General features: G+C 63.9%; 51 protein-coding genes (2 of these 51 only partly in view). 33 read left to right on the forward strand and 18 right to left on the reverse strand.

Translation table 11 applies throughout. The features are described 5' to 3' along the window. Together AC2T3R_RS14560 and AC2T3R_RS14565 are read left to right on the forward strand one after the other, a co-directional pair. Positions 1 to 739: the 3' portion of an enoyl-CoA hydratase/isomerase family protein gene (locus AC2T3R_RS14560; protein ID WP_038409732.1), read on the forward strand. The gene continues 332 nt to the left of window position 1, outside the view; 739 of the gene's 1071 nt are visible here — the last part of the coding sequence; its start codon lies beyond the left edge, outside the window; the stop codon is at positions 737 to 739. A gap of 16 nt (positions 740 to 755) precedes the next feature. After that, on the forward strand, positions 756 to 1907 hold the full coding sequence (locus tag AC2T3R_RS14565; protein WP_003258582.1) for an acyl-CoA dehydrogenase family protein: 1152 nt from the start codon (positions 756 to 758) through the stop codon (positions 1905 to 1907). 167 nt (positions 1908 to 2074) lie between these two features. Here AC2T3R_RS14565 and AC2T3R_RS14570 read toward each other — a convergent pair whose 3' ends face one another. Further along, complete coding sequence (locus tag AC2T3R_RS14570) at positions 2075 to 3007, reverse strand: LysR family transcriptional regulator (protein ID WP_013972881.1); 933 nt, start codon at positions 3005 to 3007, stop codon at positions 2075 to 2077. 123 nt (positions 3008 to 3130) lie between these two features. Here AC2T3R_RS14570 and AC2T3R_RS14575 point away from each other — a divergent pair, with 123 nt between their 5' ends. Continuing rightward, entirely contained in the window at positions 3131 to 3394 is a 264-nt protein-coding gene (locus AC2T3R_RS14575) for a DUF2790 domain-containing protein (RefSeq protein WP_015270611.1), read from the forward strand. A gap of 1 nt (position 3395) precedes the next feature. Here the strand turns inward: AC2T3R_RS14575 and AC2T3R_RS14580 are convergent, their stop codons facing one another. Beyond that, positions 3396 to 4088, reverse strand: coding sequence for a tRNA (adenine(22)-N(1))-methyltransferase (locus AC2T3R_RS14580; RefSeq protein WP_486743839.1), 693 nt, complete (start codon positions 4086 to 4088; stop codon positions 3396 to 3398). A gap of 136 nt (positions 4089 to 4224) precedes the next feature. Between AC2T3R_RS14580 and AC2T3R_RS14585 the strand changes: the two genes are divergently transcribed. From AC2T3R_RS14585 to AC2T3R_RS14615, 7 genes are all read left to right on the forward strand, one after another. Further along, a complete protein-coding gene (locus AC2T3R_RS14585; RefSeq protein ID WP_015270613.1) occupies positions 4225 to 4605 on the forward strand; it encodes a RidA family protein in 381 nt (126 codons plus the stop codon). A 203-nt stretch (positions 4606 to 4808) separates the two neighbouring features. Further along, positions 4809 to 6809 carry a peptidase U32 family protein gene (locus AC2T3R_RS14590; protein ID WP_015270614.1) on the forward strand — a complete coding sequence of 667 codons (2001 nt, stop codon included), beginning with the start codon at positions 4809 to 4811 and terminating at the stop codon, positions 6807 to 6809. A gap of 196 nt (positions 6810 to 7005) precedes the next feature. Then, positions 7006 to 8709, forward strand: a complete 1704-nt coding sequence (locus tag AC2T3R_RS14595; protein WP_410953287.1) for an amidase — start codon at positions 7006 to 7008, stop codon at positions 8707 to 8709. Between the two features lie 184 nt (positions 8710 to 8893). Beyond that, on the forward strand, positions 8894 to 9568 hold the full coding sequence (locus AC2T3R_RS14600) for a helix-turn-helix transcriptional regulator (protein ID WP_367245024.1): 675 nt from the start codon (positions 8894 to 8896) through the stop codon (positions 9566 to 9568). After that, complete coding sequence (locus tag AC2T3R_RS14605; protein ID WP_410953288.1) at positions 9565 to 10482, forward strand: pyridoxal-phosphate dependent enzyme; 918 nt, start codon at positions 9565 to 9567, stop codon at positions 10480 to 10482. Before AC2T3R_RS14600 ends, AC2T3R_RS14605 begins: the two co-directional genes overlap by 4 nt. A gap of 333 nt (positions 10483 to 10815) precedes the next feature. Further along, positions 10816 to 11913, forward strand: a complete 1098-nt coding sequence (gene nspC, locus AC2T3R_RS14610) for a carboxynorspermidine decarboxylase (protein WP_280044612.1) — start codon at positions 10816 to 10818, stop codon at positions 11911 to 11913. Between the two features lie 31 nt (positions 11914 to 11944). Continuing rightward, the gene (locus AC2T3R_RS14615) at positions 11945 to 13189 is read left to right on the forward strand and encodes a saccharopine dehydrogenase family protein (RefSeq protein ID WP_003248123.1); all 1245 of its coding nucleotides are present in this window, start codon (positions 11945 to 11947) and stop codon (positions 13187 to 13189) included. A gap of 62 nt (positions 13190 to 13251) precedes the next feature. On the opposite strand, the gene AC2T3R_RS14620 is transcribed toward AC2T3R_RS14615, so the two are convergent. Continuing rightward, the gene (locus AC2T3R_RS14620) at positions 13252 to 14115 is read right to left on the reverse strand and encodes a type 1 glutamine amidotransferase domain-containing protein (protein ID WP_486743840.1); all 864 of its coding nucleotides are present in this window, start codon (positions 14113 to 14115) and stop codon (positions 13252 to 13254) included. A 119-nt stretch (positions 14116 to 14234) separates the two neighbouring features. Between AC2T3R_RS14620 and AC2T3R_RS14625 the strand changes: the two genes are divergently transcribed. The 3 genes from AC2T3R_RS14625 to AC2T3R_RS14635 are packed head-to-tail and all read left to right on the forward strand — an operon-like array spanning position 14235 to position 16654. Then, positions 14235 to 15170, forward strand: a complete 936-nt coding sequence (locus AC2T3R_RS14625; protein ID WP_486743841.1) for a LysR family transcriptional regulator — start codon at positions 14235 to 14237, stop codon at positions 15168 to 15170. Positions 15171 to 15218: 48 nt separating this feature from the next. Further along, the gene (locus AC2T3R_RS14630) at positions 15219 to 16556 is read left to right on the forward strand and encodes a UDP-glucose dehydrogenase family protein (protein WP_013972892.1); all 1338 of its coding nucleotides are present in this window, start codon (positions 15219 to 15221) and stop codon (positions 16554 to 16556) included. Then, positions 16544 to 16654: an NAD-dependent epimerase/dehydratase family protein gene (locus AC2T3R_RS14635; RefSeq protein ID WP_486743842.1), complete on the forward strand. Its 111-nt coding sequence runs from the start codon at positions 16544 to 16546 to the stop codon at positions 16652 to 16654. The genes AC2T3R_RS14630 and AC2T3R_RS14635 overlap by 13 nt, the downstream gene beginning before the upstream one ends. On the opposite strand, the gene mqo is transcribed toward AC2T3R_RS14635, so the two are convergent. Further along, positions 16644 to 18221, reverse strand: a complete 1578-nt coding sequence (mqo, locus tag AC2T3R_RS14640; RefSeq protein ID WP_486743843.1) for a malate dehydrogenase (quinone) — start codon at positions 18219 to 18221, stop codon at positions 16644 to 16646. The genes AC2T3R_RS14635 and mqo overlap by 11 nt on opposite strands. A 144-nt stretch (positions 18222 to 18365) precedes the next feature. On the opposite strand from mqo, the gene AC2T3R_RS14645 reads away from it, so the two are divergent. The 5 genes from AC2T3R_RS14645 (at position 18366) to AC2T3R_RS14665 (ending at position 24184) form a co-directional block, all read left to right on the forward strand. Next, positions 18366 to 19586 (forward strand): putative DNA modification/repair radical SAM protein, encoded by a 1221-nt coding sequence (locus AC2T3R_RS14645; RefSeq protein WP_013972894.1) that lies wholly within the window; start codon positions 18366 to 18368, stop codon positions 19584 to 19586. Further along, complete coding sequence (locus AC2T3R_RS14650; RefSeq protein WP_043935670.1) at positions 19577 to 20419, forward strand: TIGR03915 family putative DNA repair protein; 843 nt, start codon at positions 19577 to 19579, stop codon at positions 20417 to 20419. Before AC2T3R_RS14645 ends, AC2T3R_RS14650 begins: the two co-directional genes overlap by 10 nt. 203 nt (positions 20420 to 20622) lie before the next feature. Then, a complete protein-coding gene (gene treS, locus AC2T3R_RS14655; protein ID WP_015270624.1) occupies positions 20623 to 22689 on the forward strand; it encodes a maltose alpha-D-glucosyltransferase in 2067 nt (688 codons plus the stop codon). Between the two features lie 156 nt (positions 22690 to 22845). Beyond that, positions 22846 to 23472 carry a riboflavin synthase gene (locus AC2T3R_RS14660; RefSeq protein WP_015270625.1) on the forward strand — a complete coding sequence of 209 codons (627 nt, stop codon included), beginning with the start codon at positions 22846 to 22848 and terminating at the stop codon, positions 23470 to 23472. Positions 23473 to 23482: 10 nt separating this feature from the next. Then, positions 23483 to 24184, forward strand: a complete 702-nt coding sequence (locus AC2T3R_RS14665; RefSeq protein ID WP_013972898.1) for a YoaK family protein — start codon at positions 23483 to 23485, stop codon at positions 24182 to 24184. On the opposite strand, the gene proP is transcribed toward AC2T3R_RS14665, so the two are convergent. From proP to glaH, 6 genes are all read right to left on the reverse strand, one after another. Further along, positions 24185 to 25687 carry a glycine betaine/L-proline transporter ProP gene (gene proP / locus AC2T3R_RS14670; protein WP_015270626.1) on the reverse strand — a complete coding sequence of 501 codons (1503 nt, stop codon included), beginning with the start codon at positions 25685 to 25687 and terminating at the stop codon, positions 24185 to 24187. It lies immediately after the preceding gene. Positions 25688 to 25846: 159 nt separating this feature from the next. Continuing rightward, positions 25847 to 26821 carry a porphobilinogen synthase gene (gene hemB / locus AC2T3R_RS14675; protein WP_013972900.1) on the reverse strand — a complete coding sequence of 325 codons (975 nt, stop codon included), beginning with the start codon at positions 26819 to 26821 and terminating at the stop codon, positions 25847 to 25849. A 280-nt stretch (positions 26822 to 27101) separates the two neighbouring features. Next, entirely contained in the window at positions 27102 to 27995 is an 894-nt protein-coding gene (locus tag AC2T3R_RS14680; protein WP_191472598.1) for a PA4780 family RIO1-like protein kinase, read from the reverse strand. A gap of 87 nt (positions 27996 to 28082) precedes the next feature. Continuing rightward, positions 28083 to 29474, reverse strand: a complete 1392-nt coding sequence (gene gabP / locus AC2T3R_RS14685; RefSeq protein ID WP_023661037.1) for a GABA permease — start codon at positions 29472 to 29474, stop codon at positions 28083 to 28085. A gap of 151 nt (positions 29475 to 29625) precedes the next feature. Continuing rightward, positions 29626 to 30888, reverse strand: a complete 1263-nt coding sequence (gene lhgO / locus AC2T3R_RS14690) for an L-2-hydroxyglutarate oxidase (RefSeq protein WP_003260140.1) — start codon at positions 30886 to 30888, stop codon at positions 29626 to 29628. Between the two features lie 114 nt (positions 30889 to 31002). Continuing rightward, positions 31003 to 31980 (reverse strand): glutarate dioxygenase GlaH, encoded by a 978-nt coding sequence (gene glaH, locus AC2T3R_RS14695; RefSeq protein ID WP_015270629.1) that lies wholly within the window; start codon positions 31978 to 31980, stop codon positions 31003 to 31005. Positions 31981 to 32175: 195 nt separating this feature from the next. Here glaH and csiR point away from each other — a divergent pair, with 195 nt between their 5' ends. The 3 genes from csiR (at position 32176) to AC2T3R_RS14710 (ending at position 35132) form a co-directional block, all read left to right on the forward strand. After that, the gene (gene csiR, locus AC2T3R_RS14700; RefSeq protein WP_015270630.1) at positions 32176 to 32871 is read left to right on the forward strand and encodes a DNA-binding transcriptional regulator CsiR; all 696 of its coding nucleotides are present in this window, start codon (positions 32176 to 32178) and stop codon (positions 32869 to 32871) included. 211 nt (positions 32872 to 33082) lie between these two features. Next, positions 33083 to 33763 (forward strand): response regulator transcription factor, encoded by a 681-nt coding sequence (locus AC2T3R_RS14705; protein ID WP_013972905.1) that lies wholly within the window; start codon positions 33083 to 33085, stop codon positions 33761 to 33763. Next, a complete protein-coding gene (locus AC2T3R_RS14710; RefSeq protein ID WP_309668631.1) occupies positions 33741 to 35132 on the forward strand; it encodes a sensor histidine kinase in 1392 nt (463 codons plus the stop codon). The genes AC2T3R_RS14705 and AC2T3R_RS14710 overlap by 23 nt, the downstream gene beginning before the upstream one ends. A gap of 134 nt (positions 35133 to 35266) precedes the next feature. Here AC2T3R_RS14710 and cysS read toward each other — a convergent pair whose 3' ends face one another. Further along, positions 35267 to 36649, reverse strand: coding sequence for a cysteine--tRNA ligase (cysS, locus tag AC2T3R_RS14715; protein WP_013972907.1), 1383 nt, complete (start codon positions 36647 to 36649; stop codon positions 35267 to 35269). A 9-nt stretch (positions 36650 to 36658) separates the two neighbouring features. After that, positions 36659 to 38362, reverse strand: a complete 1704-nt coding sequence (locus AC2T3R_RS14720) for a glutamine--tRNA ligase/YqeY domain fusion protein (RefSeq protein WP_015270632.1) — start codon at positions 38360 to 38362, stop codon at positions 36659 to 36661. Between the two features lie 247 nt (positions 38363 to 38609). Between AC2T3R_RS14720 and AC2T3R_RS14725 the strand changes: the two genes are divergently transcribed. Both AC2T3R_RS14725 and AC2T3R_RS14730 read left to right on the forward strand, forming a co-directional pair. Beyond that, entirely contained in the window at positions 38610 to 39110 is a 501-nt protein-coding gene (locus AC2T3R_RS14725) for a peptidylprolyl isomerase (RefSeq protein WP_003259195.1), read from the forward strand. Next, positions 39107 to 39829 (forward strand): UDP-2,3-diacylglucosamine diphosphatase, encoded by a 723-nt coding sequence (locus AC2T3R_RS14730; RefSeq protein ID WP_013972909.1) that lies wholly within the window; start codon positions 39107 to 39109, stop codon positions 39827 to 39829. Before AC2T3R_RS14725 ends, AC2T3R_RS14730 begins: the two co-directional genes overlap by 4 nt. Positions 39830 to 39942: 113 nt before the next feature. On the opposite strand, the gene pvdQ is transcribed toward AC2T3R_RS14730, so the two are convergent. After that, the gene (pvdQ, locus tag AC2T3R_RS14735; RefSeq protein WP_309668634.1) at positions 39943 to 42255 is read right to left on the reverse strand and encodes a bifunctional acylase PvdQ; all 2313 of its coding nucleotides are present in this window, start codon (positions 42253 to 42255) and stop codon (positions 39943 to 39945) included. Positions 42256 to 42449: 194 nt separating this feature from the next. Here pvdQ and AC2T3R_RS14740 point away from each other — a divergent pair, with 194 nt between their 5' ends. Then, positions 42450 to 42824: a fe2+ zn2+ uptake regulation protein gene (locus AC2T3R_RS14740; protein WP_191472591.1), complete on the forward strand. Its 375-nt coding sequence runs from the start codon at positions 42450 to 42452 to the stop codon at positions 42822 to 42824. A gap of 36 nt (positions 42825 to 42860) precedes the next feature. On the opposite strand, the gene AC2T3R_RS14745 is transcribed toward AC2T3R_RS14740, so the two are convergent. Further along, a complete protein-coding gene (locus tag AC2T3R_RS14745) occupies positions 42861 to 43049 on the reverse strand; it encodes a hypothetical protein (RefSeq protein ID WP_003248064.1) in 189 nt (62 codons plus the stop codon). A 151-nt stretch (positions 43050 to 43200) separates the two neighbouring features. Between AC2T3R_RS14745 and AC2T3R_RS14750 the strand changes: the two genes are divergently transcribed. The 4 genes from AC2T3R_RS14750 to AC2T3R_RS14765 all read left to right on the forward strand — a co-directional run bounded on the left by AC2T3R_RS14750 (position 43201) and on the right by AC2T3R_RS14765 (position 45645). After that, positions 43201 to 43659: a hypothetical protein gene (locus AC2T3R_RS14750; protein WP_015270634.1), complete on the forward strand. Its 459-nt coding sequence runs from the start codon at positions 43201 to 43203 to the stop codon at positions 43657 to 43659. Between the two features lie 251 nt (positions 43660 to 43910). Beyond that, a complete protein-coding gene (locus tag AC2T3R_RS14755; RefSeq protein WP_015270635.1) occupies positions 43911 to 44291 on the forward strand; it encodes a Mor transcription activator family protein in 381 nt (126 codons plus the stop codon). A 64-nt stretch (positions 44292 to 44355) separates the two neighbouring features. Beyond that, on the forward strand, positions 44356 to 45015 hold the full coding sequence (locus AC2T3R_RS14760) for a DUF2589 domain-containing protein (protein ID WP_015270636.1): 660 nt from the start codon (positions 44356 to 44358) through the stop codon (positions 45013 to 45015). A gap of 75 nt (positions 45016 to 45090) precedes the next feature. Beyond that, positions 45091 to 45645 carry a DUF2589 domain-containing protein gene (locus AC2T3R_RS14765; protein WP_054573526.1) on the forward strand — a complete coding sequence of 185 codons (555 nt, stop codon included), beginning with the start codon at positions 45091 to 45093 and terminating at the stop codon, positions 45643 to 45645. Between the two features lie 18 nt (positions 45646 to 45663). Here the strand turns inward: AC2T3R_RS14765 and AC2T3R_RS14770 are convergent, their stop codons facing one another. From AC2T3R_RS14770 to AC2T3R_RS14780, 3 genes are read right to left on the reverse strand one after another with little or no spacing between them, the layout of a single operon-like run. Next, positions 45664 to 49338, reverse strand: coding sequence for a translocation/assembly module TamB domain-containing protein (locus AC2T3R_RS14770; protein WP_486743844.1), 3675 nt, complete (start codon positions 49336 to 49338; stop codon positions 45664 to 45666). After that, entirely contained in the window at positions 49335 to 51077 is a 1743-nt protein-coding gene (locus AC2T3R_RS14775) for an autotransporter assembly complex protein TamA (RefSeq protein ID WP_486743845.1), read from the reverse strand. Before AC2T3R_RS14775 ends, AC2T3R_RS14770 begins: the two co-directional genes overlap by 4 nt. Before the next feature lie 52 nt (positions 51078 to 51129). Then, positions 51130 to 51780, reverse strand: coding sequence for a GNAT family N-acetyltransferase (locus tag AC2T3R_RS14780; protein ID WP_013972919.1), 651 nt, complete (start codon positions 51778 to 51780; stop codon positions 51130 to 51132). A 133-nt stretch (positions 51781 to 51913) separates the two neighbouring features. On the opposite strand from AC2T3R_RS14780, the gene xthA reads away from it, so the two are divergent. Then, on the forward strand, positions 51914 to 52726 hold the full coding sequence (gene xthA, locus AC2T3R_RS14785) for an exodeoxyribonuclease III (protein ID WP_013972920.1): 813 nt from the start codon (positions 51914 to 51916) through the stop codon (positions 52724 to 52726). A 100-nt stretch (positions 52727 to 52826) separates the two neighbouring features. Here xthA and AC2T3R_RS14790 read toward each other — a convergent pair whose 3' ends face one another. Beyond that, positions 52827 to 53510: a TetR/AcrR family transcriptional regulator gene (locus tag AC2T3R_RS14790; protein WP_015270640.1), complete on the reverse strand. Its 684-nt coding sequence runs from the start codon at positions 53508 to 53510 to the stop codon at positions 52827 to 52829. Between the two features lie 369 nt (positions 53511 to 53879). Between AC2T3R_RS14790 and AC2T3R_RS14795 the strand changes: the two genes are divergently transcribed. The 4 genes from AC2T3R_RS14795 to AC2T3R_RS14810 form a co-directional block, all read left to right on the forward strand. After that, positions 53880 to 54860: an aliphatic sulfonate ABC transporter substrate-binding protein gene (locus AC2T3R_RS14795; RefSeq protein WP_410953637.1), complete on the forward strand. Its 981-nt coding sequence runs from the start codon at positions 53880 to 53882 to the stop codon at positions 54858 to 54860. Positions 54861 to 54876: 16 nt separating this feature from the next. Beyond that, the gene (locus AC2T3R_RS14800; protein WP_196184181.1) at positions 54877 to 56268 is read left to right on the forward strand and encodes an LLM class flavin-dependent oxidoreductase; all 1392 of its coding nucleotides are present in this window, start codon (positions 54877 to 54879) and stop codon (positions 56266 to 56268) included. 106 nt (positions 56269 to 56374) lie between these two features. Continuing rightward, positions 56375 to 57211: a bifunctional allantoicase/(S)-ureidoglycine aminohydrolase gene (locus AC2T3R_RS14805; protein WP_013972924.1), complete on the forward strand. Its 837-nt coding sequence runs from the start codon at positions 56375 to 56377 to the stop codon at positions 57209 to 57211. 160 nt (positions 57212 to 57371) lie between these two features. Continuing rightward, a protein-coding gene (locus AC2T3R_RS14810) for an START domain-containing protein (protein ID WP_085591431.1) crosses the window boundary here: on the forward strand, positions 57372 to 57671 show its 5' end (the start). The gene runs 300 nt beyond the window's last position; the window shows 300 of its 600 coding nt (coding positions 1–300); its start codon is at positions 57372 to 57374; its stop codon lies off the right edge, out of view.

Below are 57671 nucleotides of genomic sequence, written 5' to 3' on the forward strand. Positions count from 1 at the left end.
GGTGCTGATGGACGGCTTCACCCTCGGTGGCGGCATGGGCCTGGCCCAGGGCTGCGACCTGCGCGTGGTCACCGAACGCAGCCGCCTGGGCATGCCCGAAGTGGCAATCGGCTACTTCCCGGATGTGGGTGGCAGCTACTTCCTGTCGCGCATCCCTGGCGAGCTGGGCACCTACCTGGGGGTCAGCGGCAGCCAGATCCAGGCAGCCGATGCACTGTACTGCGGCCTGGCCGACTGGTACCTGGCCAGCGACCAGCTGGCAGCCCTCGACCAGGGCCTGGACCAGCTGCACTTCGGCGACCAGCCACTCAAGGACCTGCAGAACCTGCTGGCCAAGCTCGGCACCCAGGTGCTCGACGATGCGCCGCTGGAAAAACTGCGCCCGGTCATCGACCACTTCTTCGCCCTGCCCGACGTGCCCGCCATCGTCGAGCAACTGCGTGCGGTGAGCATTGGCGACAGCCACGCCTGGGCGGTAGCCACCGCCGACCAGCTGGAAAGCCGCTCGCCGCTGGCCATGGCGGTTACTCTGGAGATGCTGCGCCGGGGTCGCCACCTGAGCCTTGACGACTGCTTTGCCATGGAGCTGCACCTGGACCGCCAGTGGTTCCAGCACGGCGACATCATCGAAGGCGTGCGCGCGCTGATCATCGACAAGGACAAGCAGCCACGCTGGAACCCTCCGACCCTGGCCGCACTGCACCGCCAGCAGGTCGACCAATTCTTCGAAGGCCTGTGAGCCCGGGAGTACACAGATGCAAGACCTGGAACTGAGCGAAGAACAGATCATGATCCGCGACATGGCCCGGGACTTTGCCCGTGGCGAGATCGCCCCGCATGCCCAGGCCTGGGAAAAGGCCGGCTGGATCGACGATGGCGTGGTACGCAAGATGGGCGAACTGGGCCTGCTGGGCATGGTGGTGCCGGAAGACTTCGGCGGCAGCTACACCGACTACGTCGCCTACGCCCTGGCGGTGGAAGAGATCGCCGCCGGCTGCGGCGCCACCGGAGCGATGATGAGCATCCACAACTCGGTGGGCTGCGGCCCGCTGCTGGCCTATGGCACGGCCGAACAGCAACAGCAGTGGCTGCCACGCCTGGCCACCGGCGAGGTGATCGGCTGCTTCTGCCTGACCGAGCCACAGGCCGGTTCCGAGGCGCACAACCTGCGCACCCGCGCCGAACTGGTGGATGGCCAGTGGGTAATCAACGGTGCCAAGCAGTTCGTCAGCAACGCTCGCCGCGCCGGCCTGGCCATCGTCTTCGCGGTGACCGACCCGGAGCTGGGCAAAAAGGGCCTGTCGGCGTTTCTGGTGCCCACCGACAACCCGGGCTTCAAGGTCGATCGCAGCGAGCACAAGATGGGCATCCGCGCTTCCGACACCTGCGCGGTCACCTTCGACAACTGCCGCATCCCTGCCGCCAACATCCTCGGTGAGCGTGGCAAGGGCCTGGCCATCGCCCTGTCCAACCTCGAGGGTGGCCGTATCGGCATTGCTGCCCAGGCACTGGGCATTGCCCGCGCCGCATTCGAGGCGGCGTTGGCCTACTCGCGTGATCGGGTGCAGTTCGGCAAGCCGATCAACGAACACCAGAGCATCGCCAACCTGCTGGCCGACATGCAGGTGCAGGTGAATGCCGCGCGCTTGCTGATCCTGCATGCCGCGCGCCTGCGCAGCGCCGGCAAGCCGTGCCTGTCGGAAGCTTCGCAGGCCAAGCTGTTCGCCTCGGAGATGGCCGAGCGGGTGTGCTCGATGGCGATCCAGGTGCATGGCGGGTATGGTTACCTGGAGGATTACCCGGTCGAGCGCTACTACCGCGATGCGCGGATCACGCAGATCTATGAAGGGTCTAGCGAGATCCAGCGGATGCTGATTGCGCGGGAGTTGAAGCACTACCCGCTGTAATCAGACGGGATACTGGGGCCGCTGTGCGGCCCATCGCCGGCAAGCCAGCTCCCACAGGCACTGCACCGCCTTCGCGACCTGTGGAGTACCTTGTGGGAGCTGGCTTGCCGGCGATAGGGCCAGTACAGGCAGTGCAAGAAGTTGCCCCCAAAAAGCAGATCAGTGCTTCAACGCCAATACCGCGAATCATCCACCACCCTGGCATGCCCCTCGAACAGTGCCGGCAACTGCTCCTTGAGGTAGTCGATCCAGGTGCGCACCTTGGCATCCAGGTAATGCCGTGACGGGTAAATCGCATACAGCGCGCTCTCGCGCAGGCGATACGGCGCCAGCAAGCGGCACAACCGCCCCTGCTCGATCGCCTGGCTGGCGGTGTAGAACGGCAGCAGGCCAATGCCCATGCCCAGCTCGCTGGCCACCAGCATGGCGTCGGCGACGTTGGTGGAAAAACTGTCGTTCGGTGCGATCACGCACTGGTCCACCCCTTGCGGGAACACCCAGTCACCTTCGTACATCGGATAAGCCATGCGCAGGCAACGGTGCTGGTGCAGGTCTTCCGGGCGCTCTGGCACGCCGTGGGCCAACAGGTAGCTCGGCGCCGCGCAGGGGATGCTGAAAATGTTGCCCAGCGGCACAGCGATCAGCTGCGAATCCGGCAACGCACCGTCCACGGTAATCACCACGTCATGCCCTTCGGCCAGCGGGTCGGGGTTGCGCTGGGACAGGGTCAGTTCGATCACCACCTCCGGGCACAATGCGTTGTAGCCGGCCACCAGCGGCATCAGCAACAGGCCCATCCCGTGCGGGCAATGCAAGCGCAGGCGGCCGCGGGGCGTGAGGTGCGCGCCACGGGCTTCACCCACCGCCTCTTCGGTCAGCAACATGATCTGCCGCGCGCGCTCGAGAAACCGCTCGCCTGCCTCGCTCATGCGCAAACGCCGCGTGGTGCGGTGCAGCAGGCGGGTCTGCAGCTGGTTTTCCAGCTCGGCAACGATACGCGAAACCTGCGCCGCGGAAATATCCAGGGCATTGGCGGCCGCAGCGAAGCTGCCGCATTCCACCACACGGGCGAAGGTACGCATGGCATGCAGCATGTCCATGAAGGTGCTCCTTGTTCGGTCTTATTCTTGCGTTACAGGCAGGAATCTATCACGGGTTAGCCCATTTATTGTGGATGACCAATGAATGGATCATTAGTCATACATTGAAAAAAGGAGCCTGCCATGAAACGTTCGATCGCTGTCCTTGCTGTTACCGCTGCCCTCGCCTCGTTCGGTGCCCTTGCCGACACCGGCAGCAACCAGCCGGTCAGCAGCAGCAACTACGAATACGGCATGCCGCTGGACGTGGCCAAGGTCATCTCCATCACCCCGCCCAGCAACGCCGCCGACTGCCAGGTTGGTACCGCGCACATGGTGTATGTCGACCACCAGGGCCAGAAGCGCGAAATCGACTACCGGGAAATGGGCAACTGCTCGCAGCAGTGAGTCAGGCCAGCACCTCGGTGATCCAGCCGACCTGTTGCCTGAAGTCGTCGATTTTCGCCTGAGGCACCGCACCGCGGGCCCGCTCGAAGTTGGCCAGGGTCTGCTGCTTCTGCCGCAGCATGCGCCGCCACTTGACCAGAAACGCCTCGCTTTTCTCCTGCAGCAACACCGGGCCGAAGTACAGCTGTTCAGCGGTGTACGCCGCCCCGCCCGGCTCGGCGACGATGATCTCGTAGTCGAAGCGGTTCTCCCGCAGCAGTTCTTCGCTGACGATCCGGTAACCATTGCCCATCAGCCACTGGCGCAGTTCGCGCTCGGCGCCATTGGGCTGCAGCACCAGGCGTGTGACGCCAGCCAGGCGCTGTTTGCCGGCCTCGAGGATTTCGCACATGGTGTCGCCACCCATGCCGCAGATACTGATCACCGTGATGCGGTCTTCCGCCTCGACCGCTGCCAGGCCATTGGCCAGGCGCACGCTGACCCGCCCTTCCAGGCCGTTCCTGCGCACGTTGCGCTGGGCCGAGGCAAACGGCGTCTGCGCCACTTCGCCCGCTACCGCCGCGTCCAGCACGCCGCGCAGCATCAAGGCCACCGGCAGGTAGCCATGGTCCGAGCCGATGTCGGCCAGGCGCGCGCCTTGCGGTACTTGTGCAGCCACGCGCTCCAGGCGCCTGGACAATGTCTGTTCGTTCAACGTAAACCCCTGCTTTGCAATCGGCCGCGATTCTGACGGCGAACGCCGCGCATTTCAAACACCGGGGTGCCCTCGACCGTGCCGGCGCGCTCGCGTAGGCTTGCCGCTTTCCTTCCGTAGCAAGGCAAGACACACCATGGCACAAGCAGACATCATCTACACCCCGGACCCGGACGCCGAGTCGATTTCCTCCGACGTTGCCGAATACAACGGCGTGCTGGTCACCACGCAGATCCCGACCCACGCCGATGGCAGCCTGGAACTGGGCGGCATCGTCGAGCAGAGCGAGTGCACCCTGCAGGCGCTGAAAGTGGCGCTGGAGAAGGCCGGCAGCGGCATGGACCGCGTGCTGCACCTGACCATCTACCTCACCGACATGGCCGACCGCGCGGCATTCAACGAGGTGTACCAGCGCTTCTTCAGCAAGCCCTGGCCGGTACGCGCCGCCGTGGGCGTGGCTGCACTGGCGTTCGAAGGCATGCGCGTGGAAGTGACCGCAATGGCTGCCAAGCGCTGATTCACCTTCAAGGGCCCTATCGCCGGCAAGCCAGCTCCCACCTCGACCGCGCTGCCCTCAAGCCTGTGCAGTACCTGTGGGAGCTGGCTTGCCGGCGAAGGGCCGGTGCAGGCAGTACACCTCTCGGCACCCCGATGATGCCGCCAGCCCGTTTCGCCGCTACAATGCCCGCCTAAACCGTGACAGCCCGAACCTATAACGACATGTCCCTTCCAAAGAATCACCTGGAACTGCTCAGCCCTGCCCGTGACGTGGCCATCGCCCGCGAAGCGATCCTGCACGGCGCAGACGCCATCTACATCGGTGGCCCGAGCTTCGGCGCGCGCCATAACGCCTGCAACGAAGTCAGCGATATCGCCGAACTGGTCGAGTTCGCCCATCGCTACCATGCACGCGTGTTCACCACCATCAACACCATCCTCCACGACAACGAGCTGGAGCCCGCGCGCAAGCTGATCCACCAGCTGTACGACGCTGGTGTCGACGCACTGATCGTGCAGGACCTGGGGGTGATGGAGCTGGATATCCCGCCGATCGAGCTGCACGCCAGCACCCAGACCGACATCCGCACCCTGGAACGGGCCAGGTTCCTCGACCAGGCCGGCTTCTCCCAGCTGGTGCTGGCGCGTGAGCTGAACCTGCAGCAGATCCGCGCCATCGCCGCCGAAACCGACGCCGCCATCGAGTTCTTCATCCACGGTGCGCTGTGCGTGGCCTTCTCCGGCCAGTGCAACATCTCCCATGCGCAGACCGGCCGCAGCGCCAACCGCGGCGACTGCTCGCAAGCCTGCCGCCTGCCCTACACCCTGAAGGATGACCAGGGCCGCGTGGTCGCGTTCGAGAAGCACCTGCTGTCGATGAAGGACAACAACCAGACCGCCAACCTGGCTGACCTGGTCGACGCCGGCGTACGCTCGTTCAAGATCGAAGGCCGCTACAAGGACGTGGCCTATGTGAAGAACATCACCGCCCACTACCGCAAGGAACTCGACGCCATTCTCGAAGGCCGCCCGGAGCTGGCCCGTGCCTCCAGCGGCCGCACCCAGCACTTCTTCGTGCCCGACCCGGACAAGACCTTCCACCGCGGCAGCACCGACTACTTCGTCACCGACCGCAAGGTCGACATCGGCGCCTTCGACTCGCCAACCTTCACCGGCCTGCCGGTGGGCGTGGTGGAAAAGGTCGGCAAGCGTGACATGCAGGTGGTCACCGAGGTGCCGCTGACCAACGGCGACGGCCTCAACGTGCTGGTGAAGCGTGAGGTGGTGGGCTTCCGTGCCAACATCGCCGAACCGCGTGGCGAATTCGAGGAAGACGGCGAGAAGCGCTACCGCTACCGCGTCGAGCCCAACGAAATGCCTGAAGGCCTGCACAAGCTGCGGCCCAACCACCCGCTGTCGCGCAACCTCGACCACAACTGGCAGCAGGCCCTGCAACGCACCTCGGCCGAGCGCCGCGTCGGCGTGCAATGGCACGCGGTACTGCGCGAGCAACGCCTGGTGCTGACCGTCACCAGCGAGGAAGGCGTGAGCACGCAAGTGGCTCTGGAAGGCCCGTTCGGCCCGGCCAACAAGCCGCAGCAGGCGCTGGACCAGCTGCACGACCTGCTCGGCCAGCTGGGCACCACCATGTACCACGCCGACAGCATCGAGCTGGACGCCCCGCAGGCTTACTTCATCCCCAACTCGCAGCTCAAGGCCCTGCGCCGCGAAGCCATCGAGGCGCTGACTGCAGCACGGGTGCAGGCGCACCCGCGAGGCGGGCGCAAGGCCGAGACCACGCCACCGCCGGTTTACCCAGAGTCGCACCTGTCGTTCCTGGCCAACGTGTACAACCAGAAGGCCCGCGACTTCTACCACCGCCACGGCGTGCAGTTGATCGACGCAGCCTACGAGGCCCATGAAGAGCACGGCGAAGTGCCGGTGATGATTACCAAGCACTGCCTGCGCTTCTCCTTCAACCTGTGCCCCAAGCAGGCCAAGGGCGTGACCGGCGTGCGCACCAAGGTGGCGCCGATGCAGCTGATCCAGGGTGATGAAGTGCTGACCCTGAAGTTCGACTGCAAGCCGTGCGAAATGCACGTGATCGGCAAGATGAAAAGCCACATCATCGACCTGCCGACCCCGGGCAGCGCGGTGGCCCAGGTGGTTGGGCACATCAGCCCGGAAGACCTGCTGAAGACCATTCCGCGCGGGCCGCATTGATCGGTGGCCTGCAAGGGCCCTTTTGCGGCTGAAGCCGCCTGCATGGTGATACTCGAAGGGGTGGTGGGACGACTCGGGAAGACCCGACAATGCTCGCCTGCAAAAAACCGTTTGCCCCCGCGCAAACCTGCGCCCGCCAAGCCCTTCTTGTACACTCCTCGCATTAGCCCCCACCTGCACATTTTTTGGTGAACGCATGATCGAGGTAACCGAGGTTTCCATTGCCGAGCTGCGCGATGCGCTCGAGTCGGGCCGCACGACGGCGGTCGAGCTGGTCCAGGCCTACCTGGCGCGCATCGACGCCTACGATGGCGCCGACACCGCCACCGCCCTGAACGCCGTTGTGGTACGCAACCCCGAGGCGCTGAATGAGGCCGCAGCCTCCGACGCCCGTCGCGCCAAAGGCCAGGTCCTGAGCCCGCTGGACGGCATCCCCTACACCGCCAAGGACAGCTACCTGGTCAAAGGCCTGACCGCTGCCTCCGGCAGCCCTGCCTTCAAGGACCTGGTGGCCCAGCGCGACGCCTTCACCATCGAACGCCTGCGCGCCGCCGGCGCCGTGTGCCTGGGCAAGACCAACATGCCGCCCATGGCCAACGGCGGCATGCAGCGCGGCGTGTATGGCCGCGCCGAAAGCCCGTACAACGCCAACTACCTGACCGCACCGTTCGCCTCGGGCTCGTCCAACGGTGCCGGCACCGCCACTGCCGCCAGTTTCAGTGCCTTCGGCCTGGCCGAAGAAACCTGGTCCAGCGGCCGTGGCCCGGCGTCCAACAACGGCCTGTGCGCCTATACCCCGTCGCGTGGGGTGATTTCGGTGCGTGGCAACTGGCCGCTCACACCGACCATGGACGTGGTGGTTCCCTATGCCCGTACCATGGCCGACCTGCTGGAAATCCTCGACGTGGTCGTAGCCGACGACGCTGACAAGCGCGGCGACCTGTGGCGCCTGCAACCCTGGGTGCCAATCCCGGCCGCTTCGACTGTGCGCCCGGCTTCGTATCTGGACCTGGCCGTGGATGCCAGCGCGCTCAAGGGCAAGCGCTTTGGCGTGCCACGCATGTACATCAATGCCGATGCCGAAGCCGGTACTTCCGAGAAGCCAGGCATCGGCGGCCCGACTGGCCAGCGCATCCACACCCGCGCCACGGTGATCGACCTGTGGCAGCAGGCCCGCCAGGCACTGGAGGCGGCTGGTGCCGAAGTACTGGAAGTGGACTTCCCGCTGGTGTCCAACTGCGAAGGCGACCGCCCGGGGGCACCGACCGTGTACAACCGCGGCATCGTCAGCAAGGAATTCCTGCATGACGAGCTGTGGGAGCTGTCGGGCTGGGCCTTCGACGACTTCCTGCGCGCCAACGATGACCCCAGGCTCAACCGCCTGGCCGATGTCGACGGGCCGCAGATCTTCCCCCACGACCCGGGCACCCTGCCCAACCGTGAGGACGACCTGGCCGCTGGCATGGACGAGTACGTCAACATGGCCAAGCGTGGCCTGAAGACCTGGGACCAGATCGAGACCCTGCCCGACGGCCTGCGCGGCCTGGAGCAGACCCGCAAGATGGACCTGGAAGACTGGATGGACAACATGGGCCTGGACGCGGTGCTGTTCCCCACCGTGGCCGACGTGGGCCCGGCGGATGCCGACGTCAACCCGGCATCGGCGGACATCGCCTGGAGCAACGGTATCTGGGTGGCCAACGGCAACCTGGCGATCCGTCACCTGGGCGTGCCTACCGTGACCGTGCCAATGGGCGTGATGGCCGATATCGGCATGCCGGTGGGGCTGACCTTTGCTGGCCGGGCTTACAGCGACAATGCGCTGCTGAGCTTTGGTGCAGCCTTCGAGGCGACCGGGTCGCGTCGAATGATCCCACCGCGTACCCCGCCCCTGGGCTGAGGGTTAAAGGGGCCGCTTTGCGGCCCATTCGCGGGTAAACCCGCTCCCACAGGGACCCCACAGGTATTGAATACCGTGGGGTCCCTGTGGGAGCGGGTTTACCCGCGAATGGGGCTGGAAAAGCAAATCGCCTAATTCAACTTTATGTGTAAAAATACACAAAACGTTGATTTTGCGATCTGCCATGCCTATCACCCCAAGCGAAGAACGCCAGCTCACCCTCACCGTCCTCAAGGCCGCCATCCAGGCCCTGGGCAGCGTTGCCGCGCGCAACATGGAAATCCTCCTGCACGACCTCGACCACCCGGAACACTCCGTGGTGGCGATCGTCAACGGCCATCTTTCCGGGCGCAGCGTCGGTAGCCCAATCCTCGCCGCCCCGGAACAGGACCAGGGTTTCAAGGCACTGATGCAGGCCTCGGCCGATCAGCACGGCTGCGAGCCGGTGGTGCTGCCCGACTACCCCACCACGCTGAAGGGCCGCACACTGCGCAGCGCCACGGCCATCTTCCGTGACAGCAGCGGCCACCCCTTCGCCAGCCTCTGCGTCAACACCGACGTCACCGGCCTGGACGCCGCCATGAACTTTCTTCAGCAGTTCCAGCCGCTGGGGGCCACACCTGCCGTCAGTGAACCCGCCGACATGGAACTGCTGATGAGCGAGATAATCCAGGCATCCCTGCAGCGCAGCGGCCAAGGGCGGATGAACAAGCAGGCCAAGGTCGAGGCCGTGCGCATGATGCAGGAGCGTGGCCTGTTCATCGTCAAGGGCGGCGTGGAAAAGGCCGCCAGCGCCCTGGGTGTGACCCGCTACACCGTTTACAACTATCTCGAGCAACTGCGCGGAGCCAGCCAATGACCTTGCATATCCATACCCCCCTGATCGAGTCCCGCCCGCTGTCGCTGGCCGCGGACAGCAACGTCTGGCTCAAGCTCGATGCCCTGCAGCCCTGCGGCTCGTTCAAGCTGCGCGGCGTGGGCCATGCCTGCGAGGTGCACCATGCCCGTGGCGCGCGGCACTTCGTGTCTTCCTCGGGCGGCAACGCGGGCCTGGCAGTGGCCTATGCCGGGCGCAAGCTGGGCGTGCCGGTGACCGTGGTAGTGCCCGAGACTACCACCGAGCGAGCCAAAGATCTGCTGCGCCTGGAGGGCGCCAAGGTGGTGGTGCATGGCAGCTCCTGGCAAGAGGCCAACGCCCTGGCGCAGACCTTGGTCGGCCCGGATGACGCCTTCATCCACCCATTCGACGACCCGCTGCTGTGGGCCGGGCATGCCAGCCTGGTGGATGAAGTCGCCGAGGCCGGCGTGAAACCGGATGCCGTGGTGTTGTCGGTAGGCGGTGGTGGTTTGCTCAGTGGTGTGGTCGAGGGGCTACAGCGTAACGGCTGGGGCGATGTGCCGGTGCTGGCGGTGGAAACCGAGGGCGCGGCATCGCTGCATGCGGCCATGCAGGCGGGGCATTCGGTGGAGCTGGAACATATTGCCTCGGTGGCGACCTCGCTGGGGGCCAAGCGTGTGGCTGACCAGGCGCTGGTGTGCGTGAAGGAGCATCCGGTGCACAGCCACCTGGTCAGTGACCGCGCTGCGCTGGAAGCCTGCGAGCGGTTCCTGCTGGACCATCGCGTGCTGGTGGAGCCAGCTTGTGGAGCAGCCTTGGCGTTGGCCTATGCACCGGGCGCCCTGGCGCAGTACCAGAATGTGCTGGTGGTGGTTTGTGGCGGGGCTACCGCCACGCTGGAGCAGATCCAGGCGTGGTTGCAGCAGGTGGATTGAGGTTACCTGTACCGGCCTCTTCGCGGGCTTGCCCGCTCCCACAGGAACCGCGCATTTTCTGAGCCTCGCGCCAAACCTGTGGGAGCGGGTTCACCCGCGAACACCGGCGGAGCCGGTGCCATCCAATACAACACTCATCGGATTCTCCTTGCGGCACCCGGTTGCTGATTACGATAGTCACATGCCGCTGTTCTACTGAGCCCGCCGCAACCGGAAAAATCCTCTCGCAACAGCGTCGACCACGACGAAATGCGTAACCCACCCTTTCGGTCTGCGGCAAGTGAAGGCACAATGCGTGTCCTTTTTTTGGCCGGCCTGGCCGGGGGCCTTTAAATGATCAAGACGCCGTACTACCTCATCGATAAAACCAAGCTGCTGGGCAACATGGAGAAGATCGCCTACGTGCGCGAACACTCCGGCGCCAAGGCACTGCTCGCCCTCAAGTGCTTTGCCACCTGGTCAGTCTTCGACCTGATGCAACAGTACATGGACGGCACCACCTCTTCGTCGCTGTACGAGCTCAAGCTCGGCCGCCAGAAGTTCGCCGGCGAAACCCACGCCTACAGCGTGGCGTGGGCCGACGACGAGGTCGAGGAAATGCTCGAGAACTGCGACAAGATCATCTTCAACTCGATCGGCCAGCTGCAGCGCTTCGCCGAACAGTCCGAAGGCAAGGTCCGTGGCCTGCGCGTCAACCCGCAGGTCAGCAGCTCCGACTACCTGCTGGCAGACCCTGCCCGCCCGTTCAGCCGCCTGGGCGAATGGGACCCGGCCAAGGTCGAACAGGTGATCGAGCAGATCTCCGGCTTCATGTTCCACAACAACTGCGAGAACGGCGACTTCGGCCTGTTCGACAAGATGCTCACGCACATCGAAGAGCGCTTCGGCCACCTGCTGCACAAGGTCGAGTGGGTCAGCCTCGGTGGCGGCATCCACTTCACCGGTGAAGACTACGCGCTGGACGCCTTCTGCGCGCGCCTGAAAGCCTTCTCGGAAAAGTACGGCGTGCAGGTGTACCTGGAGCCGGGCGAAGCGGCCATCACCAACAGCGCCTCGCTGGAAGTGACCGTGCTCGACACCCTGTACAACGGCAAGCACCTGGCCGTGGTCGACAGCTCGATCGAAGCGCACATGCTCGACCTGCTGATCTACCGCCTCAACGCCAAGATGGCCCCCAACGACGGCACGCACACCTACATGGTCTGCGGCAAGTCGTGCCTGGCCGGTGACATCTTCGGCGAATACCAATTCGATCGTCCGCTGGCCATCGGTGATCGCCTGTCGTTCGTCGACGCGGCGGGTTACACCATGGTCAAGAAAAACTGGTTCAACGGTCTGAAAATGCCATCCATCGTGGTCAAGCAACTCGACGGCAGCGTCGAAGTGGTGCGCGAGTTCGGTTTCGAAGACTACGTTTCCAGCCTGTCGTAAGACCGGCTTTCAGTAAGGAGCAAGGGATAAATTGAAGAAGAACGTTCTTATCATTGGTGCAGGAGGTGTCGCCAAGGTGGTGGCCCACAAGTGCGCGCAGCATAACGACGAACTGGGTCGTATCGCTATCGCGTCACGGAACATCTCCAAATGCCAGGCCATCATCGACAGCGTCAAGGCCAAGGGTAGCCTCAAGGTACCCGCCGACATCCAGGCCTTCTCGCTCAATGCCCTCGATGTCGAGGCTACCAAGGCGCTGATTCGCGAGACCGAATCGCAGATCGTGATCAACGTTGGTTCCGCCTTCCTCAACATGTCGGTGCTGCGTGCCTGCATCGATACCGGTGTCGCCTACCTGGACACCGCCATCCACGAAGAGCCGGGCAAGATCTGCGAGACCCCGCCGTGGTACGGCAACTACGAGTGGAAACACCTCGAAGAGTGCCAGGCAAAGAACATTACCGCCATTCTCGGCGTCGGTTTCGACCCGGGTGTGGTGAACAGCTACGCCAAGCTGGCGCAGCAACAGTATTTCGACAGCATTGACTCGATCGACATCCTCGACGTCAATGCCGGTTCGCATGGCAAATACTTCGCCACCAACTTCGACCCGGAAATCAACTTCCGTGAGTTCACCGGGCAAGTGTGGAGCTGGCAGAACAGCCAGTGGACCAGCAACACCATGTTCGAGGTCAAGCGTACGGACGACCTGCCGGTGGTGGGTTCGCAGAACCTGTACCTGACCGGCCACGATGAGGTTCACTCGATTTCGAAGAACCTCAACGTGCCGAACGTGCGTTTCTGGATGAGCTTCGGCGAGCACTACATCAACGTGTTCACCGTGCTGAAGAACCTGGGCCTGCTCTCCGAGCAACCGGTGAAAACCGCCGAAGGCCTGGAAGTGGTACCGCTGAAAGTGGTCAAGGCCGTGCTGCCGGACCCAGCCTCTCTGGCCCCGGGCTACACCGGCAAGACCTGCATCGGTGACCTGGTCAAGGGCACCAAGGATGGCCAGCCGCGCGAAGTGTTCATCTACAACGTGGCCGACCACGAAGAAGCCTACGCCGAGACCGACAGCCAGGGTATTTCCTACACCGCCGGTGTACCGCCAGTGGCCGCCGCCCTGCTGGTCGCCCGTGGCGAGTGGGATGCCAAGCGCATGGTCAACGTCGAGGAGCTGCCAGCCGAGCCGTTCCTCAAGGCACTGGACGTCATGGGCCTGCCGACCCGCGTCAAGGATGAAAAAGGCGATCGTCCTTGGGACGCTGAAGCCTAAGCAGCAAAGCAGAGGGGGCGCCATCAAGGCGCCCCCTCTGCTTTTGCAGGCCACGTGTAAGTCTAGATGCCCAGGCCAGAGGGCTTTGCCTGCTCAGCCAGCTTTTCCAGCAATACCTTGGCCAGCGCCTTGTCCGAGAACGGGTTCTGCCCGGTGATGAGTTCGCGGTCCACCACTACATTGGGTTGCCAGGCCTTGGCGTAGCCCATGTCGCCCCCTGCCATTGCCATGGCGTTGGCCGGGTAGAACAGCAGCCGCTGGTCCTTGAGCGAACCTTCGAATACCTGCTCCTCCGGGTCGGAGAAAATGGTCATCTTGTAGCCCTTGTACAACCAGTCGGTGGCTGCCGGCTTTTCACCACGCGCCAGCGCCGACTGGTAGCTGGCCGGGTCCTGCTGGGCCGAGAGCAAGGCGATGGGGCCGTGGCAGATCGCGGCTGTAGGCTTGCCGGCTTGATGGAAATGCCGCAGCAAGGCGCCCACGTCCGGGTTGCTGGCCAGGTCGATCAACGGCGCATGGCCGCCGGGGATGAACAGCCCGGCATAGCGGCCCAGGTCACCTGCCAGTACTTCTTTCACCGACAGGGTATCGTCAATGCCCGGCAGGCCTTGCACGACCTTCTCGATCCGGCGCATCTCCACCGCATCGCCGGCAAAGTAACTCGGGTCGATCGAACGCTGGTCGACACTCGGGGCATTACCCTTGGGGGTAACCAGCACCAGCTTGTAGCCAGCCTTGAGCAACTGGTCGGCAGGCACGCCGAATTCGTTCAGGTAGTAGCCGGTGGCGTAGCGCTTGCCGTCCTGCAGGGGCAGCTGGTGCTCGCTGGACAACAGCACCAGCACCTCTCCCTTTGCCGCAGCGTGGGCGCCGGTGGCAAGCAGGGTGCTGGCAACAGCCAGGGCAAGCCGGGACATCTTGATCATGCAACAATCTCCTGATCAGGCAAATAGAGCTGTCCGCTCATGTTGGCGGGGATGCGTGCATGCTAACGGCAAGGCTATGATTCGATAATTCGAAAGCTCTCATGCCTGTGATCCAGAAAATGAATATCTCCAGCAAGGACTTCAACCTGCTGTACCTGTTCCATGTGCTGTACCAGGAACGCAACGCCACCCTCGCCGCCCAGCGCATGGCGCTGAGCCAGCCGGCCCTCAGCCACAAGCTCAACAAGCTGCGCCATCAGTTTGGCGACCCGCTGTTCGTGCGCGCGCCCAGGGGCCTGACCCCGACGCCACGCGCCCACGAACTGGCGCCTGAGGTAGAACGCCTGGTCGTGGGCCTGGAAGGTTTTTATGAGCGCTGCGAAGGGCAGGACTTCCTCGCCCGCCCTGCCCGACTGCACCTGTACAGCACCGATTATGTGGAGCAGACCCTGTTGCCCAGGCTGCTGCCGATCCTGCGTAGCCAGGCACCGAACCTGACGCTGGTCACCTGCAACACCCGCGGTCTGCTGCCTCGCGAAGAACTGGAGAAAGGCACCTGTGACCTGGCCGTTGCCGGGTTCTACACCGACCTGCCGGAAACCTTCCACCAACAGCGCCTGCTCAGTGAACACTTGGTAGTGCTGGCCTCGCGCAGCCATCCAGGCCTGGAAAACGGCCTGGACCTCGATACCTTCCTTGCCAGCGACCACCTGCTTACCACCCTCACCGGCGACCTCAATGGCCTGGTCGACCGCGCCTTGCGCAGCCAGGGCATGCAACGGCGGGTCGTGGCTGGCCTGTCGAGTTTCCTGGCCCCCATGCGCCTGCTGCGCGGCACCGATCTGCTGCTCACCTGCCTGCGCTCGCTGGCCACCGAAGCCGTCGAACGTGACGACGACCTGCTCATGTACCCGCTGCCGCTGACATTGCCAGCGATCGAGGTGATGCAGATCTGGCACGAACGCACCCACGCCGACCCCTTGCGCCGCTGGTTTCGCCAACAGCTGTGGAACGTCGCCCAAGAGGCAGCCGCCTGCGCGAGTAACAATTTCTAAACAACGATGTGACATTTTTTTTCAGCTTTCTCGCCAAGGAGCTGTCAGATGAAGGTCACGGTTTTCGGTACCGGCTATGTCGGCCTCACCCAGGCAGTGTGCCTGGCCCAGGTGGGCCATTCGGTGTTGTGCATGGATGTCGACGCCGAGCGGGTCGCCAGCCTCAATGCAGGCCATTGCCCGATCTTCGAGCCCGGCCTTGCGCCGATGCTGGAGAAGAACCTGGCCTGCGGTCGCCTTCGCTTCACCACCGACGCCAGCGAAGCGGCCAACTACGCAAAGGTGCAGTTCATTGCCGTCGGCACCCCGCCTCAGGCCGATGGCAGCGCCGACCTGAAGCACGTCTTCGCCGTGGTCGACAGCATCCTCGAACATGCCGATGGCCCCAAGCTGATCGTCAACAAATCCACCGCGCCGGTTGGTACGGTGCACCGCATCAAGGCGCGCATCGCCCAGGCCGTGGCCGATACCAGCCGCTTGCGCGTCGTCAGCAACCCCGAGTTCCTCAAGGAAGGCTCGGCGGTGGATGACTGCATGCGCCCGGAGCGCATCATCATCGGTGGCGCGGAGCCCGCCGAAGTAGAGCTGCTGCGCGAGCTGTACCTGCCGTTCAGCCGCAACCGCGAAAAACTGATGGTGATGGACGCGCGCAGCGCCGAGCTGACCAAGTACGCGGCCAACTGCATGCTGGCGACCAAGATCTCGTTCATCAACGAAATCGCCAACCTGGCCGAGCATCTGGGCGCCGACATCGAACTGGTGCGCCGCGGCATCGGCTCGGACCCGCGCATCGGCTACGACTTCATCTATGCCGGCTGCGGCTTTGGCGGCTCATGCTTCCCCAAGGACCTGCAAGCCCTGCGCCGCAGCGCCGAGGCCGAGGGCTTCGAACCACAGTTGCTGCGTGCGGTGGAATCGGTCAACGAGCAGCAAAAGAACCGGCTGTTCGGCAAGATCCAACGCCACTACCCACGCGGCCTGCGAGGCAAGGTCTTCGCCGTGTGGGGGTTGTCGTTCAAGCCCAATACCAACGACATTCGCGAGGCCTCCAGCCGAGTCTTGCTGGAAGCGCTGTGGGCCGCCGGCGCGCGGGTGCAGGCCCATGACCCGCAGGCCATGGAGGAAATCCAGCGGCACTATGGCGCCCGCGCCGACCTGCAACTGGTACCGTGCAAGGACGACGCGCTGCGCGGCGCCGATGCCCTGGTGATCGTCACCGAATGGCAGGAATACCGCGTGCTCAACCTGGACAAGGTGCCGCAACAACTGGCCGACCGGGTGGTGTTCGACGGGCGCAACCTGTTCGAACCCGAGCACATGGCCGCCGCCGGCCTGACCTACTACGGCATCGGCCGCGGCCAGGTGCAGCCAGCATGCCCGAACTGATTACCGGCGTGGCCGGCTTCACCGGCGACCACATTGCACGGTGCCTGTGCGAAGCAGGCATCGAGGTGGTCGCCGCATGGCACTTTGCTACGGCGTAACGGCGCCCTCGGGAGGATTCAGTTGCAACACCTCGTTGGTGTATGCCCACTCCTTCTGCACCTGGTCCGGGTGGTCGTTAAGGCGGATGCCGTAGGACGGGATGATCTGCCTGATCTTCGCCTGCCACTGCGGCGATGCCATCTTGTCCTTGAACACCTTGCTCAGCACATCGAGCATGATCGGCGGCGCGGTCGAGGCGCCAGGCGAAGCACCCAGCAATCCTGCAATGCTGCCATCCTTGGACGTCACCACTTCAGTGCCGAGCTTGAGCACACCACCCAATGCTTCGTCCTTCTTGATGATCTGCACCCGCTGGCCCGCCTGCCACAGCCGCCAGTCCTCCTTCTTCGCCTCGGGGAAGTAGGTGCGCAACGCTTCGAAACGGTCATCGTCAGATTGCAGCACCTGGCCGATCAGGTACTGCACCAGGTCGAACTCGCGCACCCCAACCCTTACCATCGGCCAGGCATTGTGCACACTGGCGCTGGCGAACAGGTCAAGCAGCGAGCCCTGCTTGAGGAACTTGGTCGAGAAGGTGGCGAACGGCCCGAACAGGATCATGCGCTTGCCATCGAGCACACGGGTGTCCAGGTGCGGCACCGACATCGGTGGTGCGCCGGTGGCGGCGATACCGTAGGCCTTGGCCATGTGACGCTGGGCGATGGCCGGGTTGTCGGTGACCAGGAACGAACCACCGACCGGGAAACCGGCATAGTCCTTGGCCTCCTCGATACCCGACTTCTGCAGCAGTGGCAGCGCTGCACCACCTGCGCCGATGAACAGGAACCTGGCGTCGGTGGCCGCATTGCTGCCGTCCTTGAGGTTCTTGTATTCGACATGCCAGGAGCCGTCGTCGTTGCGGGTGATCGCCTGCACTTCGGTCGACAGCTTGAGGTCGAAGTTCGGCCGGGTCTGCAGATAGCCCACGTATTGCCGGGTGATCTCGCCAAAGTTGACGTCGGTGCCGATCGGCGTCCAGGTCACGGCCAGTTTCTGGTTGGGGTCGCGGCCCTCCATCATCAACGGTACCCACTTGCGGATCTGCTCGTGGTCCTCGGAGTACTGCATGGGCTTGAACAACGGACTGGCCTGCAGCGCCTCGTAGCGCTTCTTCAGGAAGCGAATGTTGTCGTCGCCCCAGACGAAGCTCATGTGCGGGGTAGTGTTGATGAAGGAATGCGGGTTCTTCAGCACGCCCTGCTTGACCTGCCAGGCGAGGAACTGACGGGTGACCTGGAACGACTCGTTAATCTCCACCGCCTTGCTGATATCGACCTTGCCGTCCTTCTCCGGGGTGTAGTTCAGTTCGGCCAGGGCCGAGTGGCCGGTACCAGCGTTGTTCCAGCCGTTGGAGCTTTCTTCGGCGACCTTGTCCAGGCGCTCGACCATTTCCATCGACCAACCCGGCTCCAGCTCATTGAGCCAGACGACCAGGGTTGAACTCATGATGCCGCCGCCCACCAGCATGACATCGACCCTTCTGGTTTCCGCGGCCTGGGCATCGAGCATGCCGAATGCCAAGGCCAGCCCGGTCAGCGCCAGTACCGGCTTGATGGTGATCCTCATAACCTCCCCCTTGCCTCGTTGCTATCCGTAAGTCAGCCACAAGCTTAGATGACGGATTTGGTCGGGCGTGGCTAGTGCACAATCACTTGCAATCCGTCACGTCTCAAAATACTGTATGAATATTCAGTATCACAGGTCAGACCCATGCAACTCATCGCCAAACTCGGCATCCTTGCCGATGCTGCCAAGTACGACGCATCCTGCGCCAGCAGCGGCGCGCCCAAACGCAACTCGCGCGGGGCTGATGGGCTGGGTGCTACCAATGGCATGGGCATCTGTCACAGCTACACCCCTGATGGGCGCTGCGTATCGCTGCTCAAGGTGCTGCTGACCAACTTTTGCCTCTACGACTGCCAGTACTGCGTCAACCGCCGATCCAGCAACGTGCCACGCGCACGCTTCAGCCCCGAGGAAGTGGTCCGGCTGACCCTGGACTTCTACCGGCGCAACTGCATAAGCGGCCTGTTCCTCAGCTCCGGCATCATCCGTTCGGCGGACTACACCATGGAGCAGCTGGTCCGTGTGGCGCGGCTGTTGCGCGAAGAGCACGACTTCCGTGGCTACATCCACCTCAAGACCATCCCCGATGCCGACCCGTTGCTGATCGAGGAGGCAGGGCGCCTGGCAGACCGGCTCAGCGTCAACATCGAGCTGCCGACCGACGCCAGCCTGAAACGCCTGGCACCGGAAAAACAGGCGCACACGATTCGCCAGGCCATGGGCGTGATCCACCAGGGCCAGCAAGCTGTGGCCCACGAACCCAAGGCGCCGCGCTTTACCCCGGCCGGGCAAAGCACCCAGGTGATCGTCGGGGCCGACAGCACCGACGACAGCACACTGCTGCGCAATGCCGAATCGCTGTACCAAGGCTACGGCCTCAAGCGTGTGTACTACTCCGCCTTCAGCCCCATCCCTGACAGCCCCGGCAGCGTCCCCCTGGCCGCACCACCGCTGCTGCGCGAGCACCGTCTGTACCAGGCTGACTTCCTGTTGCGTGGCTATGGCTACAAGGCCGGCGAGCTGCTGGGCCAGAGCGGCAACCTGGCACTGGACATCGACCCCAAGCTGGCCTGGGCGCTGGCCAACCGCGACGTGTTCCCGCTGGATGTGAACCGTGCCGAGCCGGCGCTACTGGCGCGCATCCCCGGCATCGGCCTGCGCAGCGTGCAGCGCCTGGTAGCCCTGCGACGCGAACGGCGCATTCGCTACGATGACCTGATCCAGTTGCGCTGCGTGCTGGACAAGGCGCGGCCATTCATTGTCACCAGCGACTACCGCCCGCCCCAGGCCGAACTGCGCAGCGGCCTGCTGAGGGCGCGCTTGCGTGAGCCGCAGGCCCCGGTGCAGATGGGTTTGTGGGGATGATCGCGCTCGATTGCGACGGCCTGTTCGCCACCTGGCGTGACCAGGCCCGGGTGTTGTTGGGGCATGGCATCGACCCGTCGGAGGTCACCTGGGCGCAAGGGCCGGTGGCTGATTTGCTGGCCGTACCGACAGCGCTGCCGGAAGGCTCCGGTCCCTTTCGCGCCAAAGTGCCTGCGGCGCTGCTCGGCCAGCTGGAACAGGCGGCCCGCTACCGTGGCGAGCACCGCTGGAACCTGCTTTACGAGGTACTGTGGCGGGTGGCCCATGGCGACCGCACTGCAATGCTGCCGGGTGACCGATTGGGCAGTGAGCTGCATAGACGGATCAAGCAGGTCAATCGCGAAGCACACCACCTGCATGCGTTTGTACGCTTCGTACCACTACCCGAAGTATTGGCTGAACAGCTGCAACTCGACCTGGTGGCCTATCACGAGCCGGCGCATGACATTCTCGAAAGCGCCAGTGGGCATTTCGCCGACCGCCTGGGGCGTTTGCGCTGGATGATTGCCACGGCCCACGACGGCATACGCTTCGATGGCCAGGCATTCGACTACCAGCGACAGTGCCCCGAACCCTGGCGCCAATGGGCCCGCAACGCCGAAGACCCTGGTGCCGAATTATGGCGCACCTACTATCGTCATACCTTCAACCCCGCCCGCCTCAACCCCGACGCCTTGCGCTTGCACATGCCCGGGCGGTTCTGGCGCCATTTGCCGGAGGGCATGCTGATTCCGCAGCTCGAAGGCCTGGCTCGGCAAGGCAAGCAACGGGACGGCCAAGCACTGGAGGTCGCCTCTCAGGCTGGCAAACAAATCAGCAGGCCCATACGGTAGTTGCGTATTCGCAAACCTTGATCAGTGGCAGTTTCTTCGCGGGCATGCCCGCTCCCACAGGTATTGCACAGTTCTCGAAGTGTGTAGAGATCCGGCGGGAGCGGGCGCGCCCGCGAAACAGCCAAAAGCAATCTCAAGCCGAACGATCAGCCGCCACAGCCGTCATAACCTGAGCCGCTGCCGACACGCAAAGAGGACGCGAAATGACCCAACCCGACCCGTCATACGTCAAATGGCTCGAAGACCGCGCCATGCTCAAGGCCTCCCAGCAACGCACCCACCTGTACTCGGGCCAGTCGCGCCTGTGGCAACAGCCCTACGCCGAAGCGCAGCCCCGCCGCGCCACTGAAATCGCTTCGGTCTGGCTGACCGTCTACCCCGATGCCATCATCGCCCCCGAAGGTTGTTCGGTGCTTGGCGCCTTGGGCCACGAGGCGCTGTGGAAGCGTTTGTCGGAGATCGGCATTCAGGGCCTGCACACCGGCCCGATCAAGTTATCCGGCGGCATTCGTGGCCGTGAACTCACCCCCAGCGTGGACGGCAACTTCGACCGCATCAGTTTCGACATCGATCCGCTGTACGGCAGCGAGCAGGAGCTGATCCAGATGAGCCGCATGGCCGCCGCGCACAACGCCGTGACCATCGACGACCTGATCCCCTCGCACACGGGCAAGGGCGCCGACTTTCGCCTGGCCGAGCTGGCCTACGGTCCCTATCCGGGGCTGTACCACATGGTCGAAATCCGCGAGGAAGACTGGCCGCTGCTGCCCGAAGTGCCTGCCGGGCGCGACGCGGTCAACCTGCTGCCGGCCCAGTGCGACGAGCTCAAGGCCCGCCATTACATCGTCGGCCAGCTGCAACGGGTTATCTTCTTCGAACCAGGTGTGAAGGAAACCGACTGGAGCGCCACGCCGCCGGTGACCGGTGTAGATGGCAAGACCCGGCGCTGGGTGTACCTGCACTACTTCAAGGAAGGCCAGCCATCGCTGAACTGGCTGGACCCGACCTTCGCCGCCCAGCAGATGATCATTGGCGATGCCCTGCACGCCCTGGACTGCCTGGGTGCACGTGGCCTGCGCCTGGATGCCAACGGTTTTCTCGGTGTGGAGACCCGCGCCAGCGGCACTGCCTGGTCGGAAAGCCACCCGCTGTCGATCGTCGGCAACCAACTGATCGGCGGCATGATCCGCAAGGCCGGCGGTTTCAGCTTCCAGGAACTGAACCTGACCCTCGACGACATCGCGCAGATGTCCAGGGGCGGTGCCGACCTGTCCTACGATTTCATTACCCGGCCGGCCTACCAGCATGCGCTGCTGACTGGCGACACCGAGTTCCTGCGCCTGATGCTCAAGGAGATGCATGCTTTCGGCATCGACCCGGCCTCGCTGATCCATGCCTTGCAGAACCACGACGAGCTGACCGTGGAGCTGGTGCATTTCTGGACCCTGCATGCCCACGACATGTACCTGTACAAAGGCCAGACCTTGCCCGGCGGCATCCTGCGCGAGCACATCCGCGAAGAGATCTACGAACGGCTGTCGGGCGAGCATGCGCCATACAACCTGCGCTTCGTCACCAATGGCATAGCCTGTACCACGGCCAGCCTGATCGCTGCCGCGCTGGGTATCCGCGACCTTGGGCAGATCGGGGTGGCAGAAATCGAGCTGATCCAGAAGGTGCACCTGCTGCTGGTCATGTACAACGCCATGCAGCCGGGTGTGGTGGCGCTGTCCGGCTGGGACCTGGTAGGCGCCCTGCCCTTGCCAGCCGAAGCGGTCGCCCAGCGGATGCTGGATGGCGATACCCGCTGGATTCACCGCGGCGGCTACGACCTGGCCGGGCTGGAGCCGCAGGCCCAGACGTCTGTGCGTGGCATGCCCCGAGCCCGGGCGCTGTATGGCAGCCTGGACAGCCAGCTGGAGAACGGCGATTCGTTTGCCTGCAAGGTGAAGAAGCTGCTGGCGGTGCGCCAGGCCTATGGCATTGCCACCAGCCGCCAGGTGCTGGTGCCCGAAGTCAGCAGCCCCGGCTTGCTGGTGATGGTGCATGAGCTGCCGGCCGGGCGTGGCATCCAGATCACTGCGCTGAACTTTGGCCAGGAAGTGATTGCCGAGGAGCTGCAACTGACCGGGTTCACGCCGGGGCCGGTGGTGGACATGATCAATGAAACGGTCGAAGGGGATTTGACCGAGGATGGGCGGCTGATGGTGAACCTGGACCCGTATGAGGCGCTGTGCCTGCGGATCGTCAACAGCAGTGGGCATGTCTGAGTTGGATTTGCCCCATTGCCTTCGCCGGTGAAGCTCTGAACGGCAGCCACGCGACTCCTGTGGGTTTCCAGTATCCTGACCAATGGCTGGCTTGCTTTTACCGCTCCACGGGCATAGCGTTCGGAAGTTTTCTTTTCCGTGCCCAGGAGCAACTCCATGTACACCGGCATCGTCCAGGCCGTCCGCCCTCTGCTTGATGTGACCACCTACCCGGGCCACAACCAGTTCACCATAGACCTCACCCCGGAATTGCTCGACGAGCTGAAGATCGGCGCCAGCGTCAGTGTCGAAGGCACCTGCCTGTCGGTCACCGAAATCAACGGCACCCAGGTCAGGTTCGACGCCATGACCGCCACCCTCGAGCGCACCAACCTGCGCAACTTCAAGGCCGGCCAGGGCGTCAACATCGAACGCTCGGCGAAGATGAACGCCGAAGTCGGCGGCCACCTGATGGCCGGCCACATCGCCACCACCGCCGAAATCGTCGAGCTGTCGATCAAGGAAACCGGCGCCTTCATCAAGTTCCGCATGCCAGCGGAATGGGGCAAGTACGTGTTCCCGCGCGGCTTCATCGGGGTCAACGGCTGCAGCCTGACCGTAGCCGATGCCGAGGACAACGTGATCACCATCAACCTGATCCCGGAAACCCTGCGCCAGACCACCTTCCCCAGCTACAAGGCCGGCGAACTGCTCAACATCGAAGTGGACCACCAGACAATGGTGCTGGTCGATGTGGTGGAGCGCACGATCAAGAGCACCCTGGCCCGCGAAATGCCTCGCTGAGTTCCCGAGGATGCTGCCCAACACCCTCCCCGCGCGCACTGCCAAGCGGCTGCGCCTGCAGATTCTGCGTGGTCGTGTCGGCCTCGGCCTGGTCGCCGGCCTGTCCGTACTGGCCGGCATGACCGATGCCATCGGCCTGCTGGCGCTGGGCGACTTCGTGTCATTCATGAGTGGCAACACCACGCGTCTGGCCGTCGCCATCAGCGATGCGGACCTGGCCCTGGTGCTGCGCCTGAGTGCTGCAGTGCTGAGCTTCGTCATCGGCAACGCCCTGGGCGTGCTGCTGGCGCGCGCGTTCCGTCGTCGGGCCTGGCCGGTGCTGCTGGTGGTCGCCGCCCTGCTGGGCTTTGCAGCCGCATGGCCCTTGGCAGCGACCTTGCCCGCGCTGCTCGCCGCCACACTGGCCATGGGCATGATCAACGCCGTGGTCGAACAGGTGAACGGCCTGCCCATCGGCCTGACCTACGTCACCGGCGCCCTGTCACGCTTCGGTCGTGGGCTGGGGCGCTGGCTGCTGGGCGAGCGGCGCAATGGCTGGCGGGTGCAACTGGTGCCTTGGGCCGGCATGCTGCTGGGCGCCGCGCTGGGTGCCTGGCTGCAGCACCACCTGGGCCTGCAGGCGCTAGCCGGCAGCTGCTCGCTGGCCTGCGTGCTGGCCCTGGTCTCGCGGTTCATTCCACGAACATGGCAGCGTGGCTACATGCCACACTGATCACTCGATGCGCGGGTGCTGCTGCACCAGCAACTTGCGCTTGGCCTCCAGTTCGGCAATCTGCGCATCGATGTCCTCTATCCTTTGTTCGATGTTGTCGTGGTGCTCCTGCAGCAGCTCACGCGCTTCCTCGATATCCGATGCTGCCGGTGCCGCGCCGCGCAGCGGCTTGTTGGCGGTTTCCTTCATGGTCAGGCCGGTGACCAGCCCCACGGCGGCGATCACCATCAGGTAATAGGCCGGCATGTACAGGTTGCCAGTACTCTCCACCAGCCAGGCGGCGATGGTCGGGGTGAGGCCGGCGATCAGCACCGAGATGTTGAAGGCGCTGGCGAGGGCGCTGTAGCGGATATGCGTGGGGAACATTGCCGGTAGCGTCGAGGCCATCACGCCGATGAAGAAGTTCAGCAGCACGGCAATGATCAGCAGCCCGGCAAAGATCACCCCCAGTACGCCGCTGTTGATGAGCATGAATGCCGGAATAGCCAGCGCGAACAGGCCGACGCTGCCGACGATGATGAACGGTCGGCGGCCGAACTTGTCGCTGAGCAGCCCGATCATCGGCTGCACGAACAGCATGCCGACCATGATCGCGATGATGATCAGCACGCCATGGTCTTCGCTGTAGTGCAGGTTGTGCGACAGGTAGCTGGGCATGTACGTGAGCAGCATGTAGTAGGTGACGTTGGTGGCGATTACCACACCGATACAGGTCACCAGGCTGCGCCAGTGTTGGGTGGCGACCTCCTTGAAGGACACCTTGGGCCCGGACGCCAGGCCTTCGCGGTCGCCCTGCTCCAGTTTGTCGACATGCTGCTGGAAAGCCGGCGTTTCCTCCAGGGCATGGCGCAGGTACAGGCCGATGATGCCCAGCGGCAAGGCGAGGAAGAACGGCAGGCGCCAACCCCATTCGAGGAACTTGTCCTCACCCAGCACCGTAGAGATCAACACCACCACACCGGCACCCAGCACGAACCCGGCAATCGAGCCGAAGTCCAGCCAACTGCCGAGAAACCCCCGTTTTCGGTCCGGGGCATATTCGGCGACGAAGATCGACGCGCCGGTGTACTCGCCCCCCACCGAGAAGCCCTGGGCCATCTTGGCCAGCAGCAACAGGATCGGCGCCCAGATACCGATGCTGGCATAGGACGGTATCAGGCCGATGGCAAAGGTGCTGAGCGACATGATCACGATGGTCGCAGCGAGGATTTTCTGCCGCCCGAACCGGTCGCCCAAGGCACCGAAGAACAGCCCGCCCAGAGGCCTGATCAGAAACGGCACCGAGAACGTGGCCAACGCCGCGATCATCTGCACGCTTGGGTCGGCATTGGGGAAGAAAACCTTGCCCAGGGCGTAGGCGACGAAGCCGTAGACGCCGAAGTCGAACCACTCCATGGCATTGCCCAGTGCCGCCGCGGTGATTGCCTTGCGCATCTTGCCGTCGTCGACGATGGTGATGTCCTTCAGGCCGATTGGCTGGATGCTTTTCTTGCGAGGTTTCATGTCCGTATCCCTGTCGATGAATGCTCTAAGGGATGAGATACAACGGGACACTAAATAATTCAGCGCTTACGGTTTTTTTGTGTTTTTCCTCACCGGTTGCGGCGCAGGTAAAGAAAAGCCGCTGCGATGGCAGCGGCTTGCATGGGCAACGGCTCGCGGTCAGATGCCTTCGCGGGCCAGGTCCATGGCGAAGTAGGTGAGGATCAGGTCGGCACCGGCACGCTTGATCGCGCCAATGCTTTCACGCACCACCCGGCCTTCATCGATGGCGCCAGCCAGGCCACCGAACTTGATCATCGCGTACTCGCCGCTCACCTGGTACGCCGCCAGCGGCAGGCGCGAGGCGGCACGGATATCGGCGATCACGTCGAGGTAGGCACCGGCCGGCTTGACCATCAGTACATCGGCGCCTTCCTGCTCGTCGAGCAGCGACTCGCGCACGGCTTCGCGGCGGTTCATCGGGTTCATCTGGTAGCTCTTGCGGTCGCCCTTCAGCGCGGTACCACCGGCTTCACGGAACGGGCCATACAGCGACGAGGCGAACTTGGTGGAATAGGCCATGATCGCGGTGTCGTGGAAGCCGGCACCATCCAGCGCGCTGCGGATGGCCTGGACCTGGCCGTCCATCGCCGCCGACGGGGCAATGAAGTCGGCACCGGCAGCAGCGGCGATGACCGCCTGCTTGCCCAGGTTGGCCAGGGTGGCGTCGTTGTCCACACCGTGGTCGTGCAGTACGCCGCAGTGGCCGTGGCTGGTGTATTCGCAGAAGCAGGTGTCGGACATCACCACCATTTCCGGCACGGTGTCCTTGCAGATGCGTGACATGCGCGCGACCAGGCCGTTTTCGTTCCAGGTGTCGCTGCCGACGGCGTCCAGGTTGTGCGAAACGCCAAAGGTCATCACCGACTTGATACCAGCGCGGGCATAGCGCTCGATTTCCTGGGCCAGCAGCTTCTCGGGAATGCGGTTGACGCCCGGCATGCTGGTGATCGGCACGAAGTCATCGATACCCTCTTCGACGAAGATCGGCAGGATCAGGTCTTCAAGGCGGAACTCGGTTTCCTGGAAGATCGTGCGCAGGGACTCGTTCTGGCGCAGGCGGCGTGGACGAACGGACGGGAATTGGTTGGACATGACAGCTCCAGGGAATTTGAACGGCGTATACCTTATGCCTGTCGCGCGCCAGTGAAAAGGCCGGATGACGAGATATTGTTTTGCGTCAACAGCAACAAGCCTGCAATGGCCCTATCGCTGGCAAGCCCTGGCCTTGCCTTCAAGGCATGCGCAGGTCCTGTAGGAGCAGCCTTGTGCTGCGAAGGGGCCATTACAGCCGAAGGTGATGTGTTACCTTGCAGGCCTCTTCGCAGCACAAGGCTGCTCCTACAGAGAACTGTGCAGCCCTCAAGGCAACATTTTACTGAAGCCAGGGCGGCGCAGGCTCCTCTGCCCTGGCCGCCCCATGCTCAGCCTCGGCCCGCGCGGCGCGCCGGCGCGCATCCTCCAGCCGGGCCGCATCGATTTCGCGCATCACCCCGGCCACGTCAGCCGCCTGCTCGTCATCCTCGAACAACCCCGTCAGTGGGCTGTCCGGGCGCAGTTCGCCCGCCTCGTACAAGGCCCACATTTCCTGCGCATACCGGGTACTTTTCAGCTCCGGCGCAAAGCGCCCGAAATAATGGGCCATGTTGGCCACATCGCGCTGCAGCATGCTGAAGGCATGGTTGTTGGCCGCTGCATCCACCGCCTGCGGCAAGTCGATGATCACCGGCCCGTCCGGGCCAAGCAGCACGTTGAACTCCGACAGGTCGCCATGCACCAGCCCGGCACACAGCATCAGCACGATCTGGCGAATGACGAAGGCATGGTACGCCCGGGCTTCCTCGGCCTCGAGATGTACGTCGTTCAGGCGCGGGGCCGCGTCACCGTCGGCATCGGTCACCAGCTCCATCAACAGCACGCCGTCCTGGAAATCGTAGGGCCTGGGAACCCTAACGCCAGCGCCGGCCAGACGGAACAGCGCCGCCACTTCGGCGTTCTGCCAGGCGTCTTCGGCTTCCTTGCGGCCGTACTTGCTGCCCTTGGCCATGGCCCGGGCCTGACGGCTGTTGCGAACCTTGCGGCCCTCCTGGTACTCGGCAGCCTGGCGGAAACTGCGCTTGTTGGCTTCTTTATAAACCTTGGCGCAGCGCACCTGGCTGCCACAGCGCACCACATACACGGCGGCTTCCTTGCCACTCATCAACGGCCGCAGTACTTCGTCGACCAGGCCGTCTTCGATCAGGGGTTCGATTCTTTTGGGTGTCTTCATCAGGCTGCGTTCGGGGTCCTGGCTGTGATGGCGGACATCCTCTCACAGCCTGATGCGACTTGCTCGTCTGTCTTCAGGCCGAGCGACTCAAGCGCCCTGCCCTACGCTGCCAACCACCGCCTCGCGCGCCCGGCGCCGTGTGACCAGAAGGCCCGAACACACCACCAGTACCGCCAGCACCATGGTCGATACTACTTCCAGACGGTGATCCGGGCGGAACAGCATCAGTACCAGCACGCCGCTGATGAACAGGATCACACCCCAGGTCAGCCATGGGAACAGCCACATGCGGTAGCCCAACGTCTTGCCCTGTGCAGTCAGGCGCTGGCGCAGGCGCAGCTGGGAAACGGCGATCACCAGGTACACCAGCAGGGCAATGGCGCCGGAGCTTGCCATGAGGAAGCCGAACACCTTGGCCGGGACCAGGTAATTGGCAATCACCGCCAGGAAAGCTGCGCCTGTGGACAGCAGTACAGCCACCACGGGGGTGCCGCTGCGGCTGGTCACCTGGGCGCAGGCCGGCGCATCACCGCGGCGGCTCAGCGAGTAGACCATGCGCGAAGCGGTATACAGCGACGAGTTGAGGCAACTGGTCACCGACGTCAGCACCACGAAGTCGATGATCGCCTTGGCATTCGGCACGCCCAGGGTGTCCAGCACCGTGACATAGGACCCTTCGGTGGCCAGGCGCGGGTCAGTCCACGGCACCAGCGCGATGACGATGAATATCGACAGGATATAGAACAGCGTGATCCGCCAGATCACCGAGTTGGTGGCCTTGGAAATATGCTTGCCCGCTTCATCCGATTCGGCTGCGGCAATGGTCACCACTTCGGCGCCGAGGAACGAGAACATGGTAATCAGCATGGCGCTCAGCACCGCACCAAAACCGTTGGGCATGAAGCCGCCACTGTCCCACAGGCGCGACACGCCGCTGACACCGGAGCCTGGCAGCAGGCCGAAGATGGCGCATACCCCCAGCGCGATGAAGCCGACAATGGCCACCACCTTGACCAACGCCAGCCAGAACTCGAACTCACCGTAGTTCTTCACGCTGAACAGGTTGGTGGCGGTCAGCAACAGGGTAATCACCAACGACAAGACCCAGATCTCCAGCTGCGGGACCCAGGAATTGATGATGGTGGCGGCGATATTGGCCTCGATGGGAATGATCAGTACCCAGAACCACCAATACAGCCAGCCGATTGTGTAGCCGGCCCATTTGCCGATGGCGAGGTCGGCATAGGTAGAGAACGAACCGGTGTCCGGTGAAGCAACGGCCATTTCGGCCAGCATGCGCATCACCAGCACCACCAGCGCGCCGGCCAGGATATAGGCCAGGATGGTGGCGGGCCCTGCCTCGGCAATCGCACGGCCGGAGCCGACGAACAGGCCGGCACCGATCACGCCGGCAATGGACAGCATGGTGACATGCCGGGATTTCAATCCATGACTCAAATTGTTCTTGTGGGTTTGCATGGCGCTACCTTGTTGTTTTTGTCATGCCCACGCTGGGGCCGCCGGCTTGCACGTCACCGACGCAGGCGCGAAAAAGCCCGCCCTGCCCCAGATGGTGAGTAGGGCAGTACGGGTTGAGGAAAACGAAACCGCAGGGCGTATTACGGGCAGGTCAGCCGGCAGCCCGCTGACGAGGCGCCAGGTCGGCCTTGGGGAAACTGCCGCCCTGGCGGCCAACCTGCTCGCATACCTTGTCGACGATGTACGCGCCGATCGGGATGGCGGAGGTAGCGGCCGGCGACGGTGCGTTGCACACGTTGACGCTGCGAGCGGTGTTGACGAACAGGAAGTCGTCGATCAGCTTGCCGTCACGCGATACGGCCTGGGCACGCACGCCGGCCGGATAAGGCGTGAGGTCGGCCTTGGTGATGCTCGGGCAGTATTTCTGGACCTGCTTGAGGTAGCCACCCTTGAACAGCGAGTTCTTCATCTCGATCAGGCCTGGGCGGAAGTTCTTCGCCAGCACCTTGAGGATGCCGGGGGTGGTCAGGGTCTGGAACAGGTCGGCTGGGCTGACATCACGCTTGCGGTAACCCTCGCGCTTCATTGCCAGCACGGCGTTGGGGCCAACGGTCACGGTGCCGTCGATCATGCGAGTCAGGTGCACCCCCAGGAACGGCATGGACGGGTCGGGAATCGGGTAGATCAGGTGGTTGACGATCTGGTTGTGCTGCTTGGGCAGCAGGTAGTACTCGCCACGGAACGGGCAGATGACGAACTCGGTCCGCAGGCCCAGCATGCTCACCACGCGGTCGGCCATCAGGCCCGAGCAGGTCACCAGGAAACGGCTGCGCAACTCATCGTCATGATGGTCACCACGCGTGCGCACGACCACTTCGCTGGCCAGCTCCTGCAGGCCAACCACCTCGGCGCCATAGCGGATCTCACCGCCGGCGCGCTGGAACTCGGCGCCCATGGCCGCAGTCACTTCAGCGTAATTGACGATACCGCTGGAGGGCACGAAGATGCCGCCCATGCCAACGATATTGGGCTCGCGCTCGCGCAGTTCGGCCGCCGACAGCCAGTAGCGCTCCAGGCCATTGGCCGCGGTGCGCTCCCACAGCGCCTTCATGCGCTGCATTTCCAGGTCGTTGGTAGCCACCAGCAGCTTGCCGCATTCATCGAAGCGGATACCGTGCTGGGTGCAGAAAGCCTTGGTGGCCTTGTTGCCTTCCAGGCAGAAGCGCGCCTTGAGGCTGCCGGGGGTGTAATACACGCCGGCGTGGATCACGCCGCTGTTGTGGCCGGTCTGGTGGCGGGCCGGGCCGGACTCTTTCTCCAGCAGGAGAATCTTCGCATCCGGGTAGACCTTGATCAGGTGCATGGCCGTGGACATGCCCACAATGCCACCGCCAATGATGATGAAATCGTACACAGCCTTACCTCACACGCAGGCATTGCCTGACTGGCTCACCAAGGCCCGCGCGGGCCCTGGTGGCATCGTTTTGTGCAAAGACGCGAGGGCGGGCGCCCGCCCCGCGCCCTGTCATTATTGCCCGCGCTGGTACAGCGGTTTGGGGAAGGCCACGTAACCGCGCTGGCGCATCAGCTCGCGGCGCAGGCCTTCATGCGGCGTGAAGCGGTCGCGGCCATGCAGCCAGAACAGGTTGTTGATCAGCAGGAAGCTACCCACACCGACCGGTACCGAAAGCTTCTTCTCGCTGCCTTCCAGCGATTCGGACAAGGCGTTCAGCCAGATGCCCTCCTCGTAGTTTTCCGGCTGCACGAACTGGTCGATGTAGCGCATGGTCGGGCGGCCTTCGGCATCGGTGTCGAATACCGAGTGGAACACATCTTCGGACACCTTCTTGCTCGGCGGTGCGGTCCAGCGCATTTGGCGACGGGCCAGCGGGTGGCGGAAGAATTCGTCGCACTGCTCCCAGTCGTCCAGGTGCAGCAGCAGCGAGTTGCCGCCTTCCATGTTCTTTTCGTCAATCTTCAGCATCAGCACGTAGTCGGTGATCTGGTTGACGAAGGTGCCGTCGTTGTGCAGCTCCATGACCCGGTGCGGCTGGCGCAGGTAGCTGTCGGAGTTGTCGGTGTTGACCACCACGAAGCGGGCATAGAACTGGCCGCTCATGGCGTCGTAGTTGGAGCGGCCGATCAGGTGTGCGCAGGCGGTGGTGAACTTGACCATGTCCTCGGCCTGGCTCACGTCATCCAGGCCGACCGGGGTGATCAGCATGCCGCCGCTGGCGCGGTTGAGGATGGTATTGAGCAGCACCGGCCGCAGGGTGCCCTGGCACAGCTCGTCGAGGATCTCGCCAACCCGGAAGCGCAGGAACGACTTGTACTCCAGCGCCTGCACCGGCCACTGGGCAACAGCCTGGACGAACGCTTCGACCGTTTCGCGGGCAAAGGTGAGCTCAAGCAGGCGCGGCGACTGTTTCGAAGGGGCGATGGTGTAACCACGCGGCTCGAGCGGCAGTGGCATCACAAGTTCGTCGATCTGCGTAAAAGCGTTCATGGCAGTGTCCTGGCAGAAAAAATGAGTAGCGCCGTCCGGGCATGACCTGGATCAGTGCGGGCGAGCTAAAATTATCGCCATAAACGCAAAATGTCTACATTTTTATTTTCCAAAGACAGAATGTATTTTTGTCCATTGTTTTTCGCCGGCGAACGCTTTCGGTATGATCGTCAAAACCGTTTGAGGAACAGGACCTTGGAAGCGCTCGCCCCCCGACAAAACTCAGCATTCAGCGGGTATGAGAGGCTCAAGAAGGACATCATCCGCGGCGTGTTCAAACCCGGCGAAAAGCTGCTGATGAGCACCCTGAAGGAGCGCTACGACCTGGGCGTGGGCCCGCTGCGCGAAGCACTGTCGCAGTTGGTGGCCGAGCACCTGGTCAACGCGATCAGCCAGAAGGGCTACCGTGTGGCGCCCATGTCGCTGGACGAGATGAACGACATCTACGATGCCCGCGCCAACCTGGAGGCGATGATCATCACCCTGGCCATCGAGCGTGGCGACGACGCCTGGGAGGCGTCGGTACTGGCCCACTCGCATACCCTGGCCAAGGTGGTGGAAGTGAAGACCCGCGAGCAGCGCCTGGATGTGTGGGACGAACGGCACAAGGCGTTCCACACGGCCATTGCCTCGGGCTGCGGCTCCAAGCACCTGCTGCAGGCGCGCACTTACCTGTTCGACCAGGCCGAGCGCTACCGGCACCTGTGGCTGACCCAGACGGTGTTTTCCGAACAGGCCCTGGAGCTCAAGCGCCAGGAGCATGCGGCTCTGGTGGAAGTGATTCTGGCCCGGGACGCCAAGCGCGCCAGTGCCATGATGCGCTCGCACCTGATGACCCCGGTGCCGATCATTGCGCAGATCATGCATGCCGAGGGTATCGGCGCACGCTAGAGGGTTGCTTTGTATCCCTCAGGGCCCTATCGCCGGCAAGCCAGCTCCCACAGGTACTGCGCTGCCTTCGGGGCCTGTGGGGTCTCTGTGGGAGCTGGCTTGCCGGCGATAGGGCCAGGGCAGGCAAAACGCGCCAGATGAATTTTTCTTAAATCGCCGTTTGGCTATTCTTTGGCACAATCAAGTCTCCAATAGATGCCCGGGAACCAGCATGCCTCGCGTACTGACTATCGAAGACGACGCCGTCACCGGCCAGGAAATCGTCGCCGAACTTACCAGCCACGGCCTTGAGGTGGATTGGGCCGACAATGGCCGTGAAGGCCTGGCCAAGGCCATTGCCGGCGGCTACGACCTGATCACCCTGGACCGCATGCTGCCCGAGGTCGATGGCCTGACCATCGTCACCACGCTGCGCAACCTCAAGATTGCCACGCCGATCCTGATGATCAGCGCCCTCTCCGACGTCGACGAGCGGGTGCGCGGCCTGCGTGCCGGGGGTGACGACTACCTGACCAAACCGTTCGCCTCCGACGAGATGGCCGCGCGGGTCGAAGTGCTGCTGCGCCGCAACAGCGTACCCATGACCCAGACCCGCCTGCAGGTCGCCGACCTGCAACTGGACCTGATCAGCCACGAAGCCCGCCGTGGCGAACAGACCCTCAACCTGCTGCCCACCGAGTACAAGCTGCTGGAGTACCTGATGCGCCATAGCGGCCAGGTGATCACGCGGATGATGATTTTCGAGGAAGTCTGGGGCTACCACTTCGACCCGGGCACCAACCTGATCGACGTACACATCGGTCGCCTGCGCAAGAAAATCGACTCGCCCGGCCAGTCGCCGCTGATCCGTACGGTACGGGGCTCCGGCTATGCCATTGCTGAACCCGTCTAAGGGCTGGAGCTCCTCGACCAGCCGCCTGCTGGCGCTGTACAGCTTTCTGTTCGTGGCCTGGAGCAGCATCCTCATGGGGGTGCTGTACTTCGAGGTGTCCAGCTACCTGAACAAACTCACCCGCCATTCGATGCTGCAGCGCCAGCACCTGTTCGCGCACATGAGCGGCAAACAGCTGGACGACGCCCTGGTCGCCAGCCAGGCCTTCGAGGAGCGCAGCTTCGACGCCTACGGCCTGTTCGACAACCAGCTCAACCCGATCGGCGGGCGCATTCGCGCCATCCCGCCAGAGCTGGGGCTGGACGGCAAGGTTCACGAACTCAAGCGCTGCCTGGACGCCGACGACCCGCACATGCCGCGTGACAGCTGCGACGCGGTGGCGATCAAGGTGCAGGATGGCCGCTGGCTGGTGCTGGTGCGCGACAACGGCTCGCTGTTCGTGGTGACCCGGATCATCCTGCATGCCCTGCTTTGGGGGATATCGCTGACCCTGATCCCGGGCTTTGCCGGCTGGTACCTGCTGAGGCGCCGCCCACTCAAGCGTATCCGCGCGATCCAGGCCCAGGCCGAACTGATCGTCGCCGGTGACCTTACCCACCGCCTGCCGCTGTCGGCCCGGCGCGACGAGCTGGACATGCTGGCAGCCATCGTCAACGCCATGCTCGACCGCATCGAGCGGCTGATGCACGAGGTCAAGGGCGTGTGTGACAACATCGCCCACGACCTGCGCACCCCGCTCACGCGCCTGCGCGCCCAGCTGTACCGCATTCGCCAGCAAAGTGACGCTGACTCCACCCAGGCCGAGGCACTGGACCAGGCCATTAGCGAAACCGACACCCTGATGGCGCGTTTTCGCGGGTTGTTGCGCATCAGCGAACTGGAAGACCGCCAGCGGCGGGCCGGTTTCGTCCAGCTTGACCCGCACGAGTTGCTGGTCGAGCTGCACGACTTTTACTTGCCGTTGGCAGAAGATGGCGGCATCCGCCTGGAACTGCAGCAGCCGGCCGAACTGCCGGCATTGCATGGTGACCGCGAACTGCTGTTCGAGGCACTGGCCAACCTGGTGGGCAACGGCATCAAGTTCACGCCCGAGGGTGGGCTGGTGCGGATAACGGCGACGCAGGACGACAAAGGGCTGCACCTGGCCATCGAGGACAGCGGGCCGGGTATTCCGGAAGAGGAACGTGCGGCGGTGCTGAAGCGCTTCTACCGTAGCGATGAAGGCCACCGCCATGCGGGGTTCGGGCTGGGGTTGTCGATCGTTGCGGCGATCGTCGACCTGCATGGGTTCGGGCTGGAGGTGGGGGAAAGCGAGCTGGGCGGGGCGAGGCTGGTACTGCACTGCCCGCTCGCCGGGCTAGCCAAATAGAAGCTGGGGCCGCTATGCGGCCCATCGCCGGCAAGCCAGCTCCCACAGGGACTGCACAGTTCTTCAGTATTGCGCGGTTCCTGTGGGAGCTGGCTTGCCGGCGATGGGCTGCGCAGCAGCCCCAGTGACATCGATCAGTCGGCCAGACGCCAGGTAGTCCCACCCTTGCCGTCTTCCAGCACCACACCCATGGCAGTCAGCTGGTCGCGAATGCGGTCGGACTCGGCCCAGTTCTTGTCCGCACGCGCCTGCAGGCGCGCCTGGATCAAGCCCTCGACCTCAGCGGCATCCACCTTGCCTTCGGCACCGGCACGCAGGAAGTCATCGGCTTCCAGCTGCAGCACCCCCAGCACATCACCCAGCTCGCGCAGGCGACCGGCCAGGCCGGCAGCAGCCTCCACGTCGCTTTCGCGCAGGCGGTTGATCTCGCGCACCAGGTCGAACAGCACGGCGCAGGCTTCGGGGGTGCCGAAGTCGTCGTTCATGGCCACGCTGAAGCGCTCGACAAACTCTTCGCCACCCTTGGCCGCCACCCGTGGCAAGCCACGCAGGGCGTGGTAGAAGCGCTCCAGCGCGCCCTTGGCATCGCGCAGGCTGTCTTCCGAGTAGTTGATCGCGCTGCGGTAGTGGCTGGCCACCAGCAGGTAGCGCACCACTTCCGGGTGATACTTCTCGAGCACGTCGCGAATGGTGAAGAAGTTGTTCAACGACTTGGACATCTTCTCGCCATTGATACGAATCATGCCGCAGTGCATCCAGGCGTTTGCGTACTGCTTGCCGGTGGCCGCCTCGCTCTGGGCGATCTCGTTCTCGTGGTGCGGGAACTCCAGGTCGCTACCGCCGCCGTGGATGTCGAAGCTTTCACCCAGGCAGCAGGTGGACATCACCGAGCACTCGATGTGCCAGCCCGGACGCCCCGGGCCCCATGGCGACTCCCAGCTCGGCTCGCCCGGCTTGACGCCCTTCCACAGCACGAAGTCCAGCGGGTCCTGCTTGGCTTCGTCGACCTCGATACGGGCACCGATGCGCAGGTCTTCGATCTTCTTGCGCGACAGCTTGCCGTAGCCGACGAACTTGCCGACGCGGTAGTACACGTCACCATTGCCCGGGGCATAGGCATAACCCTTGTCGATCAGGGTCTGGATCATCGCGTGCATGCCGGCGATATGGTCGGTGGCACGCGGCTCCTGGTCCGGCGGCAGGATGTTCAGGCGGCGCTCGTCTTCGTGCATCGCGTCGATCATGCGGGCGGTCAGGGCATCGAAGCTTTCGCCGTTCTCGTTGGCCCGGTTGATGATCTTGTCATCGATGTCGGTGATGTTGCGCACGTAGGTCAGCTCGTAGCCGCTCTTGCGCAGCCAGCGGGTGACCAGGTCGAAGGCCACCATGCTGCGGCCATGGCCCAGGTGGCAGTAGTCGTACACGGTCATGCCGCACACGTACATGCGCACCTTGTTGCCATCCAGCGGCTTGAAGGTTTCCTTCGTTTTGCTCAGCGTGTTGTAGATGGTAAGCACGGCGGTTCCTCAGCTGCCCCAGGAGTCACGCAGGGTGACAGTGCGGTTGAACACCGGGCGGCCCGGCTGGCTGTCCTTCAGGTCGGCGCAGAAGTAGCCTTCGCGTTCGAACTGGAAACGGTCCTCGGGCTGCGCCTGGGCCAGCGACGGCTCGGCGCGGCAGCCGCTGAGCACCTGCAGCGAGCCTGGGTTGATGTTGTCCAGGAAGCTGCCGCCCTCCTCGGTCTTTTCCGGGTTCGGCGAGCGGAACAGGCGGTCGTACAGGCGCACTTCGCACTCGATGCTGCCCTCGGCCGGTACCCAGTGGATCACGCCCTTGACCTTGCGGCCTTCCGGGTTCTTGCCCAGGGTGTCCGGGTCGTACGAGCAGCGCAGCTCGACGATGTTGCCGTCGGCATCCTTGATCGCCTCGTCGGCGCGGATCACGTAGCTGCCGCGCAGGCGCACTTCACCGGCCGGTTCCAGGCGCTTGTAGCCCTTCGGCGGCTCTTCCATGAAGTCGTCGCGGTCGATGTACAGTTCACGGGAGAACGGCAGCACGCGCACGCCCATGTCTTCCTTCGGGTGGCGCGGCAGTTCGAGCTGCTCGACCTGGCCTTCCGGATAGTTGGTTATGACCACCTTCAGCGGGCGCAGCACGCACATGGCGCGCGGTGCGGTGCGGTCCAGGTCGTCACGAATGCTGAACTCGAGCATCGACATGTCGACCACGCCGTCGGAACGGTTGGTGCCGATCATTTCGCAGAAGTTGCGGATCGAAGCCGGGGTGTAGCCACGGCGACGGAAGCCGGACAGGGTCGACATGCGTGGGTCGTCCCAGCCTTCGACGTGCTTTTCGTCGACCAGCTGCTTGAGCTTGCGCTTGGACGTGATGGTGTAGTTCAGGTTCAGGCGGCTGAACTCGTACTGGCGCGGGTGCGCCGGCACCGGCAGGTTGTCGAGGAACCAGTCGTACAGCGGACGATGGCCTTCGAACTCCAGGGTGCAGATCGAATGGGTGATGCCCTCGATGGCGTCCGACTGGCCGTGGGTGAAGTCGTAGTTCGGGTAGATGCACCACTTGTCACCGGTCTGGTGGTGGTGGGCATGGCGGATACGGTACAGGATCGGGTCACGCAGGTTCATGTTCGGCGAGGCCATGTCGATCTTGGCCCGCAGCACGCGCTCGCCATCCTTGAACTCGCCGGCCTTCATGCGCGCGAACAGGTCGAGGTTCTCGTCAACGCTGCGCTCGCGGAACGGGCTGTTCTTGCCCGGCTCCTTGAGGTTGCCACGGTATTCCTTGGCTTGCTCGGGGGTAAGGTCGCAGACGTAGGCCTTGCCACGCTTGATCAGCTCGACCGCCCAGTCGTGCAGCTGGTCAAAGTAGTCGGAGGCGTAGCGCACATCGCCGGCCCAGTCGAAGCCCAGCCACTTGACATCGCTCTGGATGGCGTCGATGTACTCCTGGTCTTCCTTGGCCGGGTTGGTATCGTCGAAACGCAGGTGGCAGACGCCCCCGAATTCCTTGGCCAGGCCGAAGTTGACGCAGATCGACTTGGCGTGACCGATGTGCAGGTAGCCATTGGGCTCCGGCGGGAAACGGGTGACGATGCTGCTGTGCTTGCCCGAGTCCAGGTCGGCCTGGATGATCGGCCGCAGGAAATTCGCAGGGACAGCGGGGGCGCCTTTGGCAGCGGCGTTGGGCGCGTTGTCGGCAGTGGGCTTGCTCATAGGATCCTTGAATGCACGTGTCCGGCCTGGGTAGGCCGATTGAATCAAAGGGCCTATCATAGCCGAAGCAGTCAAGCTGCTGACAGTCGGGCCCGGACAAACTGGCGTGATTTATCACGGCTTTTTGCCGCAGCCTGGCAAAATGGCCAGTGCGCGCCATGTGTCGCGATCGCCTGATCCTGCGTCAGGTGATGACCCGCGCCCTGCGCACCCTAATTCCGATTGCCTTGAAAGAGCGAGTTTCAGCATGTCCAAAGTCAAACTGAGCACCAACCACGGCGACATCGTCCTGCAACTGGACGCCGAGAAAGCGCCGCTGACTACCGAAAACTTCGTTCAGTACGTCAAGGACGGCCACTACAATGGCACCGTGTTCCACCGCGTGATCAAGGGCTTCATGATCCAGGGCGGCGGCTTCGAGCCTGGCATGAGCCAGAAGAAGACCCGCGCCAGCATCCAGAACGAAGCCGACAACGGCCTGAAGAACAAAAAGTACAGCATCGCCATGGCCCGTACCATGGAGCCGCACTCCGCCTCGGCGCAGTTCTTCATCAACTCGTCCGACAACGACTTCCTCAACCACAGCGGCAAGAACGTTCAGGGCTGGGGCTACGCGGTATTCGGCGAAGTGATCGAAGGCCGTGAAATCGTCGACGCCATCGAAAAGGTCGCCACCGGTTCCAAGGCTGGCCACCAGGACGTGCCGAAGGACGACGTGATCATCGAGAAAGCCGAGATCGTTGAGTGATCCTGCTGATCTCCGATCTACACTTGCAAGAAGAACGCCCGGACATTACCCGGGCGTTTCTTGATCTGCTCGATGGCCGTGCCCGCCACGCCAAGGCGTTGTACATCCTTGGCGACTTTTTCGAAGCCTGGATCGGCGACGATGCCATGACGCCCTTCCAGCAGTCGGTCTGCCAGGCCATGCGTCGGCTGAGTGACAGCGGCACGGCCATCTACCTGATGCATGGCAACCGTGATTTCCTGATCGGCCAAGCCTTCTGCGACGCTGCGGGCTGCACGTTGCTGCACGACCCCAGCGTGATCGAGCTGGGTGGCGAGCAGGTGCTGCTGATGCATGGCGATACCTTGTGCACCCGCGACCTGGCCTACATGAAAATGCGCCGCTTGCTGCGCAACCCGCTGAGCCTGTGGGTGTTGCGGCACCTGCCGCTGTCGGCCCGCTACAAGCTGGCACGCAAGCTACGCAGCGAAAGCCGCTCGCAAACGCGGATGAAGTCCACCGAGATCGTCGATGTCACGCCAGAGGAAGTGCCGAAGGTAATGGCGGCGCATGGTGTACGTACCTTGGTGCATGGGCATACCCATCGGCCGGCGATACACAAGCTGGTGGTCGACGGGCAACCGGCACGGCGTATCGTGCTGGGCGACTGGGACCGCCGAGGCTGGGCCTTGCAGGTTGACGAGCAAGGCTTTCAGCTGGCGCCGTTCGAGTTTTCCTGACCGACCGAGGCACCTTCTTCGCGGGCATGCCCGCTCCCACAGGTACTGCACCAAGGCTGCAAGCGGTGCGGTACCTGTGGGAGCGGGCGAGCCCGCGAAGAGGCCGGTATGCCCTACTGCTGGACCACCGCCCCCTTGTCCCGCTCACTGATCACCACTTCCCGGTACTCCGGGTCAGCCTTGATCTGCGCCTCGGTAAATGGAATCACCGCCAGTTGCCCGGCTGCAAACGCCTTGGTCTGGTCACTGGCATGCACCGAAGCCGCTTCACTGGACTGGGAAAACGCCAGCAGCCCACGGGCCTCTGGCCCCTGGTCGGTAAAACTGACCAGTTGCAGGTAGCTGGTACCACTGACCACCAACCGCTTGCCCTGCCCATGCGGCACACTGTAGATCGCGTTGTACACGCCCAACGCCTGCGGGCCACCCGGCACCGGCGTACCATCGCCCGCCTGTTGCACCTGCCCCCAACGCACCTCCCCTGCCATACCGCTGTCACGCACCTGCTCGAGCGACGCCAATGCGGCCTGATGCAACAGCTTGCGCACGGCCGCCTGCTCGACCGCCAACCCGCGCGGGGTGTGCTGCGGATCGGCAGGGTCAAAGGCCACCCGCCAGCTTTGCGGGTGCTCGGCCAGGGCATCGTACAGGTTCTGGAAATGTATCAGCCCAATGCCACTGTCCAGGTCAGCCTTGCCATTCCAGGCCGCCAGGCTGCTGCATACGGCCCGCACATCCGCCTCGGCGCCCTTGCACCACTGCAGCAGGTCAGGCAGCAGCAGGCTGGCCAGGTAGACCTCGTCATCGGTCACCATGCGCTGCAGGTCGTCAGCGTCCAGGCGGGCCGTACCCTGCAGGCGTTGCAGGGCAAAGCGGCCACGCATGCCCAGCGGCTGATCACTGCGGCTGACCAGCGGCGAATAACCGGTCAGCGGCTGCGCCGGGTTGGCCATCCAGGCCGGGTCGTTGGAGTTCTGCACGAAATCCTCGCGCTCCAGGCTCGGCAGCAGCCGCGCAGGGAAAATCCCCGGCTGTGCGGCCTGCGCATCGACCTTCCACTGGCATGCGCTGCGTGAGCCATCCAGTACCACCAGGCGCCCCTGCGCCTGCGGGTTGCTGCACGCACTCAGCAGTTGCTGATCCACATAAGGCACCACTGACTGGTTCAGGTACAAGGCCTTGCCTGCCGGGTCTACCGCCAGCGTGTTGACCCAGGGAATACCCTGCAGCTGTTCGATCGAGCCTTTCAACGTAGCCAGGCTGTCGGCACGGTTGATCTGGTACCACTGCTGCAACACCCGGGTGTTCTCGAGGTTGGCGTCGCGCAGGCTGTAGGCAGCATGTGCATCCCAGTCCAGGCGCCCCGGCCATTGCACCACCGGGCCGAATTGCGAGCTGTAGACCTGGCGCTGCACCTGGCTCAGGCTGCCATCCTCGGCCTTTACCGCAACACTGACGGTTTGCCGGGCCAACGGCAGCGACTTGCCATCGAGCAGGTAGCGGGTCGGGTCCTTGGGGTCGAGTTGCAGGCGGTACAGGGTGAAGTGATTCGACGTATCGACGGTGTGCGTCCAGGCCAGATGCTGGTTGAAGCCGATGTTGACCACCGGCAGGCCCGGCAATGCCGCCCCCATGACATCGAGCTGGCCGGGAATGGTCAGTTGCATCTGGTAGAAACGCATGCCGCCCATCCACGGGAAGTGCGGGTTGGCCAGCAACAGACCGCGGCCATTGGCCGAACGCCGGGCCCCGACAGCCACCGCATTGCTACCGCGCTCCGTGGCAAAACGCTGTTGCCTGGCCAGCGCCGCGGCAAACCCTGCCGGCGCCGGCTGGCTGGCCTGCGTTGGCGGTTGCGCCCCGGCCAGCGCTTCGACGAACTGCCCGACACCGCCTTCGGCGAGCAGCCGACGGGTCAGCCTGACCAGGTCCTCGCTGCTGATCGGCCGCAGCCACTCGCCGGTGCCACATTCGGCGGGCAACCCCTGGCTGCGGCGCTCGGCCAGCGCCCGGTTGAACCCGCTGGCATAGCCTGCCAGCAGCGCCCGTACCGGCGCCGGCTGCGCCTGCAAGAACGCATCGACTGCCGCCGGAGTGTTGAGCCAGGTGAAGAATACGTCGCTGGCCAGGTTGTCACGCTGCTCAAGGGTCTTGCCCTTGGCACCGAAGTAGCGTGAGCGCTCGCCACTCACGGTCAGCACTTCATTGGCCAGCAGGCACAAGTTGTCCTGGGCGTAGGCGTAGCCGATGCCATAACCCAGGCCGCGCTCGTCCTTGGCCACGATGTGCGGCACACCGTAAGTGGTTCGGCGAATCTGCGCACTGGCATCGGCTGCGGCGGACTGCACCGGCACTGCGCCAACGCTGAAGGCTACCAGGGCGGCGGCCAGGCCAGCGCAAGTCATGGGACGGGAAAGTGGAAACACAGGCACTCCTCGGCTTCGGGGATCATCCCGATCAGACGAATGGCCAAATGAAAATTTTACGTATTACAAGGCAATGGAACGTCTTGAACAGAACCAGATTTTTTTTGCGAGTGGGCTGCAGTTTTTCCGTTCTCATTCGTCCTAGTAAGTGAGGCACCCAAATTTCGGGTTCGTCCACGAAAAGGAGCATTCACATGTACAACCCGCAAACCTCGATCCAGGCTGGGCGCGTCCCAGGCAAAGCGCCCAGGGAACAGGACGTTTTTGCTGACGAACGCATCGGCAACGAACAGATCCGCGAGCTGTTGCGCAGTTTCGGCCTGCGTACCAGTCTGATCCGCCTCAAGGTCATCGATGCCTTGCACGCCGCCGACCGCAATGGCCGCAGCATTGGCGTGCGCGGCGTGCACGCGCAGCTGGAACAGCTGGATATCCCGCTGTCGTTCCTCAGCGTGCGCGAAGTGCTCAAGCGGCTGTGCAGCGAGGGCGTCATCCAGCTGGGCAGCGACAAATGCTACAGCCTCGACCCCCAGGCGCGCGCCGTGCTGGAACGAACGCCTTTGCGCTGAGCGCATGGCCGGCCATACCTGGCCGGCCAGCCAAAGTCAGGGTTTGACCTTGCGCCGCAGGATGCCGTTGATCACCACGACCACCACGGCGATGGCGATGGCCAGCATCTGGAAGGTCTGCTCACTGATCGTGCCCTGCTTCTGCAGGTGGGACAGGCCCAGCATCAGGCCCAGTACCACCAGGATGATCAGAAGGGAGTATTTGAGGCGCTGCACGTGTGTCATCGAAGGTTCCTTGCAACATCAGGGGCAAATGGCTCGCAACGAGCCGCGGCAATGATACAACGGCCACCGGCCCCGGCGCTGCATTTCCTGCTGGGTGGGGCGGCGCCTGCCTGAAAGCATGGGGCTCCCAAGCACCCATGCCGGAGGCACCATGTACAAACCCCTTCTGTTCGCGTCGCTATTGCTGACCCCCTTTTCCCTTCATGCGCTGGACACCCGCCAGACCTCGGCCGAGCAACTGCTCGAACTGGGCCGCGAACTGGCTGCCCAAGCTGGCGCCAGCCAATGGCAACAACTGTGGCAGCGCGTGCGCCAGGCCGGTTACCTGCAGGCAAAAGGTGCGTCGGTGCATTTCACTGCCCCCCAGGCGCAACTGCCAGAGCTGGCCCGGCAAACCCTGGCCCAGGCCGACCGGGTACAAGCGCAACAGCAGACCCAGGCACTGTATCGCCGCCGCTTTGCCGACCAGGTCATCGGCCAGCGTGACGGGCAGCCGCTGCATGCCCTGTGCCTGCTGGTCGATTGGCGCACGCTGCCACAAGGCATGCGCGACTCCCCTCAGGCCTACCTGCGCAGCGCCAGCCTGTTGAGCAGCTATCCGTGTGATTGATGGTTATCACACCCAGCGCGCAACACAAGGAGTGAGCTGATGGGAAATCACCCGCTACAGCCAGATGTTGAAGCCATGTCCTACAACGCCGGATATCGCTGCCTGCAAAACCTGTTCGCGGAAGCTACAACCCCCAACCCATATGCCGCCTAGCGACATGCCTCGGCTGTCACAGAAAATCCAGTCACACCTTCGACATAACGCCGCTGGTGATCGGGTAGCACAGCCCATCCGTCCCGAAGGAGCGCCATATGCAAATGCCAGACTTGAGCCACATCGATATCAGCCAACTGCCCCACTCGCTGCAGGCCCTGATCGACTGCATCGGCATCGACAACGCCTACCAGCTGACCTGCGCCTACGGCGGCAGGCCCAAGTACATCCCCAAGCACCGCGAGCGCACCAAGCTTGCCGACGTGCTGCCGCCCGAAGCGCTCGACGCGCTGATCAAGCGCTTTGCCGGTGTCGCCCTGGAAATCCCCAAGGCTGACCATTTCATGCGCCAGTTGCGCAACCTGCAGATCCAGAAGGAAAGCGCCAGCGGCCTGTCACGCAGCCTGCTCGCTGACAAGTACGGCCTGAGCCTGCGCCAGATTGGCAACATCCGCCGGCAAGAACCTTGCGCGCGCTGAAGCCCCGGCATCGTCACCACCATTGACGGCCACGTTTTGAACCCAACCAGAAGAGAACCCAGCAATGTCGATAGATAACAGCCTCATCGGTTCCGTAATCAATGCCTTGCCGATGGACCGCATGATCGCAGGCCCCCTGCAGGCCATGGTCCAGGCCCAGGTCACCGCCAGCAAATCCTACGCCGACTTCCTGATGCAGGTGTGCGTCCAGGACGGCAAGGCCGTGGCCATCCAGTTCGACTACGACGAAACCATCGTCGACGAACAAGGCGAGTACAAGGGCGTGGTCAGCAAGACCATGAAAGTGCCGCTGGTGGCAGCCATCACCCACCCGAACATCTCCATCGAAGAAGGCAACGTCGAGTTCGAGCTGGTCATCAACCAGATGTCGGAAGACGTTTCCAGCAAGGACATGAGCGCCGAGGCAAGCGGTTCGCTGGGTTGGGGGCCGTTCAGGCTCAACGTGAAAGGCAGCGTCAGCCACAAGTCCACGCAAACCCGCAAGACTGACACCCGCGCCCGCTACGCCTTCAACACGACCTTGAAGCGCCAGGACCCGCCTGAAGCGATGATGCGGGTGATCGACTTCCTGACCGACGCCGCGACAAAGCCGACCGTGGTCAAAACCGCCACACTGGAAAGCCAGGACTTGATTTCCCAGGCCGATACCTTGAAGAACCCTGCCGCCGACGGCGCTTCGGCCCTCGCCGCCGCCACCTCTTGAGACGCACCTCCCTGCCCCGAACAGCCCCCCTGACCAGCAACAGGGGGGCACCACCTGGCCTGAGGAGTCGAAGCATTGGATAAATCCCCCGCCCCCATGACTTCCATCGACCTGCGCGAAATCACCCGTGGCCTGCAGGAAGCCGCCAGTGCTACCAACAGCCTGATCGCGCAGCAGTACATCAACCTGTTCGACCAGTTCTTCGAATGCGACACCGAAGCGTTGGGCGCGCCCATGAAAGCCAAAATGGTCGAAGTGGCCATGGACGGCCAGCACATCATGCGCGTACCGCTGTTCGCGCTGGTGTCGCCAAAAGGCCTGGCCCTCGAGCGCATGCAGGTCGACCTTTCGGTAAGGGTCAAAGGCACCGAAGCACAGCAGGCACTGCTGACTGCAGGTGAAAACAAGGCGGCCAGCTTCAAGGTCACCATCGGCGGCCAAAGCCGTCAGGGCGACAGCCGTGACCCCGATGAAGTGCAGATCCGCATGCAGTTCCAGGCCAGCGAACCGCCGGAAGCCCTCAACCGGTTGATCGAGGAATACACCAGCCTGATCATCCCGGTACGCGCCCCCAGCCCGCCGCCATCGCCCGATACCAATGAGTTCATCGAAGCGGCCACTGTCCGTTGACGGCCGCCCTGCGCCAGCTCAGAAGTCGCGCTTGTAGAAGATGTCCAGTGAACTGGCCAGCCCGCTGGCAGCTTCGAGGTACACCTTCTTGCTCAGCTTGTAGCGCAATGCAATGGTGTTGGCGGGCTCGAACACCCCCACCCCGTAGCGCAGGCTCAGTTTCTCGGTGAGGTTGCCGCTGGCGACCACGCTGGTGGTATTGCCCGAACCTTCGGTGTCCAGCTGGAAGTCGTCGATGCCCAGGCTCGAGGCCAGGCTGCCGGTGATGCCGGCGCTACCCGCCAGGCCCAGGCCCAAGGCCGCCTCGGCGAGCATGTTGTTGTCTTCGCCGGACGTGCCCAGCGGCCGCCCCAGTACCAGGTACGACAGCGCCTGCTCCTGGCTCATGGCCGGTTCCGAGAACACTTTGCTTGTGGGCTGCTCGGCACTGCCGCTCAGGCGGATACCGGCAATCACATCGTCGACCTTGCGGATCGCTTCAATGTCCAGGTACGGCTGGTCGATCGGGCCTGCGAACAACAACCGCGCACGGCGGATGGTCAGGCGCTGACCGTAGGCGCGGTAGCGTCCATCGGCCAGGTTCAGCTCGCCACGGGTGTCGAGGTTGTCGCCGATGTGCACATGGCCGAGCAGGTTGGCCGTGAGACCAAAGCCGCTGAACGAAAGCTTGTCGCGGCCCACTTCGACATCGATGTCCATGGCCATCGCCATGGGCGGTTTGCCCTCTTCGGTCTGGTGGCCGACGATCACCGTGTCATCCGAGACCTTGACGGTGGACGGTGGCAGCTCGCGCACAGTGATCGCACCCTTGGGCACCTGTACCTTGCCGGTCACCGCCAGCTTGTCGTCGATCAGGCGCAAGGTCAGGTCCGGGGCGACCTCCAGCGTCGCATAGGGCTCGACCGTGACGGGCAGTTGCTGGCCCTGCAGACGCAGGTCCATGCCCAGTGCCTGGCCCCAGGTCAGGTTGCCATTGAGCTGGCCACGCCCCGCCTCGCCACTGCGCCAGCCGCCGTTGAGCTGTACCTGCTCGCCGGCAATCAACGCCTGCAATGACAGGTCCTCGAGGCTGACGGGCAGCTCGGCACCACTGACTTCGCCGCCACTGAGCATCAGGTTGCCGTTGACCTGCGGCGCCAGCAAGGTGCCCGACAACCTGCCACTGCCATTGAGCTGCCCGGCCAGGCGCTCGACCATAGGCACGAACGGGCGCGCCACCGACAGGTCGAGGCCGGCCAGGCGAAAATCACCCGACAGCGGTTTGTTCTTGCCCAGTGGATCGAGGCGGGTGTTGACGTTCAGCTCGCCCAGGCGCTCGCCGCGGAACGCCAGGCGGGTATCGATGCGCCTTGGCGCCAGCGTGCTGTCCAGGCGCAGGGCCTGGTACGGGAAGTCGACCCAGCGGTCCTTGTCGCGCACGCGCAGGGTACCGCCACTGGCGTCGACGACGATGTTGCCCTTGGGGCCGCTGGCCGGGATGTCCAGATTGATGTCGGCATTGAGCAGCCCCTGCCAGGCGAAGTCCTTCGGCAGCCACTGGGCCAGGCTGTCCAGCGGGAACTGCTTGAGGTGGTAGCGCAAGCGTGGCTCGGGGGCCAGACGTTGGTCGTCGCCGCACAAGCTGGCCTGGCCGGAGCGCCAGCAGTGCGCAGCAAAGTCCAGCTGGCCGCTGGCCAGCCGCTGCAGGCGCGCCGGTGCCTGCAACTGCCAGTCCTGGCCGCCGGCCTGGATCCGCCCACTGGCCAGGCGCCCGCGCCAGTCACCCTTGTTCAACTGGCCATCCAGGCCGAGGTCGAGTTTGAGCTGCGGGCCGTCCAGCGCCAAGGTCAAAGCTTGCTGGCGAATGTCGCCTTTGCCGTTGGCCTGCAAGGTGCCCAATGCCGTGTCACCCAGGTGAATGCCGCTGGCCTTCAGTTCGATCACGCCACGCTGGGCGTTGTCCAGGCGGGCGTCCAGGTCCAGCTGCTGCACGCGGTTTTCCGCCTGGGCCAGCCGCTGGCCCTGCAGGGCCAGCGTACCTTGCGGGGCCTGCAAGGTGCCAGCGACGTCAAGCCGGCCCTTGACCTGGCCCTGCAACCTTGGCCACAACTGGCCCAGGCGCGGCAGGTCGAGGTCGAGCCGCCCGGCCAGGCGTTGCTGCAGGCTGCCACTGCCATTGATGCGGTTATCCCCCAGCTGGACTGCCAGGGTACCCAAGGTCCAGCTCTGCCCTGCCCCCTGGGCCTCGACCTTGAGCACTGCCGGTTGGCCGCGCAGGCGGCCTTTCAGGTCTAGCTGGGCATCGAGGCTCAAGGCGTCGCCTTTCATCTCGCCTTTGCTGCGCAGCGGCCCCGCCAGGTTACCCGGCAGCTCGGCCAGCCAATAAGCTGGGTCGAGCGCCGACAACTGCAGGTCGACATCCCATGCCAAGGTGTCGGCAAAGCGCACGGCGACACTGCCAGCAGCCTTGCCTTGCCCGGCGGTCAGCGCCAACTGCGGCAACTTCACCTGGCTCAGGTCACCTTCGAAGGGGCTGGCCAGGCTGAACGCGCCAGCCGGGCCATCCAGGTCGCCATTGAAGGTGCCCTGGTAGTTGCCATCGCGATAATGCACCTGGGCCATGAGCCGCTTGAGGGTGACCTCAGGGGGCGTCTCCAGCGGGTACAGGCGCAGCCACGGAAAGTCCTGCCAGTCCAACTGGGCGTCGGCGACCAGGCCTTGCTGCCAGTCAGCCGTGGCTTGCATCTTGACCCGCTGGGTATCGCTGGCGCTCAGGTCCAGGGCATCAAGCCTGGCGCCTTTGCTGTCGACCAGCCCGGACAACAGCAAGGCGATCGGCGACTGCTCGGCTGGCAGGCTGGCCGACCCCGACAGTTGATAGCCCTTGAGCAGGTCGCCCCGGGCGTCGAGCTTGAGCTGGTTGAACTGCACGGTGTCGGGCAACGAGGCGGCCGGCTTGAATGCCTCGGAGCGGATCTGCAAGGCCGCCGGCAGGTGCTCGGCCAACGCCTGCAATTGCCCGTTCAGCGTGGCGTCGAGGTAACCGCTGCTGGTGCCGGCGAGTTTCAGGGTTTTCTGCAACTCGCCGGTGGCGGTCAATGCCAGCTGCCAGGGTTTGCCGCCTACCGTTGGCAGTTGCAGCTGCGCCTGGAGTTGTACCGGCCAGTCAGCTTCGGGCTGCAGGTCGCCCTGCAGGCTCAATTGCAGGTCGTCACGCTTCAGCTGCAGGCTGTCGATGCGCAGCCCGGCATTGGTCCAGCGCGCCGCCAGTTGCAAGTCGCCAAGCAGGTCATTGCCATCCAGGCGCAACTGGCCAACCTTGACCTCACCCAGTTCGATGGCCAGCGGCAAGCGCAAGGCCGGCAACTGCAGCGGGCCACTGTCGGCCGATTCGGCGCTGGGCGCAAAGGCCATGTCGATACGCTGCGCCTGCAACTGGTCAATGCACAAGGTAGAGCGCAGCAGGCATGCCGGCGACCAGGCCAGCAGCGGTGCCTGCAAATCTACCGTGCTGCCGGCATCGGCCCAGATAAGCCGGCTGGCTTGCCAGCTACCGGCCAGGCGGCCCTGGAAGTCAGCCACCTCAAGCCCGGGCACCTTGCCCAGCACCCAGCGGCTGCCGGCTTCGGTCCCCAGCAACAGGCCGAGTACCAGGCCCAGGCTTGCGGTTACCCCCAGCAGGCCCGCCAGAATGTACTTGATCACGCGTTTCACAGCTCAGGCCCCATGGAAAAGTGCAGGCGAATTCCCCCTTCATCATCCAGCGCCTTGGCCAGGTCCAGGCGCAGCGGCCCGACCGGCGACACCCAACGCACGCCAAAACCGACACCGGTCTTGAGGCTTGGCAGTTCCAGGTCGTTGAACGAGTTGCCCTGGTCGACGAAGGTTGCCAGCCGCCACTTCTCGGTCAGTGAATACTGGTACTCGACGCTGCCGGCAACAAGGTAGCGCCCGCCAATGCGGTCGCCGTCGCTGTTCTTCGGCGACAAGGTCTGGTAGTCATAGCCACGCACGCTCTGGTCGCCACCGGCGAAGAAGCGCAGCGACGGCGGGATGTTGTTCTTGAAGCCATTGGTCGCGCTGCCACCGAACTGCACCCGGCCGAGCAAGCGATGGTCATGGCCAAGCGTGGTCAGGCCCTTGAGCAGCACGTTGCCATGCAGCAGGTTGGTGTCCGAGACCAGCCCTTCCTTGGCTACCTGTACATCGAACTGCAGGCGGTAGCCGTTATGCGGGTCGATGCGGTTGTCACTGCGCAGGAAGGAGTAACTCACCCCCGGCATCAACAGGTTGCTCAGCCCGGAGTCATCACCCAGACGGTACTCCTCGCGCTGGTACTTGAGGGAAATCACCCGCTGCCAGCCGCTTGGCAGCTTGCTGTGCCACTCGGGGCCCACCGTCAGCAGTTTGCTGAGGGTGTCGGTGCCGGCAATCTCTTCGTTCTGGTAGCCGCCGGCAAAGCGCAACTTGTCGGTCAGCGGCGGGTCGAGGGGGATGTCGTACCAAAGGCCGACGTTCTGCCGGGGTGCCGACAGTTCGGTTTCCCAGCCGTAGCTATGGCCTTGCGGGTTGACCCAGTGGCGGGTCCAGTTGGCCTTGCCGCGGGGCCCGACGTCGGTCGAGAAGCCCAGGCCCAGGCCCATGGTGCGCGGTTTGCGGGTTTGCAGGCGGACATCCACGGGGATTTCTTCGCCCACGGCGGCGGTGGGCGCCGCATCCACGCGCACGCCTTCGAAGTAGCCGCTCGATTGCAGGTCATTGTTCAGCTCGGCGATCAGTTCCGAGTCGTAAGGTGTACCCGGCTTGAACGAGACCATACGCTGCAGCAGGTCGTCGTCCAGCGGTGTGTCGCCACCGAAGGTGACCGCGCCCAGGTGATAGCGCGGGCCGCTCTGGTAGACCAGTTCGATATCGGCCACACCGGCCTGGGGGTCTACCGCCAGGCGCTGGCGGCTGAAGCGCCCACTGAAGAAGCCGTAGCGCGACGCCTGGTTCTGGATCAGCCGCTTGGCATCTTCGTAATGGCCGTGGTTGAGTTGTTCACCCGCGCGCAGGACCTTGCTGTCGGGCACGCGGAAAGCCTTCATCTCGCTGGCGGGGCCTTCGATGCGTATGGTCACGTTGCGCAGGCGAATCGGCTCGCCAGGGTCGATGGTGATGATCAGTTGCGGGGAACGGTCAGCCTCGCTGGCGGGCTTGACCTCTGTGTCGATCTGCGCCTGGTAGTAGCCAAGTGCCTGCGCGGCTTTGCGCGCCTGCTCCTGGGCGCCGCGACTGAAGCGCAGCAGCGCTTCTTCATCGCGGTCGCCAAGGGTACCGATATAGCCTTCGACATTGGCCTTGAGCGCCTTGTTGGCCGGTTTGACCTTCACCAGCAACCCACTCTGGCCCCATGCTGCGAAACTGGCGACCCAGATAACCAGGCCCCAGGTCAATCTTCCTGAATACGTCATGCGGGGCATGCTACCAGAGCCAGGCGCTCAAGGGAGCCGTCGCGCGGTGCGCTCAGGCAAAAGCAGAATTGGAAGAGACCGGGTTGGGATGGAAGAACACCCTCTCACGGATTGGTCCTACAGCCACCTCGCCAATTTCCTCATAGCCCTGGCGCTGGTAAAAGGCCAGGTAGTGCTCGTTGCCGGTGTCCAGCACCACTCCCTGCGTACCAGGGTCGTCTGCACACCAGTCATGCACAGCTTGTAACAATTGCTCGCCGTAGTGCTTGCCCTGGAACTGCGGGTGCACGCCCAGCAGCGGCAGCACATGCACCTCGTCGGTGGGCAGGCAGGTGGCCAGGGCGGCCTGGTAGTCCATGTAGCGGCGCGTACAGCGCAGGCCGGTGCCCATTATCATGCGCAGGCGCCAGGCCCAGCTGTCGGCCACGCCCAGCCGGCGCATCGGCGGCACGATCAGGGCCATGGCGATCAGGCGGTCTTCCACCAGCAGGCCGATGGCGGGCAGTTGCAGGTAGAAGTGCTGGCGTACCCACTCGCGCACCATCACCCGCAGACGCCGCTCGTAGCCTGGGCGCTGGGCCTCGAAGATATAGGCGAAGGTAGGTTCGTGACGGTAGGCGTTGTACAGAAGCGAACGCGCCTCACGGCTGTAGCCGTCATCGAGCAGGCAGACACGGGCCGGAGCGGCAGTGGTTTCGGGCATTGCGGGCAGTCCTCCTGGAATGGGCTCATGGGTGCCTTGGAAAGGACGTTAGCAGCAGGCTGCCGAAGCCGCCATGCTGGTGATGGCAAGCGATGTCGGCTAGCATCGCGCCTTTTACCGGGATCATCTTTCCATGAAGATCGTCTGTTTCAACATCAACGGCCTGCGGGCCCGCCCGCACCAGCTGGCGGCGCTGATCGAAAAGCACCAGCCGGACGTGATCGGCCTGCAGGAAACCAAGGTCAGCGACGATCAGTTCCCGCTGGCCGACGTGCAGGCGCTGGGCTACCACGTACATTACCACGGCCAGAAAGGCCACTATGGCGTGGCCCTGCTGTCCCGCCAGGCACCGCTGAGCCTGCACAAGGGTTTTGCCAGCGATGAGGAAGACGCTCAGCGCCGCTTCATCTGGGGCACCTTCGCCGATGCCGATGGCAACCCGATCACCATCATGAACGGCTATTTCCCTCAGGGTGAAAGCCGCGACCACCCCACCAAGTTCCCGGCCAAGCAGCGCTTCTACAGCGACCTGCAGGCGCTGCTGGAGGGCCAGTTCCGCAACGACCAGCCACTGCTGGTGATGGGCGACATGAATATCTCGCCGCAGGACTGCGACATCGGCATCGGCCCGGACAATGCCAAGCGCTGGCTCAAGACTGGCAAGTGCAGTTTCCTGCCGGAAGAGCGCGAGTGGATGGAGCGCTTGAAGGGCTGGGGCCTGGTGGACAGTTTCCGCCACCTTTACCCGGAAGTGGCCGACCGCTTCAGCTGGTTCGACTACCGCAGCCGCGGTTTCGAGGACGAGCCCAAGCGCGGCCTGCGCATCGACCTGATCATGGCCTCCCAGCACCTGGTGCCGCGGATCAAGGATGCAGGTGTGGACTACGAACTGCGCGGGATGGAAAAGCCGTCGGACCATGCGCCGATCTGGCTGGAATTGAGCTGATCGCCGGGGGCTGCTACGCGGTCCATCGCTGGCAAGCCAGTTCTTGCACCCGTGGGCTGGCTTGCCGGCAAAGGAGCCGGCCCAGCCATCTGGAGAATTTTCAGGGGCGGTGCTCGGTCTGGATATACCGCAACACAGCATCACAGATCATGGCCTTGTGACGCAGCTTGACCTGCTCATCGGACAGGTCGATCTGGAAGATCTCGCCAAAGGTGTGGCGGTTCGAAACCCGGTAGAAGCAGAACGAGCTCATCAGCATGTGCAGGTCGATGACCTCGATGCCGGTGCGGAACACACCTTCCTGCACCCCACGGCGCAAGGTATTGCCCAGAGCTTCGAGCACCAGGCTGCTCATTTCGCGAATCGCCGGCGACTGCTTGACGTACTCGCCATAGTGGATGTTTTCGGTGCAGATGATCCGCACGAAATCGACGTTGCGGTCGTGGTGATCGAAGGTGAACTCCACCAGCCGGCGGATCGCCTGCTCGGCCGGCAGCGACTCAAGGTCCAGGCTTTGTTCGGTCTTGCGGATGTCGCCGTACAGCTTGATCAGGCACTCGCAGTACAGCTGCTCCTTGCTGCCGAAGTAGTAGTAGATCATGCGCTTGGAGGTGGCGGTGCGCTCGGCGATAGCGTCGACGCGGGCACCAGCCAGCCCTTGCTGGACGAACTCGTTGATGGCGGCCTGGAGGATGTCCTCGCGGGTTTTCTCGGGGTTGTTCTTGCGCGTCTTGCGCCCCCCTTCGGTTTCAGGCTGGCCGAGGCTGACTACGGAATCACTCATACCCACTCACAGGCTGTTTATTGGAATGGAGGGATTATCCGCGAGCGCGGCCATGCAGGGAAGCGCGCTGTTGGTCGGGTAGCCACCACCCCACGGCTGCTGCCTACCCGCAAACGCTGCCTGCCCTGGCCAAGGGCCACGCTGGTCGCAGAACAGGCACCTCGGAGTGCGAAGGCCCTGCACGCTCTCGTCATCGAATGGCCTGCCGGGAGCCTGGCAAGTGAATGTGAAATGGACCAGACGTGACAAAACAAAAGGATATAAAAATAACAAAACAATCTAACAAAAAGAGATATAAAAATTGAATGCCAAACGCCACCTCCCTAGTCTGGGCGCATCGCTTCCCTCCCCGTTCAAGGAGCAATGCCCATGCCCGCCCGTGCCTTTTCCCCTCTGCGCCGCCTGTTGATCGGCGGCTTGCTGGCCAGTGTCGCCAGTACCCTGTTGCCCTGGTCCCAAGCCCTGGCCGACGAGGCCAGAACCCTGCGTATCGGTTACCAGAAGTTCAACAGCATCAACATCCTCAAGGGCAGCGGTGCCCTGGAGAAGGCCCTGGCGCCGCAAGGCGTGAAAGTCAGCTGGCACGAGTTCGCCGCCGGCCCGCAGTTGCTCGAAGCCTTGAGCACCGGCGCCATCGACCTCGGCCATGCCGCCGACGCACCCTCGGTGTTCGCCCAGGCCGCAGGCAAGCCGGTGGTGTACCTGGCCGCCGAGCAGCCCTACCCACGTGGCATCGGCCTGGTGGTACGTGAGCAGGACCACCTGGCCAGCGTGCAAGACCTCAAGGGCAAGCGCGTGGCCACCGGCCGCGGCTGGAACGCCCAGTACCTGCTGGCCGTTGCCCTGGAACAGGCCGGCCTCAGCTACCAGGACATCACCCCGGCCTACGTCAACAACGCCGCCGATGCCGTGGCTGCCCTGCAATCGGGCAGTGTCCAGGCCGTGACCCTGTGGGACCCGTTCCTCGCCGCGGCAGAAAGCCAGCCGGGGCTGAAGAACCTGCGCGACGGCAGCGGCCTGTCCAACAACCGCACCTTCTACCTGTCCACCGCCAGCTTCGCCGACCAGCATCGCGCCTTGCTGAAGACCTTCTTCGCAGAGCTGGGCAAGGTCAGCCAATGGGCCAACGCCAAGCCTGCGGAAGTCGCCGCACTGCTGGCGCCGCAACTCGGGATCAACGCCAACGTGCTGCAAGCGGCCAGCGAGCGGCGCAACTACAATGCCGTGGCCATCACCCCAGAGATCGTTGCCGAGCAACAAAAGCTGGCCGACACATTCCAGGGCCTGGGCCTGATTCCACGCAAGCTGCAGGTGGCCGACGCGGTCTACCCAGCTTCCGTATTGCCTTGAGCGGAGCGCGCCCACCATGCCCCGCCCGATTCGCTTCAACGCCTTCAGCATGAATGCCGCCAGCCACCAGTCCCCCGGCCTGTGGCGCCACCCGCGCAACACCAGCGTGGCCTTCAACCGCCTGGGCTACTGGACCGACCTGGCCCGCCTGCTCGAACGCGGCTTGTTCGATGCCCTGTTCATCGCCGATGTGCTGGGCATCTACGACGTCTACCAGGGCGGCCCCGAAGCCGCCCTGCGCGGTGGCGTGCAGGTGCCGGTCAACGACCCGCTGCTGCTGGTGCCGGCCATGGCCGGGGTTACCGAGCACCTGGGCTTCGGCGTCACCTTCTCGCTCACCTACGAACACCCCTACCCGTTCGCCCGGCGCATGTCGACGCTCGACCACCTGAGCAGTGGCCGGGTCGGCTGGAACATCGTCACCGGCTACCTCGACAGCGCCGCGCGTAACCTGGGCCTGGCGCGCCAGTTGGGCCACGACCAGCGCTATGACCTGGCCGAGGAATACCTGCAGGTGCTGTACAAGCTATGGGAGAAAAGCTGGGACGACGATGCGGTGCTGCTGGAGCGTGACAGCGGGCGCTATATCGAACCTGCCCGGGTGCACCCCATCAACCATGTGGGCGAGCACTTCCAGGTGCCAGGCATGCACCTGTGCCAACCTTCGCCGCAACGCACGCCGGTGCTGTTCCAGGCCGGTGCTTCGGCACGCGGCCAGCAGTTCGCGGCGCGGCACGCCGAATGCGTGTTCATCAGCGGGCCGACGCCCACGGTACTGCGCCGCTACGCCGACGGTATCCGCCAGGCCAGCGAGGTGGCCGGGCGTGGCCGGGACGAGGTGCTGATCTACGCCCAGGCGCTGTTGATCGTCGCCCCCACACGGGAGGAGGCCGAAGCGCGCTTCGCCGAATACCGCCGTTATGTCGACTTGGACGCCGCCCTGGCACTGTTGTCAGGCTGGACCGGCATCGACTTTGCCGGCCTCGACCCCGATGCGCCCATCGAATACGTCGAGAACGATGCCGGCCGCGCAGCCCTGGCCGCCTTCACCGCCGCCGACCCGAACCGCCGCTGGACCGTGCGCGAGGCTGCCGAGTTCGTCGGCCTGGGCGGCCGTGGCCCGGTGCTGGTGGGGGCTGCCAGCGAGGTGGCCGACCAGCTGGAAAGCTGGCTGGACCAGACCGGCATCGATGGCTTCAACCTGACCTACGCAGTGCAACCAGACGACCTGGCAAATGTGGTCGAGCTGCTGGTGCCGGAGTTGCAACGCCGTGGCCGCTACCCGCTGAGTTATGCCGAAGGCACCTTGCGCCACAAGCTGTTCGGCCAGGGCGACCGCTTGCCGGAAGGGCACGCTGGCCGGCAGGTTCGCATTCAGCCGGCAAATACCGGGTATTCCAACATTTAATTTGTGGATGGCACGCACTCGACCCTATTCTGTCGCCACATCCCCTGCGCCGCACCGGCCGGTGCGGTTCACGGCATGGGGAGAGAACAACAAGTCGAGATCGTCCATGTCGAACCATTCGTACTTCGCCCCCCACGGTGGGCACCCGGCTCAGACCGAGCTGCTGACTGACCGTGCCATGTTCACCGAAGCCTATGCCGTCATCCCCAAGGGCGTGATGCGTGACATCGTCACCAGCCACCTGCCGTTCTGGGACAAGATGCGCATGTGGGTCATCGCCCGCCCGCTGACCGGTTTTGCCGAAACCTTCTCCCAGTACATCGTCGAAGTGGCCCCGGAAGGCGGCAGCGAACGCCCTGAGCTGGACCCGAACGCCGAAGCCGTGGTGTTCATCGTCGAAGGCGAACTGGACATCACCGTCGAAGGCAAGCACCACACCCTGGTACCGGGCGGCTACGCCTTCCTGGCCCCGGGCGCCGAGTGGAGCCTGCGCAACAACAGCAAGTCCAACGTCACCTTCCACTGGCTGCGCAAGCACTACCAGAAGGTCGAAGGCCTGGACGTTCCCGAGTCGTTCGTCACCCACCGTGACAACGCCACCGTCATCGAGATGCCGGGCACCGAAGGCCGCTGGGTCACCACCCGCTTCGTCGACATGGCCGACATGCGCCACGACATGCACGTGAACATCGTCACCTTCCAGCCGGGCGGCGTGATCCCGTTCGCCGAGACCCACGTGATGGAACACGGCCTGTATGTGCTGGAAGGCAAGGCGGTGTACCGCCTGAACCAGGACTGGGTCGAAGTGGAAGCCGGCGACTTCATGTGGCTGCGCGCCTTCTGCCCGCAAGCCTGCTACGCCGGCGGCCCAGGCAAGTTCAGCTACCTGCTGTACAAGGACGTGAACCGTCACGTGCACCTGACGCTAAACCCTAAGCGTTGATGCATTGGGGGCGCTCTGCGCCCCTTTCGCGACACAAGGCCGCTCCCACAAAAGTACGGTGTACCCCGAACCCTGTGGGAGCGGCCTTGTGTCGCGAAAGGGCTGCAAGGCAGCCCCAGTAGCCGCATACTGAAAATCCTGCCCCCGCGCGGTACCAGCCATGAACCGCTGCCTGCTGCTCGCTGCCCTGCTGCTCTGCCCCCCCGCCCCAGCCGCCGATGACTGGAACCTGGCCTACGACCGCGAAGGCATCCGCGTTTACCTGAGCGCCGCCCCCGACTCGCCCTACCAGCAATTCCGTGGTGTCAGCACCATGAAAGCCAGCGTTCGCACGCTCACCGACCTGCAGGAGAACCTGCGGGTGGCCTGCAAGTGGCTGTACGCCTGCGCCGAGATGCGCTTGCTGGATGTGCAAGGCGAAAACACCTGGGTGTACCTGACCACCAACCTGCCGTGGCCG

Source organism: Pseudomonas sp. PVC-5-1, from assembly GCF_057444345.1.

Coding starts and splice junctions, on each gene's coding strand:
- AC2T3R_RS14565 (WP_003258582.1), top strand. CDS start 756: ATGCAAGACCTGGAACTGAGCGAAGAACAGATCATGATCCGCGACATG.
- AC2T3R_RS14570 (WP_013972881.1), bottom strand. CDS start 3,007: ATGGACATGCTGCATGCCATGCGTACCTTCGCCCGTGTGGTGGAATGC.
- AC2T3R_RS14575 (WP_015270611.1), top strand. CDS start 3,131: ATGAAACGTTCGATCGCTGTCCTTGCTGTTACCGCTGCCCTCGCCTCG.
- AC2T3R_RS14585 (WP_015270613.1), top strand. CDS start 4,225: ATGGCACAAGCAGACATCATCTACACCCCGGACCCGGACGCCGAGTCG.
- AC2T3R_RS14590 (WP_015270614.1), top strand. CDS start 4,809: ATGTCCCTTCCAAAGAATCACCTGGAACTGCTCAGCCCTGCCCGTGAC.
- AC2T3R_RS14595 (WP_410953287.1), top strand. CDS start 7,006: ATGATCGAGGTAACCGAGGTTTCCATTGCCGAGCTGCGCGATGCGCTC.
- AC2T3R_RS14600 (WP_367245024.1), top strand. CDS start 8,894: ATGCCTATCACCCCAAGCGAAGAACGCCAGCTCACCCTCACCGTCCTC.
- AC2T3R_RS14605 (WP_410953288.1), top strand. CDS start 9,565: ATGACCTTGCATATCCATACCCCCCTGATCGAGTCCCGCCCGCTGTCG.
- nspC (WP_280044612.1), top strand. CDS start 10,816: ATGATCAAGACGCCGTACTACCTCATCGATAAAACCAAGCTGCTGGGC.
- AC2T3R_RS14620 (WP_486743840.1), bottom strand. CDS start 14,115: ATGATCAAGATGTCCCGGCTTGCCCTGGCTGTTGCCAGCACCCTGCTT.
- AC2T3R_RS14625 (WP_486743841.1), top strand. CDS start 14,235: ATGAATATCTCCAGCAAGGACTTCAACCTGCTGTACCTGTTCCATGTG.
- AC2T3R_RS14630 (WP_013972892.1), top strand. CDS start 15,219: ATGAAGGTCACGGTTTTCGGTACCGGCTATGTCGGCCTCACCCAGGCA.
- AC2T3R_RS14635 (WP_486743842.1), top strand. CDS start 16,544: ATGCCCGAACTGATTACCGGCGTGGCCGGCTTCACCGGCGACCACATT.
- mqo (WP_486743843.1), bottom strand. CDS start 18,221: ATGAGGATCACCATCAAGCCGGTACTGGCGCTGACCGGGCTGGCCTTG.
- AC2T3R_RS14645 (WP_013972894.1), top strand. CDS start 18,366: ATGCAACTCATCGCCAAACTCGGCATCCTTGCCGATGCTGCCAAGTAC.
- treS (WP_015270624.1), top strand. CDS start 20,623: ATGACCCAACCCGACCCGTCATACGTCAAATGGCTCGAAGACCGCGCC.
- AC2T3R_RS14660 (WP_015270625.1), top strand. CDS start 22,846: ATGTACACCGGCATCGTCCAGGCCGTCCGCCCTCTGCTTGATGTGACC.
- AC2T3R_RS14665 (WP_013972898.1), top strand. CDS start 23,483: ATGCTGCCCAACACCCTCCCCGCGCGCACTGCCAAGCGGCTGCGCCTG.
- proP (WP_015270626.1), bottom strand. CDS start 25,687: ATGAAACCTCGCAAGAAAAGCATCCAGCCAATCGGCCTGAAGGACATC.
- hemB (WP_013972900.1), bottom strand. CDS start 26,821: ATGTCCAACCAATTCCCGTCCGTTCGTCCACGCCGCCTGCGCCAGAAC.
- AC2T3R_RS14680 (WP_191472598.1), bottom strand. CDS start 27,995: ATGAAGACACCCAAAAGAATCGAACCCCTGATCGAAGACGGCCTGGTC.
- gabP (WP_023661037.1), bottom strand. CDS start 29,474: ATGCAAACCCACAAGAACAATTTGAGTCATGGATTGAAATCCCGGCAT.
- glaH (WP_015270629.1), bottom strand. CDS start 31,980: ATGAACGCTTTTACGCAGATCGACGAACTTGTGATGCCACTGCCGCTC.
- AC2T3R_RS14705 (WP_013972905.1), top strand. CDS start 33,083: ATGCCTCGCGTACTGACTATCGAAGACGACGCCGTCACCGGCCAGGAA.
- AC2T3R_RS14710 (WP_309668631.1), top strand. CDS start 33,741: ATGCCATTGCTGAACCCGTCTAAGGGCTGGAGCTCCTCGACCAGCCGC.
- AC2T3R_RS14720 (WP_015270632.1), bottom strand. CDS start 38,362: ATGAGCAAGCCCACTGCCGACAACGCGCCCAACGCCGCTGCCAAAGGC.
- AC2T3R_RS14725 (WP_003259195.1), top strand. CDS start 38,610: ATGTCCAAAGTCAAACTGAGCACCAACCACGGCGACATCGTCCTGCAA.
- AC2T3R_RS14740 (WP_191472591.1), top strand. CDS start 42,450: ATGTACAACCCGCAAACCTCGATCCAGGCTGGGCGCGTCCCAGGCAAA.
- AC2T3R_RS14745 (WP_003248064.1), bottom strand. CDS start 43,049: ATGACACACGTGCAGCGCCTCAAATACTCCCTTCTGATCATCCTGGTG.
- AC2T3R_RS14750 (WP_015270634.1), top strand. CDS start 43,201: ATGTACAAACCCCTTCTGTTCGCGTCGCTATTGCTGACCCCCTTTTCC.
- AC2T3R_RS14755 (WP_015270635.1), top strand. CDS start 43,911: ATGCAAATGCCAGACTTGAGCCACATCGATATCAGCCAACTGCCCCAC.
- AC2T3R_RS14760 (WP_015270636.1), top strand. CDS start 44,356: ATGTCGATAGATAACAGCCTCATCGGTTCCGTAATCAATGCCTTGCCG.
- AC2T3R_RS14775 (WP_486743845.1), bottom strand. CDS start 51,077: ATGACGTATTCAGGAAGATTGACCTGGGGCCTGGTTATCTGGGTCGCC.
- AC2T3R_RS14780 (WP_013972919.1), bottom strand. CDS start 51,780: ATGCCCGAAACCACTGCCGCTCCGGCCCGTGTCTGCCTGCTCGATGAC.
- xthA (WP_013972920.1), top strand. CDS start 51,914: ATGAAGATCGTCTGTTTCAACATCAACGGCCTGCGGGCCCGCCCGCAC.
- AC2T3R_RS14790 (WP_015270640.1), bottom strand. CDS start 53,510: ATGAGTGATTCCGTAGTCAGCCTCGGCCAGCCTGAAACCGAAGGGGGG.
- AC2T3R_RS14795 (WP_410953637.1), top strand. CDS start 53,880: ATGCCCGCCCGTGCCTTTTCCCCTCTGCGCCGCCTGTTGATCGGCGGC.
- AC2T3R_RS14800 (WP_196184181.1), top strand. CDS start 54,877: ATGCCCCGCCCGATTCGCTTCAACGCCTTCAGCATGAATGCCGCCAGC.
- AC2T3R_RS14805 (WP_013972924.1), top strand. CDS start 56,375: ATGTCGAACCATTCGTACTTCGCCCCCCACGGTGGGCACCCGGCTCAG.